The organism is Enterobacter cloacae (assembly GCF_011078175.1).
Lineage (GTDB): Bacteria > Pseudomonadota > Gammaproteobacteria > Enterobacterales > Enterobacteriaceae > Enterobacter > Enterobacter cloacae_Q.
The window spans coordinates 1-57,671 of the sequence record NZ_JAALCJ010000012.1; the positions used below are offsets into that span (position 1 = coordinate 1).

A 57,671-nucleotide genomic window follows, 5' to 3' on the forward strand; every position below is an offset into this window, starting at 1 on the left:
CAGAAGTATTCGGTGGAGCGGTAGTTCAGTCGGTTAGAATACCTGCCTGTCACGCAGGGGGTCGCGGGTTCGAGTCCCGTCCGTTCCGCCACTTATTAAGACATTAAGCCTGCCCTTTCGGCAGGCTTAATGGCAAAAACTTTAGGGGCGTAGCTCAGTTGGTAGAGCACCGGTCTCCAAAACCGGGTGTCGCGAGTTCGAGTCTCTCCGCCCCTGCCATATAGAATCCTTTGCTTCGGCAAAGGATTTTTTTTTGCCTGCAAAATGGCGAAAACTTTTCTGAAGAATAAGCAGCCTGCGTTTCCGCAGGCTTTTGCGTTAATCCAGTATGCTGGTTTTTAACAGATCTTTTATCTGTGACTGCTTATCGCTGTTTTGCAGCCAAATGGCATACAGCGGCCTGGAGAGCGTTGTCGAATCGGTGACAACATGGAGTGCGGATTTATTATCCGCCCAGCGAACAGGTAACCAGGTACAGCCTTTCAATGCGGGAAGATGCTGGCATGCGATCTCCGCTGAGCTTGTCGTGAGCTGCGGGATATCATCGCTGGCAATTAACCCTGTCTCGTGCTGCTGAAAATCAGGCCCCCATTCCAGGCGTAAATAATTCAGGTCGGACTTCATCATTGCAGGCTCCGAAGCATAAAGCGCCAGGCTAAACTGGCCAACAATCTGGCTGCTAAATTCGTCCATCTTGGGGGCTTCTGTGGTGATCAGCAGATCAAGCTGCCGCTCGTGAAGTTGCTTAACCAGAGACTGACGTTGCGCAATCCTCGCCTCAAATTGCAGATGATTGTGTGTGCGGTATAGCCGCATCAGCCACTGGCTGAGCATGCATTCCCATAGTGAAGCGCTGGCACCGATCGAGAATTCATTATGCCGGGAGGTGTGCGCAACCTCCTTCCGCGCTGCCTGCCAGGTATTCATCAAGGTTTCTGCATAAGGCAACAGTTTTTCACCGGCTGGAGTTAAACGAATATTGTTGCGATGGCGGGTAAAAAGGTTCACACCCAGTTGATTTTCCAGCTGTCGAATACGAAAACTGACTGCTGACTGCGTCAGGTAGAGGGCTTCAGCTGCTCGCCCGAAGTGTCGCGTTCTGCTCACTTCGAGGAAAGTTTTTAGCAATTCCGTATCCACATCTTTCTCCACAAAATTATTTGTCGTTATGATTTAAATGTTTTGTTTTACACTCTGTCAAGCGTAACTAATACTCCGCGCCATAAATAGCTCGGCCAAAGAATTAGGAGCGTGTAGGATGGCGGAAAGCTTTACGACGACTAATCGTTTTTTCGACAATAAACATTATCCGCGCGGGTTCTCTCGTCACGGCGATTTCACGATCAAAGAAGCTCAACTTCTTGAGCGGCATGGTTATGCCTTTAACGAGCTGGATCTGGGTAAACGTGAACCGGCAACCGAAGATGAAAAACAGTTTGTCTCTGTTTGCCGTGGTGAGCGTGAGCCGCAGTCTGATGCAGAACGTGTATGGATCAAGTATATGGCTCGCATTAAGCGTCCTAAGCGTTTCCATACGCTGTCTGGCGGTAAGCCGCAGATGGAAGGTGCAGAAGACTACACCGAGTCTGACGATTAAGAAGAGAAGGGGCTACGGCCCCTTTTTTTACGCCAGCATTTTTTGCAGATGCAACAGCAGCCGATCGATCGCACGGTAACTCAATGCCTCCTGCAAATGGCGCCTTTCAATCTCGGGGCAGTCTTCAACGTCAGCGACCGTGCGCGCTACTTTCAACAAACGCTGCCACGCGCGAATGGATAGCCCAAACCGTGTCAGTGTCTCTTCCAGCCAGCCTGCATCTTCAGCATTGAGAGAGCAAAACTGCCGGATCCCGGCATTATCCAGCCGGGCATTCAGCCTGTTCTGACGAGCATACTGCCGCGCCTGCGCCGCAATAACCCGTTCGCGCACAGCCGCTGAACTTTCCCCTTTCATACCGGCTTGTCTTAGCAGACCGGGTGGAGGCAGGGGGATCTCAAGAGATAAATCAAAACGGTCAAGGAAGGGGCCAGACAGCTTACTTAGATAGCGCAGCGTCTGCTCCGGCGTACAGCGGTTATGGTTGCCCTGATAATGTCCCGTAGGGCTAGGGTTCATCGCAGCGACCAGCTGAAACTGAGCAGGGTAGCTTATTTTGGCGCGTGTACGAGACAGATGGATTTCGCCGGATTCAATCGGCTCCCGCAACGCATCCAGCACGCGACGTTCAAACTCTGGCAATTCGTCCAGAAAAAGAATGCCGTTGTGCGCCAGTGAGATTTCACCCGGTCCGGGGATCGAGCCCCCGCCCACCATCGCGGCAAGCGACGCGCTGTGGTGTGGAGCGCGGAAAGGACGACGGCGCCACTGTTTATGCAGCGACGTTGAACTGACCAGGCTAAATATCGCGGCGCTTTCCAGCGCTTCGTGATTATTGAGGGGTGGCAGCAGGCCGTTCAACCTGCTCGCCAGCATCGTTTTCCCTGTGCCTGGCGGGCCAATCAGTAACAGGTTATGCCCACCTGCGGCCGTTATCTCTAACGCCCGCTTACCCTGATCCTGGCCCATAATATCGCTGAGGTCATCGGGAGAATCGGGCGCCGCCTCGTCAATCTCCTGCGGCTCGGCCAGCTCGTGTCGACCTTCCAGCCAGGCGCAAACCTCCTGCAAATGTCCCGCAACAAGACACCCCTTTTCGGCGATAAGGCTTACTTCAGAGGCATTTTCATTGGCCACAATGATTTGTCTTCCCGCGCGTATGGCTTCAAGCGCACCCGAGATTGCTCCGGGAACGCCTCTTAACGCGCCTGTAAGCGCTAATTCACCCACGAACTCGCACGAGCTTAGCCCTGGCGTGTTGAGCTGTTCAGAAGCCGCGAGAAGCGCTATAGCAATAGGTAAATCATATCGCCCACCCTCCTTTGGCAAATCTGCTGGCGCAAGATTGATGGTGATCTTCTTCGCCGGAAAAGCATAACCGCTATTAATAATTGCGCTGCGTACGCGATCCCTCGCCTCTTTAACGGTCGTTTCTGGCAGGCCGACGAGCGTCAATCCGGGCAGTCCATTGCTTAAATGAACCTCCACAGAGATAAGCGGTGCCTTCACGCCGATGGCCGCACGTGTATAAACAACTGACAGTGACATAAGCCCCTCCTTGGCGGTGACTATGCCAGCACCCTTTTTTACTGTTTAGCGCTGATTCACTGATTTACGGCGCTCGTTCCAGCCTTTTAACGGCTAAATGTAACCGTTATATGTCGGCGGAAGCGGCCTCGCAGAAACGAAATCACATGCACCTTGCCTCCTGGAACAGGGCAAAAAAATGAAAAATCTTCATTTCTGTTTTTTCCCTATATAAAACAAAGATTTTGTAAGAAATAGTTCGCTTGCTACAGAAATGGGTGATAAAAAAATCTTGTGTCAGATGAAATATCTGTGGTAACTCTTTAGGTATTCCTTCGAACAAGATGCAAAAAGAACTGAAAATGACAGCCCTTCTACGAGTGATTAGCCTGGTCGTGATTAGCGTGGTGGTGATTATTATCCCACCGTGCGGGGCTGCACTTGGACGAGGAAAGGCTTAGAAATCAAGCCTTAACGAACTAAGACCCCCGCACCGAAAGGTCCGGGGGTTTTTTTATGACTAAAAAACTTAAATGAGGAGCAGAGAATGACGGCTAGCACAAAATTCTGTTTCTCCAGATTTATGACGGGGAACTAACTATGAATGGGGCACAATGGGTAGTACATGCGTTGCGCGCGCAGGGAGTCGAAACCGTATTCGGTTATCCGGGTGGCGCAATTATGCCGATTTACGATGCACTGTATGACGGCGGCGTGGAACATCTCTTGTGTCGACACGAGCAGGGTGCAGCAATGGCCGCCATCGGTTATGCCCGTGCGACCGGTAAAACCGGCGTCTGTATGGCCACCTCCGGTCCGGGTGCAACGAATCTGATCACCGGCCTGGCTGACGCACTGCTCGATTCCGTTCCAGTGGTGGCGATCACCGGCCAGGTTGCCTCTCCGTTCATCGGTACCGATGCCTTCCAGGAAGTGGACGTACTCGGTTTGTCGCTGGCCTGCACCAAACACAGCTTCCTCGTTCAGTCCCTGGAAGAACTGCCGCGCGTGATGGCTGAAGCGTTCGAGGTTGCCAGCTCTGGCCGTCCCGGCCCGGTTCTGGTGGATATCCCGAAAGATATCCAGGTTGCACTCGGCGATCTGGAACCGCATTTCTCTACCGTGGAAAGCGACGATGCGTTCCCGCATGCAGAGGTTGAAGAGGCGCGTCAGATGCTTGCACAGGCGAGGCAACCGATGCTTTACGTAGGCGGCGGCGTGGGTATGGCGCAGGCTGTTCCGGCGCTTCGCGCGTTTATTGCAACCACGCAAATGCCCGCCACCTGCACGCTGAAAGGCCTGGGTGCGGTAGAGGCGGATTATCCGTACTATCTCGGCATGCTGGGGATGCATGGCACCAAAGCGGCAAACCTGGCGGTGCAGGCGTGCGACTTGCTTATCGCCGTAGGCGCCCGTTTTGACGACCGCGTCACCGGCAAGCTGAATACCTTCGCGCCGAATGCCAAAGTGATCCATATGGATATCGACCCGGCGGAGATGAACAAACTGCGTCAGGCGCATGTTGCATTGCAGGGCGATCTCAATGCGCTGTTACCGGCACTGAAGCAGCCGCTGGATATCAGCGCGTGGCGTCAGCACACCGCAGACATGCGCGCCGAGCATGCCTGGCGTTACGACCATCCTGGGGATGCCATTTACGCGCCGCTGCTGCTGAAACAGCTGTCTGACCGTAAACCGGCAGATAGCGTCGTCACCACCGATGTTGGCCAGCACCAGATGTGGTCAGCCCAGCACATGACCTACACCCGTCCGGAGAACTTCATCACCTCCAGCGGCTTAGGCACCATGGGTTTTGGCCTGCCCGCTGCCGTAGGCGCACAGGTTGCCCGCCCGAACGATACCGTTATCTGTATCTCCGGTGACGGCTCCTTCATGATGAACGTTCAGGAGCTCGGCACCGTGAAGCGCAAGCAGTTACCGCTGAAGATCGTGTTGCTTGATAACCAGCGTTTAGGGATGGTTCGCCAGTGGCAGCAGCTGTTCTTCCAGGAGCGTTACAGCGAAACGACCCTGACCGATAACCCCGATTTCCTCACTCTGGCCAGCGCCTTTGGCATTCCTGGTCAGCACATCACCCGTAAAGACCAGGTTGAAGCGGCACTCGACACCATGCTGTCAAGCGAAGGGCCATACCTGCTTCATGTCTCAATCGACGAGCTTGAGAACGTCTGGCCGTTGGTACCGCCCGGTGCCAGTAACTCACAAATGCTGGAGAAATTATCATGATGCAACATCAGGTCGCCGTGCAGGCTCGCTTCAACCCGGAAACGTTAGAACGCGTTTTGCGTGTGGTTCGTCACCGTGGTTTTCAGATTTGCTCGATGAATATGGAAACGGCCACCGACGCGCAGAACATCAGTATCGAATTAACCGTTGCCAGCCCGCGGCCGGTCGACTTACTGTTTAGTCAGTTATCAAAACTGGTAGACGTTGCCCATGTTGCCATCTGCCAGAGCACAACCACATCACAACAAATCCGCGCTTAAGCGTGACAGGACGACAAAATGACGACAAAAAAAGCTGATTACATTTGGTTCAATGGTGAGATGGTTCGCTGGGAGGACGCGAAAGTTCACGTGATGTCCCACGCGCTGCACTACGGTACCTCCGTGTTTGAAGGGATCCGTTGCTACGATTCTCACAAAGGGCCAGTGGTGTTCCGCCATCGCGAACACATGCAGCGTCTGCATGACTCAGCCAAAATTTATCGTTTCCCGGTCTCTCAAAGCGTTGATGAGCTGATGGAAGCCTGCCGCGACGTGATCCGTAAGAACAACCTGACCAGCGCCTATATTCGACCGCTGGTCTTCGTGGGTGACGTCGGCATGGGCGTAAACCCGCCAGCCGGTTATAACACCGATGTGATCATTGCCGCGTTCCCGTGGGGCGCTTACCTGGGCGCGGAAGCACTGGACCAGGGGATCGACGCAATGGTTTCTTCCTGGAACCGCGTGGCGCCAAATACCATCCCGACCGCTGCTAAAGCGGGCGGTAACTACCTTTCCTCTTTGCTGGTCGGTAGCGAAGCACGCCGTCACGGTTATCAGGAAGGTATCGCTCTCGACGTCAACGGCTACATCTCCGAAGGTGCGGGCGAAAACCTGTTTGAAGTGAAAGACGGCATCCTGTTCACCCCGCCGTTCACCTCTTCCGCACTGCCGGGCATCACCCGCGACGCCATCATCAAGCTGGCAAAAGATCTGGGTATCGAAGTGCGCGAGCAGGTTCTGTCCCGCGAATCCCTGTATCTGGCCGATGAAGTGTTCATGTCCGGTACCGCGGCTGAAATTACGCCAGTGCGCAGCGTCGACGGCATTCAGGTGGGCGAAGGCCGCTGTGGTCCGGTGACCAAACGTATCCAGCAAGCCTTCTTCGGCCTCTTCACCGGAGAAACAGAAGACAAATACGGCTGGTTGGATCAGGTTAATCACTAATTAAAAATTTGGGACGGCACGCACCGTCCCATTGAATAGTCAGACGGGAGTCAATAAAGCATGCCTAAGTATCGTTCAGCCACTACCACCCACGGCCGTAACATGGCGGGTGCCCGCGCACTGTGGCGCGCCACCGGGATGACCGACGCCGATTTCGGCAAGCCAATTATCGCCGTGGTGAACTCCTTCACCCAGTTTGTACCGGGCCATGTGCACCTGCGCGATCTCGGTAAACTGGTTGCCGAGCAAATCGAAGCCTCCGGCGGCGTGGCGAAAGAGTTCAACACCATTGCGGTGGATGACGGTATCGCAATGGGCCACGGGGGGATGCTCTATTCACTGCCGTCGCGCGAGCTGATCGCCGACTCGGTGGAATACATGGTCAACGCCCACTGCGCCGATGCGATGGTCTGTATCTCCAACTGCGACAAGATCACCCCGGGGATGCTGATGGCCTCCCTGCGCCTGAACATTCCGGTGATTTTCGTTTCCGGCGGTCCGATGGAAGCGGGGAAAACCAAGCTGTCCGATAAAATCATCAAGCTCGATCTGGTCGATGCGATGATCCAGGGCGCGGACCCGAAAGTCTCTGACGAGCAGAGCGACCAGGTGGAACGCTCTGCGTGCCCGACCTGCGGCTCCTGTTCCGGGATGTTTACCGCCAACTCCATGAACTGCCTGACCGAAGCGCTGGGCCTGTCTCAGCCGGGCAACGGCTCGCTGCTGGCGACCCACGCCGACCGTAAGCAGCTGTTCCTTAACGCCGGTAAGCGCATCGTTGAGCTGACCAAACGCTACTACGAGCAGGACGACGCCAGCGCGCTGCCGCGCAACATCGCCAGTAAAGCCGCGTTCGAAAACGCCATGACCCTGGATATCGCCATGGGCGGTTCCACCAATACCGTTCTGCACCTGCTGGCCGCCGCGCAGGAAGCCGAAATCGACTTCACCATGAGCGATATCGACAAGCTGTCCCGTAAAGTGCCGCAGCTGTGTAAGGTTGCACCGAGCACCCAGAAATACCATATGGAAGATGTTCACCGTGCCGGTGGGGTTATCGGCATCCTCGGTGAGCTGGATCGCGCGGGGCTGCTGAACCGCGACGTGAAAAACGTGCTCGGCCTGACGCTGCCGGAGTCGCTGGAGCAGTACGACGTGATGCTGACCAAAGACGACGCGGTGAAAAACATGTATCGCGCCGGTCCGGCAGGCATCCGTACCACCCAGGCGTTCTCGCAAGATTGTCGTTGGGATACGCTGGATGACGATCGCGCCGAAGGCTGCATCCGCTCGCTGGAACATGCCTACAGCAAAGACGGCGGTCTGGCCGTGCTGTACGGTAACTTCGCGGAAAACGGCTGCATCGTGAAAACCGCAGGCGTGGATGACAGCATTCTGAAATTCACCGGTCCGGCGAAAGTGTACGAAAGCCAGGATGAAGCGGTGGACGCCATCCTCGGCGGCAAAGTGGTGGAAGGCGACGTGGTGGTCATTCGCTACGAAGGGCCGAAAGGCGGTCCCGGCATGCAGGAAATGCTCTATCCAACCACCTTCCTGAAATCGATGGGCCTCGGCAAAGCCTGCGCGCTGATCACCGATGGTCGTTTCTCCGGCGGCACGTCAGGCCTCTCCATTGGCCATGTCTCGCCGGAAGCGGCAAGCGGCGGCAACATCGCGATCATTGAAGATGGCGACCTGATCGAAATCGATATTCCAAACCGTGGCATTCAGCTGAAGCTGAGCGACCAGGAGATTGCGGCCCGTCGTGAAGCGCAGGAAGCCCGCGGCGACAAAGCCTGGACGCCGAAAGATCGTCAGCGTGAAGTCTCCTTCGCCCTGCGCGCATACGCGAGCCTTGCTACCAGTGCAGATAAAGGCGCGGTGCGCGATAAATCGAAACTTGGGGGCTAATGATGGCCGAGTCACAACCCTTATCCGCCGCCCCGGAGGGGGCGGAATACCTGAGAGCGGTGCTACGCGCGCCGGTCTATGAAGCGGTGCAGGTCACACCCCTGCAAAAAATGGACAAACTCTCTTCGCGCCTCGACAACGTCATTCTGGTCAAGCGCGAAGACCGCCAGCCGGTGCACAGCTTCAAGCTGCGCGGCGCCTACGCGATGATGGCCGGGCTGACCGACGAGCAGAAAGCGCGCGGGGTGATTACCGCCTCGGCGGGTAACCACGCGCAGGGCGTGGCGTTCTCCTCGGCGCGTCTGGGGCTGAAGGCGCTGATCGTGATGCCTGTCGCCACCGCAGATATCAAGGTTGATGCGGTGCGCGGATTCGGCGGAGAAGTGCTGCTTCACGGCGCTAACTTTGACGAAGCCAAAGCTAAAGCGATTGAGCTGGCGCAGCAGCAGGGTTTCACCTGGGTGCCGCCGTTCGATCACCCGATGGTGATCGCCGGGCAGGGTACGCTGGCGCTGGAACTGTTGCAGCAGGACGCCCATCTCGACCGCGTTTTCGTCCCGGTGGGCGGCGGCGGCTTAGCCGCAGGCGTGGCGGTGCTGATTAAACAGCTGATGCCGCAGATCAAGGTGATTGCGGTTGAAGCGGAAGACTCTGCCTGCCTGAAGGCGGCGCTGGACGCGGGACATCCGGTGGATCTGCCGCGCGTCGGGCTGTTTGCCGAGGGCGTGGCGGTAAAACGCATCGGCGATGAAACGTTCCGTCTCTGCCAGGAATACCTCGACGATATCGTCACGGTTGATAGCGATGCCATCTGCGCGGCGATGAAAGATCTGTTTGAGGATGTGCGTGCGGTGGCGGAGCCGTCCGGCGCGCTGGCCCTGGCGGGGATGAAAAAATACATCGCGCAGCACAACATTCGCGGCGAGCGTCTGGCGCACGTGCTTTCCGGCGCCAACGTGAACTTCCACGGTCTGCGCTACGTGTCCGAGCGTTGCGAGCTGGGGGAGCAGCGTGAGGCATTGCTGGCGGTGACCATTCCGGAAGAGAAGGGCAGCTTCCTGAAGTTCTGCCAGCTGTTAGGCGGTCGTTCGGTGACGGAGTTCAACTACCGCTTTGCCGACGCGAAAGACGCGTGCATTTTTGTCGGCGTGCGTCTGAGCCGTGGCGTGGAGGAGCGCAAAGAGCTCCTCAGCCTGCTGCATGACGGCGGCTACAGCGTGGTCGATCTCTCTGACGACGAAATGGCGAAGCTGCATGTACGTTATATGGTCGGTGGGCGTCCCTCGAAGCCGCTCAGGGAACGCCTGTTCAGCTTCGAGTTCCCTGAATCGCCGGGCGCGCTGCTCAAGTTCCTGCACACGCTGGGCACACACTGGAACATCTCTCTGTTCCACTACCGCAGCCACGGCACCGACTATGGCCGCGTGCTGGCGGCGTTCGAACTGGGCGAGCACGAACCGGATTTCGAAACGCGGCTGAACGAGCTGGGCTATGAGTGCCATGACGAAACCCACAACCCGGCGTTCAGGTTCTTCCTCGCAGGTTAAGCGAATCGTAGGCCGTGTTAGCGCAGCGCCACCCGGCTTCAGTGGTTCGGCAATATCGTCCAGAACGCATCAATAAGCGGCTCATGCAGCCGCTTTTTTTGTGCGCACACGCCGAGCTCGAACGGCGTTTTCTCGTCGCTGCGTTCTAAAATCATCACGCGATTGCGCACCGGCTCCGGGCTGTTTTCCAGCACAACTTCCGGCAGCAGCGCCACGCCGCAGCCGAGCGCCACCATCGACACCATCGCCTCATGACCGCTGACCGTGGCGTAAATCGACGGGTTGCTGATCTTCTGGCGGCGGAACCACAGCTCGATGCGGCGGCGCACCGGGCCCTGATCGGCCATGATAAACGGCACCGTGGACCAGTCTGGTTTTTCCACCGACACCTGGTTGCGTACCGGACAGGGCAGCGCCGGGGCAATCAGCACCACCGCCAGATTTTCCAGCATCGAGAACGCTACCGCCCCCGGCAGCGTTTCGGGTTTCCCGGCAATCGCGAGATCCGCTTCGCCCGTTACCACTTTTTCCATCGCGTCGGCGGCATCGCCGGTGGTGAGCTTAATTTCAACCGACGGATGTTCCGCGCGGAAGCGGTCGAGAATGGGGGGAAGATGGCTGTAGGCAGCGGTTACGGAGCAGAAAATATGCAGCTCGCCGGAAAGCGACGGCCCCTGCTGGTCGATGGTGTGCCGCAGCTGCTGATACTGTAACAAGGTTTGTTGGGCAAAGATGCGCAGCTCTTCACCTGCTTCCGTGAGGGTGACGGTGCGGTTATCGCGCACGAACAGCGGCTGGCCGAGATCTTCCTCAAGGCGCTGGATCTGGCGCGACAGCGTGGAGGGGCTGACGTGCATCGCCCGGGCGCTGCGGCCAAAGTGACGGCTTTCCGCCAGGTGCAGGAACATTTTCAGATCGCGTAAATCCACCGATTCCACTCCCTCTTTTTACATTGCATAAATTGCAATGTGACGTTGTGAATATATCAATTTCCGCAATAAATTTCCTGTTGTAATGTGGGTACATTCTCGCTGAAACGCGAACCGAACAATAAGACACACAACATCACGAGGTATCACCCATGGCTAACTACTTTAATACACTGAACTTGCGCCAGCAGCTGGCGCAGCTGGGCAAATGCCGCTTCATGGCGCGTGACGAATTTGCCGATGGCGCGAGCTACCTTCAGGGTAAAAAAGTGGTCATCGTCGGCTGTGGCGCGCAGGGTCTGAACCAGGGCCTGAACATGCGTGACTCCGGGCTGGATATCTCCTACGCCCTGCGTAAAGAAGCGATTGCTGAAAAGCGCGCTTCCTGGCGTAAAGCGACCGAAAACGGCTTCAAAGTAGGTACCTACGAAGAGCTGATCCCGCAGGCGGATCTGGTGGTTAACCTGACGCCAGACAAGCAGCACTCAGACGTTGTGCGTTCCGTACAGCCGCTGATGAAAGACGGTGCCGCGCTGGGTTACTCCCACGGCTTCAACATCGTTGAAGTGGGCGAGCAGATCCGTAAAGACATCACCGTAGTGATGGTGGCACCGAAGTGCCCGGGTACTGAAGTGCGTGAAGAGTACAAACGTGGTTTCGGCGTACCGACGCTTATCGCCGTTCACCCGGAAAACGATCCGAAAGGCGAAGGCATGGCGATTGCCAAAGCGTGGGCAGCGGCCACCGGTGGCCACCGTGCGGGCGTACTGGAATCGTCCTTCGTTGCGGAAGTGAAATCTGACCTGATGGGCGAACAGACCATCCTGTGCGGCATGCTCCAGGCCGGCTCTCTGCTGTGCTTCGACAAGCTGGTGGAAGAAGGCACCGATCCGGCATACGCAGAAAAACTGATTCAGTTCGGCTGGGAAACTATCACCGAAGCGCTGAAGCAGGGCGGCATTACGCTGATGATGGACCGTCTGTCCAACCCGGCAAAACTGCGCGCGTTCGCACTCTCTGAACAGCTGAAAACCATCATGGCGCCGCTGTTCCAGAAACACATGGACGATATCATCTCCGGCGAATTCTCTTCCGGCATGATGGCGGACTGGGCGAATGACGACAAGAAACTGCTGACCTGGCGCGAAGAGACCGGTAAAACCGCGTTCGAAACCGCGCCACAGTACGACGGCAAGATCGCCGAGCAGGAGTACTTCGATAAAGGCGTCCTGATGATCGCGATGGTGAAAGCAGGCGTTGAGCTGGCCTTCGAAACCATGGTGGATTCCGGCATCATCGAAGAGTCCGCGTACTATGAATCACTGCACGAACTGCCGCTGATTGCGAACACCATTGCTCGTAAGCGTCTGTATGAAATGAACGTGGTGATCTCTGATACCGCTGAATACGGTAACTACCTGTTCTCTTACGCCTGCGTACCGCTGCTGAAAGAGTTTATGACCACCCTGCAAGCAGGCGATCTGGGCCAGGCGATTGCGGAAGGTGCGGTTGATAACGCGCAGCTGCGTGACGTCAACGAAGCGATTCGCAGCCACGAAATCGAGAAAGTGGGCCAAAAACTGCGTGGTTACATGACCGATATGAAACGTATCGCGGTAGCAGGCTAAATACGACGAATCGGGTGGCGCAAGCCACCCGAACTGTTTTAACTACGCAGTATCGCGCCGGGATAACCCAGCTGGCGCCACGCCTCATACACCACCACCGACACCGCATTCGACAGGTTCATGCTGCGGCTGTCCGGCATCATCGGAATACGAATTTTCTGCTCGGGTGGCAGGGCATCCAGAATGGTGGCTGGCAGACCGCGGGTTTCCGGACCAAACATCAGATAATCCCCGTCCTGATAGCTTACGGCGCTGTGCGCTGGCGTACCTTTGGTGGTCAGGGCGAACATGCGCTGTGGTTTTTCGGATCCCAGAAACGCGGCATAATCGTGATGGCGCACCACGGCGGTAAACTCATGATAGTCCAGCCCCGCGCGGCGCAGGCGTTTGTCGTCCCACGTAAAGCCCATCGGCTCAATGATGTGCAGACGAAAACCGGTGTTGGCGCACAGGCGGATTATATTGCCGGTATTCGGCGGGATTTCTGGTTCGAATAAGACGATGTTAAGCATGCTGCCCCCTTAATTACGGGGGGCAGAATAGCAGAAAAGAGAGGGGCTAGGCGACGCCCGGCTCCTGCGCACGGCTATACAGCATTTTGTAGACGGTTGCCGCCGCGGCCACGAGAGCAGGCACGCTAAGGATCATTAAAATACTGTCCGCCTGCCACTGCATGGAAAGAAGCTGGGCGCTGGTCATCGTGCCCGCCACACCGCCGAAGCGGCCGATCCCCTGCATCCAGGCGATACCCGTCGCGCGGCACTCGGTAGGGTAAAAGGTGGCGGCCAGGGTCTGCATGCCCGACTGCGCCCCGTTCATCGCTATCCCCATCAGGAAAATTAATCCGCCAAACAGAGCGATATGGTTATGCTCAAGGCCAAGTAAAAGTATCAGGCCCATCGTCAGGACAAATCCCCCTGCGACCACCTTGTGCGCTTCCCAGCGGTCCATCATCCAGCCGGCGAGCAAAATGCCAGCGGTGCCGCCGAAGGTGAACAGCGAGGTAAGCCAGGCGGATTCAGCCAGCGCATACCCCATCCCCTGCATCAGCGTCGGCATCCAGCTCAGCAGGACGTAATAAATCACCAGCCCCATAAAATAGGTGACCCACAGCATCAGGGTGCCGGGCAGCCAGGGCATGGAAAACAGCTGCGACACGCTGCCTTTTTTCGACGCGATCTTCTCCTCCGCCAGGAAAAAGCCCGTGACGCTATCCAGCGTGCTGCGGGCGAACCGGCTGGCGATGCGGCGAACCTGCGCGACGTCTTTCCCGCGCTGCACCAGAAACTTCACCGACTCCGGCAACAGCAGCGCCAGCAGCACCGTTAAAATCAGCGGCGCAATCGCGCCGGTCAGCAGCACGCTTCGCCAGCCATGATGGGGAATAAGCCAGGACGAGATCGCCCCGCCGCCCGCCGCACCCAGCGGAAAGCCGCAGTACATGGTGTTAATTGCCATGGCGCGGCAGCGCTGGGGCGCAAACTCTGAGATCAGCGTGATGGCGTTAGGCATCGCGGCACCCAGCCCGAGACCGGTCAGAAATCGCCACAGCGTCAGGGTATTCAGACTTTGCGCCCAGGCCGTGCCCAGACTCGCCAGGCCGAAGAACAGGCACGAAAAGACCAGTACGCGCTTGCGTCCCATCCGGTCCGATACCGGACCTGCAATAAGGGCGCCCAGCGACAGCCCCAGCAGAGCCGCACTCAGCACCGGCCCCAGATCCTGTTTATGTATTCCCCACTCCGCCGACAGCGTAGGCGCAATGTAACCCATCGCTGCGGTATCAAACCCATCGATCGCCAGCACCAGAAAGCCCAGCACGATAAGAAGCCAGTGAAACCCTGAAAAAGGGCTCTCATCGATCACCTGCTGAATATCCACCCGACCTGTATACGCCATATGTTCCCCCTCCGATGTGATGTTGTTTTTGTGTTCTTGTATTTGCTTGTCTATACAATTGCGGAGGGGCAGGGCGTGTCAAATTTTCTTGTCCATAATGTTACGTAGGTGTTATTTTCGACAAAAAAAGCGCCCGAGGGGGAAGTCGGGCGCGGAAGAAGGGGAGGCTAACCGGGAGAGATCAGGCCGCGTTTCCCTGAGAAAGCGGTGCCAGCGCCGCAGGCAGCTTACTGAGCTCCTGCACCAGCGAGTCTTTGCTGATTTCACCTATCGATTTTGCCCCGGTCAGGGTCATCGCCACCTTCATCTCTTTCTCGATCAGGTTCAGCAGATTCGCCACGCCCGCCTGGCCGCTGGTGGCCAGTGCGTACAGGTAAGCACGGCCCAGCAGCACGCTGTCTGCTCCCAGCGCAATCATGCGCACCACGTCCAGCCCGTTACGGATGCCGCTGTCGGCCAGGATCGCAATATCTCCCTTCACCGCATCGGCAATGGCTGGCAGCGCGCGGGCAGAAGAGAGCACCCCGTCGAGCTGACGTCCGCCATGGTTAGAGACCACAATCCCATCGGCGCCAAAACGCACCGCGTCGCGGGCATCTTCCGGGTCGAGGATCCCTTTGATCACCATCGGGCCGTCCCAGAATTCGCGGATCCACTCCAGGTCTTTCCAGGAGATGGATGGATCGAAATTGTTCGCCAGCCAGCCGATATAATCTTCCAGCCCGGTTGGTTTACCGAGGTAGGCCGAAATATTGCCCAGATCGTGCGGACGACCGTTTAACCCGACATCCCACGCCCACTGCGGGTGCGTCACCGCCTGCCAGTAACGCCGCAGGGCGGCGTTAGGGCCACTCATGCCGGAGTGGGCGTCACGATAGCGCGCGCCGGGGGTCGGCATATCGACGGTAAAGACCAGCGTTGAACAGCCTGCCGCTTTAGCGCGCTCAAGCGCGTTGCGCATAAAACCGCGATCGCGCAGGACGTAAAGCTGGAACCACATCGGGCGCTTGATGGTCGGCGCCACCTCTTCAATCGGGCAGACAGACACAGTGGAAAGGGTAAACGGAATGCCTTTGGCATCTGCGGCGGCGGCGGCCTGCACTTCACCGCGACGGGCGTACATGCCGCAGAGACCGACAGGTGCGAGCGCCACCGGCATGGAGAGCGTTTCGTTAAACAGCTTCGTCTCGAGGCTCAGGTCAGACATATTCTTCAGCACGCGCTGGCGCAGAGCCACTTCCGACAGGTCTTCCACGTTGCGACGCAGGGTGTATTCGGCATACGCCCCGCCGTCAATGTAGTGGAACAGGAACGGCGGCAAAATGCGCTGCGCCGCGGCGCGATAATCACTGGCTGCTGAAATAATCATGCTTTGTTCTCCCTGGAAATATCACTCTCGCCAGGCAGACGGGTAATACGCGCCTGTCGGGCCTGATCTTCATCGAATCGTTTAATGGTGGTATGCACGAAGCCGAGATGCGCCATCATCGCCTTGCGCGCAGCATCGGCATCACCGGCCAGAATGGCGTTGAGCACCGCCTCGTGCTGTTCGGTCAGCCGGGCAAACACCGGCGGCACCAGATACATGCGCTGGCGGCTCTGCTTCACGGAGGATTGCAGCAGGTCGAAGAACCCGCGCATGGTTTGCAGCAGCACCACGTTGTGCGAGGCCTCGGCAATGGCCAGATGGAACCGCACGTCCGCCTGGGAGGCGATGTCCGGGTCGCTGCTTTGCGTGGCGTCAAAACAGGCTTTGAGCTTCTCTTTGTCGGCGTCGGTTGCCCGCATCGCCGCGTGCCACGCGGTACTGGTTTCGATGGCATGACGCGCTTCAAGGATGTCGAAGCTGTAATCCGGGTCGTTCTCCATCAGCGTCTTGAGGGGCTGCACGATGTTTTGTTCGGACCAGTCGTCATGCTGCCAGCGCACGAAGGTGCCGCCGCCGCGACGGCTCAGCAGCACCCCTTCACTGACCAGCGTCGCCAGCGCTTCGCGCAGTGAATTGCGCGACACGCCAAGCTGGGCGGCAAGCTGACGCTCGGCGGGCAATCTCATGCCCGCCTCCAGCTGTTGTTCTTCTATCAGCGCCCGTACGCGAGTGGCAATCTCGTCGGACAGGCGTCTGGGCATCACTATCATGGAATCATCCAGGTTAAGACATAGGCCTGCAATGTGGTGATCACGCCCACCATGCAGGTAAATATCAGGCTGTGTTTAACGGTAAAGCGGAACAGATCCGACTCTTTACCCACCAGCCCCACCGCCGCACAGGCAATGGCGATGGACTGCGGCGAAATCATCTTTCCGGTCACGCCGCCGGTGGTGTTCGCGGCGACCAGCAGCACGTCCGAAACGCCAATCTGCTGCGCGGCCGTTGCCTGTAAGGCGGCAAACAGGGCGTTAGATGACGTATCTGAACCGGTCAGGAACACCCCCAGCCAGCCGAGGAACGGCGAGAAGAAGGTAAACGCGTGGCCGGTATGCGCCAGCGCTAACGCCAGCGTCGACGACAGGCCGGAGTAGTTCGAAATAAACGCGAACGCCAGCACCATGCCGATGGAGTAAATCGGCAGCATCAGCTCTTTAATCGTCGCCGCAAAGGTCTGCACCGCGGCGGCAGGCTTCATGCGCAGCCACACTACGGAAAGGAGTGCGGCAAACAGGATGGCCGTGCCGGTAGCAGAGAACCAGTCGAACTTAAACACTGCCGCATACGGCGTGGCGTCGTGCACCACCGGCGGCATACGGGCGACCATTTTGTCGAGGAACGGCACGGAGATGTTAATCACCATGTCGTACAGCGCGCCGCCCGGGGCGAAAAGCGCTTTAAATGGCGGAATGCTCCACAGCGTCACGGTAGCGGTCAGGAACAGGAACGGTGACCACGCGCGCACAATCTGTCCGGCGGTATAGCCGGTGCGCGCCAGCGTCTGATCCACGTGCGATGCGCCCATGTCAGCAAAGCGGAAGATACGTACCGGCTGCCAGCGTTTAAGGAAAAGGGTCAGGCAGACCAGCGACACCAGGGAAGAGATGATGTCCGGCAGCTCCGGGCCGAGGAAGTTCGAGCTGAGATACTGGGCAATGGCGAACGAACCACCTGCTACCATCACCGCAGGCCAGGTCTCCTTCACGCCGCGCCAGCCATCCATAATCGCCATGATCCAGAACAGCACGATAATGGTCAAAAACGGCAGCTGACGGCCTACCATCTGGCCAATCTCAAAACTGTCCAGTCCGGTCACCTGTCCGGCAACCAGAATCGGTATGCCCATCGCGCCAAACGCCACTGGCGCCGTGTTCACAATCAGGCACAGGCCAGCGGCATACAGCGGGTTAAAGCCCAGCCCGACCAGCAGGGCGGCGGTGATCGCCACCGGCGCGCCGAATCCAGCCGCCCCTTCAAGGAACGCCCCGAAGGAGAAACCGACAATCAGCATCTGTAAACGCTGGTCCGGTGTGATAGAGAGAATCGACGAGCGAATAATGTCGAACTGCCCGGTTTTGACCGAGATTTTATAGACAAAGACGGCGGCGATGATGATCCACGCAATCGGCCACAGGCCGTAGAAGAATCCATACACCACGGAGGCCAGCGCGCGATCGACCGGCATTTTGTAGAAGAACAGCGCCACCAGCAGGGCGATGGCAACGGTGTACGTCGCGGCGAGGTAGCCCTTTAGCTTGAGCTTAATCAGCGCAAAAAAGAAGAACAGGATCGGAAGCGATGCGATCAGGCTCGACAGCCAGATATTCCCGGCTGGATCGTAGTTTTGTTGCCAGAGGCTCATGCAGGTCTCCTGAGGACCACACAGCGTGTTCGCCGGGTGAGTCTCCGCTCATCTCTGCGTCACACTTCGTGTAAAAGTGGTCCTTCCAATATTGTGATGTAGGGTTAATGACAATGAATGGTTAACTAGATGTTATGGAGTGGCAATGGTTTTGTGAGCTGAGATAATGGAATTGTGAACCAGGGAATAAAGAGGAGGGATATTGGTTGGGCCAATTTTAAAGGGGTGCGGACTGATTCCCTCACCCCGGCCCTCTCCCATGGGGAGAGGGAGAAACCGCACTGGCCTTTTGGCCTTTGGAGAGAGGGAGAAAATCGCACCCGCCTTTTGGCCTTTGGAGAGAGGGAAACCGCACCGGACAGTTCCCTCGCCCCTTTGTGGAGAGGGTTAGGGTGAGGGGAAAGGATCAGAACGCCGTCTTACAAAAACCCGTCATCTCTTTCAGGCCCATTTCGCGGCCAAGCTCGGTCATCGGGTGCACCACCACCAGGCCACGGACGCTTTTCTTCAGCTTGCCCATGTCGGCCTGCTCTTTTTTGGTGATTGCACGGCGATGCGGCATGTTCATCAGCTTCTGCGCTTCTTTACTCAGCTTCTGGCCTTTCACTTCGCGCAGGCGCTCAATTTCCGCCTCCAGCTTCACGGACTCTTTTTCCAGCTCGGCATATTTCTCGGCGGAATCGACCAGGGAGAGGCCAGCCATCTGATGGCGGATCAGGTCCAGACGGTCGCTCAAGCGTTTAATTTCGTTCTTTTCGACTTCTTTCATGACAAATAACTCTGAAAACGGGGAATTTACAGGGAAGGATACACCAATGTGTGCGGGCTTACTTCTGAAACGCTTTTTTTAAGCTGATTTTAGAAATCAGCTCAGTCAGGGAAAGCACCATGGTGGAGCGGACAACCTGTTGATAACGCAGCTTTTGCATCGCATACAGCTCAGGGTCGCTGTTATCAAACTGAGGTGCAGGAGGAAGCGCGGATACGCAGTGCAGTTCGCCGAAGGGCCCCAGTATCTCATCATCGGTAAAGGTGTACTCATTACCGTCATGATTGAGCTCTTCGCGCAGCGCCATTAACAGCTCGGCATCTTCATACTCCTGGCGGTTCAGCACGCCAAGACCGTAAATCAGCTTCAGCCGTACTGATAAATCGCCCAGCGGTCCGTCTCCGTCCAGTAACGGTTCTACAGCATACTTTACCGCGTAGTCGTCTTTGCGAAACACCTGAAGCACCAGAATGTTCACCGCCTCGGTTAACAGCTCGACGGCGGCAATCAGGAAACTTCGTACGGTTTTGCCAGCATTCAGACGTTCAAGCACACGATTTTCAAAGGCCTGGGTTTGTTCCATTATTGCCTGCATATCTGACAATCTGTTATTCGGGCGCAGGCTAACCTGCGCCGGGCTCTGCATCATTTGGTTGCGTTATATGCGTTGACCGCCTCCGCAACCACGTCACTGTTGGCATCCAGACCGGAGATCTGCGCCAGCGCAGCCTGCGCACCTTTGTCTTCAATCAGCTGAGCCAGCTCAATCGCCTGCGGGTCCTGCTCGCTACGGTAGTGCATGGCGGCGGCAATCCCTTTCACCAGGTTGGCGTGCGGCAGGCCGTATTCCAGCGTGCCCAGCAGCGGTTTAATCAGGCGATCGCCCGCGCTCAGCTTACGCAGCGGCTGACGGCCCACGCGCTCAACGTCATCTTTCAGATACGGGTTTTCAAAACGACCGAGGATTTTCTGGATGTAGGCTGCGTGTTTGTCAGCATCAAAACCGTAGCGTTTGATCAGCACCGCGCCGCTCTCCTCCATTGCCCCTTTAACCACTGCACGGATGTTCTCATCGAGGATCGCGTCACGAATGGTCTGATGACCCGCCAATTTTCCGAGGTACGCGGTTATAGCATGCCCGGTGTTCAGCGTGAAGAGTTTACGTTCGACAAATGCCATCAGGTTATCGGTTAATTCCATTCCCGGAATGGTCGGCAGCGTGCCCTTAAACTGGGTTTTATCAACGATCCACTCGCTGAAGGTTTCCACGGTCACTTCCAGCGGGTCGTTGGTGGCGGATTCTGACGGCGGAACGATCCGATCCACGGCGGAATCCACAAACCCGACGTGCGCTTCAACCCAGGCTTTATCTTCGTCTGCGACAGCCGCAAGAACGTGGCCTTTCAGCTGCGTGGTGCCGCGCACCATGTTTTCACAAGCGATGATGTTCAGCGGGGTTTCAACGCCCTGTGCTTTACGCTTCGCCAGGCCTTTCGCGACCGCCGGGGCGATGCGCTCAAGCACCACTGGACCTACGGCTGTGGTGACCAGATCAACGCTTGCGATGAGGTCAATCACGTCGTCGCCAATGCTGCTTACCGCGTTCACGCCAGAGACCGTTTCAACCTGCTCGTTTTCACCTACAACATGTACCTGATAGCTATGACGGGCATTCAGGGCATCCAGAACCACCTGATTCACATCGGCGAATGTCAGGGTAATGCCCGCGTCTGCCAGCAGTTTGCCAATAAAACCACGACCGATGTTACCTGCGCCAAAATGTAATGCTTTCATAGAGTTAACCTTCATCAATGTTTTTACCCGAGAGGGCTGGGGTGAGGAGCTTTCTCCCCCTCACCCTAGCCCTCTCCCCGGGGGGAGAGGGAAGAGGCGCTGTTATTTGTTAAGCAGGGCCAGAACTTCTTCAACGCTGGTGGTGTTGGCCAGACGCTCAATGACCGTTTCATCATCCAGGGCGTTGGTCAGGCTGGTGATCACCTGGATATGCTCGTTGTTGCGAGCGGCGATACCAATCACCAGACGGGCGATGTCGTCTTCTTCTTCACCGAAGCGCACGCCATCAGGATACTGACAGAACACCACGCCGGTTTTCAGCACGCGGTCTTTGGCTTCAACCGTACCGTGCGGAACCGCGATAGATTCACCGAGGTAGGTTGGGGTCAGTTTTTCACGCTCCAGCATCGCGTCGACATATTCAGGCTGAACGTAGCCGCCTTTCACAAGCTGCTCACCGGCGAAGCGAATCGCCTCTTCTTTGGTGCTCGCAGTACGGCCGAGGAAGATGTTCTCCGCACCCAGTTTAAACAGGTGGTCGTTACTCTCGTCGAAGCTGTCCTGGAGGCTGCTGCGCACTTTCACTTCATTGTCTTCGTGACGCTGCGCCGCAACCAGGCGTTCGGTCAGGCTGGTGTAGAGGCCGCTGTCGAGGAAGTTGGTCAGGGAAATATGCTGCGCCTGCGGTACCTGACGCATAGCGCGTTCGGTCAGATCGCGGTGCGTGATCACCAGGTCAACGTCCGGCGGCAGGCTGTTGATCGCGCTATTGGTCACGGAGATATTGGTCAGACCCGCATCCTGCACTTTCTTACGCAGCACGCCGGCACCCATTGCGCTGGAACCCATACCGGCGTCGCAGGCAACGATGATTTTACGCACGTGGCTCAGGTCGTTTGAGACATCACCCGCCGCCAGCGGCGTTGCGCCTTTGGATTCGGCTTTCATGTCATGCATACGACGGGTTGCCGCTTCGATATCGTCGTCTTCTTTCACCTTGCTGGTTTTCAGCAGGATAGCGGAGACCACGAAGGAGACGGCCATGGCTGCGCAGATCGCCGCGATGTTCGCGAAGTAGGCGCCTTTCGGGGTCATCGCCAGTACCGCCAGGATAGAGCCCGGAGAAGCAGGAGACACCAGACCACCGCCCAGCACGCTCAGGGTGAACACGCCGGTCATACCGCCAAGGATAACGGCCAGGATCAGACGTGGGTTCATCAGCACATACGGGAAGTAAATTTCGTGAATACCGCCCAGGAAGTGGATGATAGCCGCGCCGCCAGCAGACTGTTTCGCGCTGCCGCGACCAAAGAACATATACGCCAGCAGAACGCCCATACCCGGACCCGGGTTCGCTTCAATCAGGAAGAAGATGGACTTGCCGAGATCGTGAGACTGCTGAATACCCAGCGGCGAGAAGATACCGTGGTTGATAGCGTTGTTGAGGAACAGGATTTTCGCCGGTTCAACAAAGATAGACGCCAGCGGCAGCATGTCGTGCGCCACCATGAAGTTAACGCCTGCCGCCAGAATTTTGGACAGCACTTCAACCGCCGGGCCAATGCCGAGGAACGCCAGAATCGCGAGGATCATCCCGATGATGCCCGCGGAGAAGTTGTTCACCAGCATTTCGAAGCCGGATTTGATTTTGCCATCAACCCAGACGTCAAATTTCTTAATTGCCCAGCCGCCCAGAGGACCGGCAATCATCGCACCGAGGAACATCGGCATATCCGCGCCGACGATAACACCCATGGTTGTGATGGCACCCACGACGCCACCACGGTCACCGCCCACCAGACGACCCCCGGTATAACCGATGAGCAGCGGCAGCAGGTAAGTAATCATTGGGCCAACAAGTTTCGCCAGCGTTTCGTTAGGCAACCACCCTGTCGGAATGAACAATGCGGTGATAATACCCCAGGCGATAAACGCGCCGATATTTGGCATCACCATGTTGCTGAGGAAACGACCAAAGCTTTGCACTTTGATCTTGAAATCGGATGACATAAAACACCCCTTCTTATGTTTACGCTTAGGCTTGCGGCCCGAGGTTTATCGTTAATGTGCGGCGGCAGAGGTAGCCGGGCCCTGTTCTGATGCTGTGAAATCTGGCACTGAATCGTTCAACTGTCCAGACAGCGAAATTTTGTGTGATCTGAATCACATGAATGTAGGGGGTGAGGACATTAATGAAGTGATCGCTATCACATAATGAGTGTGTAAAAAAAATACATCGCTCAGAAATACGCCAAAATGAACGGTGTTTTGTGATTTATATCACAATGTTAAGTTGGCTATTTGTTTCCAGATTGTGATTTGATTCACAAAATATTTTTATGCAGATTTCTCCCGTATCCCCTCATGGCAGGAATGCGATACGCATACCTGCCTTTTTTCACGGCTTGATCCATACTGACCTCTTTGTGGGCATTAAGGATAAGCAATGAAACTCATCGGCAGTTATACCAGTCCTTTCGTGCGTAAGATTTCGATTCTCCTGCTGGAGAAAGGGATTGAATTTGAATTCGTAAATGAACAGCCCTACAACGCAGAGAACGGCGTTGCGCAGTACAACCCGCTGGGGAAAGTCCCGGCGCTGGTAACGGACGAGGGCGACTACTGGTTTGATTCCCCAATCATTGCGGAGTACATCGAGCTGCTTGGCGTTGCGCCAGCCATGCTGCCGGCGGAGCCAAAAGCAGCGCTGGCGATGAAGCAAATTGAAGCCCTGGCGGACGGCATTATGGATGCGGCGTTAACGTCCGTACGCGAGCAGGCAAGGCCCGCCGCCCAGCAGTCAGAAAATGAGCTGCTGCGCCAGCGCGAAAAAATTAGCCGCAGCCTGGATATGTGCGAACAGCTGATCCGCGACGGGAAAATTCAGAGCGATAGCCTGAATCTGGCGACGATCGCCATCGCCTGCGCCATTGGCTACCTCAATTTCCGCCGCGTCTCGCCGGGCTGGTGCGTGGATCGTCCGCTGCTGGTCAAACTGGCGGAGACGCTCTTCCAGCGCGAAAGTTTCGCCCGGACCGAACCACCAAAGGCTTGATGCGGGTTATAACACTTCCTGGCGGGAGGCGGTACAATCCCCTCACATGTTAACTCCCTCTCCCGTCGGGAGGGGGGAAGATATTTACTCGCCAGGCACATTCATGACTACTCATCATTCCCTCTACAGCCAGATCCCCGCTACCGATCGTCTGCTTCGTGACCCGCGCATTACGGCGGTGCTGGAGCAGTTTGGTCATACTGCAACGGTCGATATGCTACGCCAGCTTCAGGACGACGCGCGTCGCCATATTCAGGCTGAGAATGCGCTTCCCGGCTGGTGCGTGGCGTGGGCGCAGGAAGCTGAACGGAGGCTTAGCAAGCATGCGCAAAGCGCGTTGCGCCCGGTTATTAACCTGACGGGCACGGTGCTGCACACCAATCTGGGGCGGGCACAGCAGGCAGAAGAGGCGATAGAGGCTGTCACCCTGGCCATGCGCTCGCCGGTGACGCTGGAGTACGATCTGGACGGCGCCGGGCGCGGACATCGCGATCGCGCGCTGGCGGATCTTCTCTGCCAGATCACCGGCGCGGAAGATGCCTGCATTGTGAATAACAACGCGGCGGCAGTGCTGTTAATGCTGGCGGCCACCGCGAGCGGAAAAGAGGTTGTCGTCTCTCGCGGCGAGCTGGTGGAGATCGGCGGGGCGTTTCGTATTCCGGATGTCATGCGCCAGGCGGGCTGCACGCTGCATGAAGTAGGCACAACCAACCGTACCCATGCAAAAGATTATCGCGCGGCGGTGAATGAAAACACCGCCCTGCTGATGAAAGTGCATACCAGCAATTACCACATTGAGGGTTTCACCAAAACGGTGGAAGAGGCCGAACTGGCCGCCATCGGGCGCGAGCTGAACGTGCCGGTGGTTGCCGATCTTGGCAGCGGGTCGCTGGTGGATATGCGCCAGTTCGGTTTGCCGAAAGAGCCGATGGTGCAGGAGATGATCGCCGCGGGCGTCAGCCTGGTCAGTTTCTCCGGCGATAAACTGCTGGGCGGGCCGCAGGCGGGGATTATTGTCGGCAAGCGCGAGCTGATTGCGCAGCTACAGCAGCACCCGCTGAAGCGCGCCCTGCGTGCCGATAAAATGACGCTGGCCGCGCTGGAAGCTACGCTGCGGCTCTATCTCCACCCGGAGAAACTGGCTGACCGCCTGCCCACGTTGCGTTTGCTAAGCCGTGATGCGGCCTCCATTCGCGCGCAGGCGGAAGCGCTACTGCCGCAGGTTGCTCCTCATTACCCTGAGTTTGACGTTCGTATCGAGCCTTGCCTGTCGCAAATTGGCAGCGGTTCGCTGCCCGTGGACAGGTTACCGAGCGAAGCGCTGACGTTCACCCCGCGCGACGGACGCGGAAGCCAGCTTGAGGCGCTGTCGGCGCGCTGGCGCGCATTACCGATGCCGGTGATAGGCCGTATCGGTGACGGCCGCATGTGGCTGGATTTACGCTGTCTGGAAGATGAAATGCGGTTTCTGGAGATGATGTTGAAATGATTATTGCCACCGCCGGTCACGTTGACCACGGCAAAACCACGTTATTGCAGGCCATTACGGGCGTGAATGCCGATCGCCTGCCGGAAGAGAAAAAGCGCGGCATGACCATTGACCTGGGTTATGCCTACTGGCCGCAGCCTGATGGTCGCGTGCTGGGTTTTATCGACGTGCCCGGACACGAGAAGTTTCTTTCCAATATGCTCGCGGGCGTGGGCGGGATCGATCATGCGCTGCTGGTAGTGGCGTGCGATGACGGGGTGATGGCGCAAACGCGCGAGCATCTGGCGATCCTCCAGCTGACGGGAAACCCACAGTTGACAGTCGCTCTCACCAAAGCGGACCGTGTGGATGAGGCGCGTATCGACGAGGTGCGTGAAGAGGTGCTGGCGGCGCTGAGTGAGTACGGTTTTAAGGATGTCGCACTGTTTGTCACCGTAGCGACGGAAGGCCGCGGTATCGACGCTCTTCGCAACCATTTGCAGCAGATCCCGTCTCGTGAGCATGCCAGCCATCACCGCTTCCGTCTGGCGATCGACAGGGCGTTCACCGTGAAAGGGGCTGGGCTGGTGGTGACCGGTACCGCGCTGAGCGGCGAAGTGAACGTGGGCGATACCCTGTGGCTGACGGGCGTGAACAAACCGATGCGCGTGCGCGGGCTTCACGCGCAAAACCAGCCGGTGGAACGGGCCCATGCCGGGCAGCGTATCGCGCTAAACATTGCCGGTGATGCCGAAAAAGACCAGCTTAACCGCGGCGACTGGCTGCTGGGCGACGCGCCGCCGGAGCCTTCTGAACGGATCATCGTTTCTCTCCAGACCCACACGCCGCTGACCCAGTGGCAGCCGCTGCATATCCACCACGCGGCCAGCCACATCACTGGACGCGTGTCGCTGCTGGAAAACGATCTCGCCGAACTGGTGTTCGACTCCCCGCTCTGGCTGGCGGATAACGACCGTCTGGTTCTGCGCGATATTTCGGCGCAGGAAACGCTGGCGGGCGCGCGCGTGGTCTTGCTGAATCCTCCCCGTCGCGGCAAGCGTAAGCCTGAGTATTTACAGTGGCTGGCCGCGCTTGCTCAGGCCCGCGGTGATAAGTCTGCGTTAGATATCCACCTTGAGCGTGGTGCGGTGGATCTGGCTGCGTTCGCCTGGGCGCGCCAGCTCAGCGGGGAAGGATTGCGTCTTCTGACGCAGGAACCAGGTTTTATTCAGGCCGGCAATAGCCTGCTGAACGCGCCGGTGGCAGCGCGCTGGCAGCGCAAAGTGCTGAGCACGCTGGCGACCTACCATGAACAGCATCAGGATGAGCCCGGCCCGGGCCGTGAACGTCTGCGGCGCATGGCGTTGCCCATGGAAGACGACGCGCTGGTGCTGTTGCTGATTGAAAACATGCGTGAAAGCGGGGTGATTGCAAGCCATCACGGCTGGCTACACCTGCCGGAACACAAGGCCGGTTTTACCGCTGAACAGGACGCGGTCTGGCAAAAAGTCGCGCCGCTGTTTGGCGATGAACCGTGGTGGGTGCGCGATCTGGCGCGTGAAACCCATACCGATGAGCAGCTGATGCGTCAGGTACTGCGTCATGCGGCACAGCAGGGGATGATTGTGGCGATCGTGAAAGATCGTTATTACCGCAACGATCGGATCGTCGCGTTTGCGAACCTGATCCGGGAGCTGGATCAGGCGCGCGGATCAACCTGCGCCGCAGACTTCCGCGATAGGCTGAACGTGGGACGCAAACTGGCGATTCAGATCCTGGAGTATTTCAACCGCATCGGGTTTACGCGTCGTCGCGGCAATGACCATGTGTTACGCGACGCGCAGTTATTTCCGTAAGCGTTAAGTGCTGCGCGCCTGCTTCTGCTTAGCCAGCCAGACCGCGCCCAGTCTTCCCGCCTGGTTACCCAGCTCGCAGGGAAGGATGGGCACCCGGAGCGCCTCCCACTCTTCGAATCGCTGTAGGTATTTATCCAGCAGGAGATAGATTTTCTCCTGCTCGCTAATCCCGCCGCCAATCAGCACCGCCTGTGGATCAAACATAGATATCACGCTGTAAATACCGCGCGAGAGGAAATGCGCCCACTCTTCTATGGCCTCGCGCAGATGCACGTCGCTTTCCATGCGTTTAAACAGCTCCTCACCGCCCGGCATCTCATCTTCCGACACGGCCAGCGCGCGGCGGCAGGCTTTCATCAGGCCGCTGGCGGACGCCACTTCGTGCATGGGTTCGCCGTTGTTACCCACGGGCAGCACGCCAAATTCACCCGCCCGATAGTGCGACCCGCGGTAGAGATCGCCCTCCATGACGATACCGCCGCCGATGCCGGTGCCGATGGTGATGCAGACAAAATGCTCATAGTCCTTGCCGGCGCCCTGCCAGCGTTCGCCCAGCGCCGCGCAGTTGGCATCATTCTCGGTTGTTACAGGGAGATCGGTCAGCTGTGCGAAAAGTTCACACAGGTTTTCGCCGTCAAGATAGTCCAGCGCCCCGGCCTTGGCCGCTTCGCCGGTATGGTGATTAATATGGCCCGGGAAACTCACGCCGATGCCGACGATCTCATACTCCTGGCGGTACTTATCCACCACCGCTTTCCACTTTTGTTTGAAAGTGCTTTCATCGTCAGGCGTATCGTATTCATCGGATGTCAGTTCTTCGCCGTTTTCGTTGATCACGCCGTGTTTGATGTGGGTTCCGCCCACGTCAAAGCCGATAAATAGCTGCATTGCATCGTTCCTCATGAGCCCCTGAGCTAGTAAGTATGGCTCCGGCGGCAGAAACGAAACGTAAAGTACGGTAATCCGTGATACGGCTCGTAAACCCGTTACCGACTGGCGAGAAAATCACCAGCCGGAACTACCCTTGTTGTACACCTACTGCAAGGAGACGGTCATGACAAACAATCCTCCCTCATCGCGTATCCAGCCAGGCGAGTATGGTTTTCCCCTTAAGCTGAAGCCCCGCTATGACAACTTTATCGGTGGCGACTGGGTCGCGCCCGTCGACGGTGAATACTATTCCAACCTGACGCCCGTCACCGGCCAGCCGCTGTGTGAAATTGCCAGTTCGGGCAAGCGGGATATCGATTTAGCGCTGGATGCGGCGCATAAGGCGAAAGATAAATGGGGACAAACGTCCGTTCAGGACAGAGCGGCCATTTTGTTCAAAATCGCCGATCGGATGGAGCAGAATCTGGAGCTGCTGGCGACCGCTGAAACGTGGGACAACGGCAAGCCGATCCGGGAAACCATGGCGGCGGACGTGCCGCTGGCGATTGACCATTTCCGTTATTTTGCGTCCTGCATTCGTGCCCAGGAGGGAGGAATAAGTGAAGTTGACAAAGATACCGTGGCGTATCATTTCCACGAACCGCTTGGCGTGGTGGGGCAAATTATTCCCTGGAACTTCCCGCTGCTGATGGCAAGCTGGAAAATGGCGCCCGCGCTGGCGGCGGGTAACTGCGTTGTGCTGAAACCCGCACGCCTGACGCCGCTTTCGGTACTGCTGCTGATGGAGGTGATTGGCGACCTGTTGCCGCCGGGGGTCATTAACGTGGTTAACGGGGCCGGGGGAGAGATCGGCGAATATCTGGCTACTTCAAAGCGTATTGCTAAAGTGGCGTTTACCGGCTCAACGGAAGTGGGTCAGCAGATCATGCAGTATGCGACCCAGAACATCATACCGGTCACTCTGGAGCTGGGCGGGAAATCGCCGAATATCTTCTTTGCCGACGTGATGGATGAAGAGGACGCCTTCTTCGACAAAGCGCTGGAAGGGTTTGCGCTGTTCGCGTTTAACCAGGGTGAAGTCTGCACCTGTCCGAGCCGCGCGCTGGTGCAGGAATCCATTTATGAGCGTTTTATGGAGCGGGCAATCCGGCGCGTGGAGTCGATTCGCAGCGGTAACCCGCTGGATAACGTCACCCAGATGGGTGCGCAGGTATCGCATGGTCAGCTGGAAACCATCCTCAACTATATTGATATCGGCAAAAAAGAGGGGGCCGATGTGTTGACCGGCGGTCGTCGTAAGGTGCTGGGCGGCGATTTGCAGGAGGGCTACTATCTTGAGCCGACCATCCTGTTTGGTAAGAACAACATGCGCGTTTTCCAGGAGGAAATTTTTGGACCGGTGCTGGCCGTTACCACGTTTAAAACCATGGACGACGCGCTGGCGCTCGCCAACGACACGCAGTATGGCCTGGGGGCGGGCGTCTGGAGCCGTAACGGTAATCTGGCCTATAAAATGGGTCGCGGCATTCAGGCCGGGCGCGTGTGGACAAACTGCTATCACGCCTATCCGGCTCATGCAGCGTTTGGCGGTTACAAGCAGTCGGGCATCGGGCGTGAAACCCATAAGATGATGCTGGAGCATTACCAGCAAACCAAATGCCTGCTGGTCAGCTATTCCGACAAACCGCTAGGTCTGTTCTAGTCACCCTGCGCAGGCCGTCCATGGGCGGCCTGCGCAATTTGCTGGCGCAGGATGTTGAGGACGCCATCAAGGACGTATTGCACGCGCCAGGGCTGGTATTCGCGTTTACGAAATATGGCGGTTAAATCGAGCCACCATTCTTCCTGATGCGGGAAGCACGGAACCAGCGTGCCTTGCGTTAATTCTTTCTTCAGGCTCTCTTTCGGTGCGAACACAATACCAAGGTTATTTCTTGCAAGCTCAAGAGCTGTCTGCGTATTGTCACAAATATAATTACCGGTCACCCGGTAATCCTGCACGGCATCACTGTCATGGACACGAAAACGCCAAATGTTTGCATCATCGACCAGCATCGAATCTATTAGGATACACGAGTGCTTAATTAAATCTTCAGGGCCGGTTAATGGATTGTTATCTAAATACTCCTGAGTTGCGAAGGCTGTAACAGAATACTTTGTTAACACGCTTGCAACCAGGTTTTCATCTTTCGGTTGAGCATAGGTAATTAAAATATCGCAATCATCCGGAAAAGAAACACCTTCTGAAAATTCATTTCGATTCAGGTTGTAGGTCTTAAGGGAAATGCGAATGTCCCCAATGTCTTTTAGCTGGTGGATCACATGACGAGCAAGATAGTTAACAATTCCCGTTGGGGCGTACAGGGTTACTCTTCCGCTTTTCTCATGCTTATAATCGGCAATGAAATTAGCAAGTTGGTTGTACTTTTCCAGCGTGGCGTCCACATACGGGAGTAACGCCTCACCGAACTGGGTAAGGGCCAGTTGGCGCGTGGTACGCTCAAAAACCTTCAGCCCAACTCGCGTTTCGAAATCAGAAAGATATTTGCTGACGTTGGCCTGCGCCATGCCCAGCAGGGCGGCGGCATCGCCTATACTGTGGGTGGCAGCGATGACGGAGATTATTTTTAATTCGCGTGGCTTTAGCTGTAATTTACTCATCATGCGCACTCATCTATATGATTTTATATATAATATTATATAAACCGCAGCGTTGCATTGGCAGATTTGTAACCATTATTATTCGCCCCGCTTGTTTGGCGTTTAAATGGATTACTTTTCATGACTATTAAATACAATTTACTCATTGCTGCCACGTTATTTGCAACATCTTCTGCAATGGCCGGTGACGTTTCACTTGGCGCGGGGGCTGTATTTAATGAGTCTCCATACAAAGGCTATAACGAAAATACCATTGCGGTGCCATTAATTAGCTATGAAGGCGATCGCTTATATATTCGACAGACCACGGGCGGATGGATCCTCTGGAAAGATGCAAAAAATGAATTCAGCCTGACCGCATCCTGGATGCCGCTGCATTTTGATCCGGATGATAACGACGACCATCAGATGAGGCAACTGAATGAGCGTAAAGCCTCCGCCTTCCTGGGCGGCGCATACTACCGCCATGAAAGTTGGGGTTCTCTGAAAGTGGCTGTTTCAGGTGATGCGATGGATGAAAGCGGCGGCATGGTGGGCGAGGTATCTTACTTCCGCCCTGTCAGGATGGAACGCCTGACCCTGACGCCCTCCGTTGGTGTGATCTATAGCGACGAAAGCTATAACGATTACCACTATGGCGTATCCGGCAGCGAATCTCGCCGTTCTGGCCTGGACGAGTACACTGCCGGTGACAGCTGGACGCCCTACGTTGGGCTCGCGGCAAAATATCAGTTAACCCAGAAGCTGTATCTTAATGCCAGCGCGGTCTACACCGTGTTGCCTGACGACGTGAAGAACAGCCCGATGATCGACCGCGACGACAGTCTTGCGCTGATGACCGGCCTGACCTGGCGTTTCTGATACGATAAAGCCGGTTTACGCCCTCTCCCCGTGGGAGAGGGCAACAGACCGCATATTCAGCCCTCATCCACCCATATCCGCATTTCCCCTTCTCCCCGGTTTGCCCAGCTAAACCACGGAATAAAGGTCAGCGTACGGGGCTGACGTTTTACCGGCGAGCGGTCGTACTGCCACAGCGCATCGGTGTCCTTCGCCTGACATCCGATCCCTTCCGCCTGTATCAGCATCTTGTGTGCGAAAATGCCTTTGCCTTCAAATACCTTAAACGCGGTGTCTTGTGGCAAGGACAGATTATGCAGATTTGCACCGTTATCGGCCTCTTCCAGGCAGTAAACCAGCGGTCCACGCTGCAATGCGACTTTCCCCGCCTGCTGGCGCACCTGCGGGTTGCCATACACGCGGCGAACCGGCATCGGTAACGTCAGGGTCAGCGTGTCGCCTTCCTGCCAGCTTCGGTTGAGGTAAAGGTATCCACGAGAGACCTCGCCTGTAATAGCCTGACCATTGAGCGAAACGGCCGGTTCCGCACACCAGTCCGGCAGCCTCAGGGCCAGCGTGTGAGTCAGCGGAACGGGCGAGGTTATCTCGATTTTCACCTGCTCATGCCACGGATAGTTGCCGCTAATCCGCAGCTGAAGGGTGTTATCACCCACCGGAATGGCCACGTCGTTTCCCACGTACAGATTGATTAACAGCGCGTCCGGACGAACGGTATAAATGTAGTGCCCCAGCGAGGTCAGCACACGAGCGATATTCGGCGGGCAACAGGCACAGCCAAACCAGCGCTGACGCACCGGTTTCACGTGATCATAGATATGGTTAAAGGCCAGCGTTTTTGGATGCACTTCCAGCGGATTCACATAAAAGAAATGCTTACCGTCGAGCGCCATGCCGCCCAGCACCGTGTTATATAGCGCGCGCTCCATCACGTCGGCGTAGTGGCCGTCTGCCTCCATCTCGAGCATCCGTCGGGCAAACATCATCAGGCCGATAGAGGCGCAGCTTTCCGCATACACCGTATCGTTGGGCAGATCGTAATCGCTGCTGAATGCCTCGCCGCTGCTTTGTGAGCCAATCCCGCCGGTAATGTACAGCTGGCGCTGAGCCATATTGTTCCACAGCCGCAGACAGTCCTGGCGTTTGCCTTCGTCATTGCTCAGGCGCGCCAGATGCGCCATGCCTGCCATCAGATAGACAAAACGCACGGCGTGGCCGATGGCCGTTTGCTGTTCTGCAAGGGGCTGATGCGCCTGGCTGTAGGCTTTGTCCTTGACCATCCACGCCGGGCCATAGGTGTTCCAGTAGGACGTTCTGCCGCGCTTCTCGTATTCAATGTCGTAGAAGTGAGGCTGCGCGCCGCGTTCCTCAATGAAGTATTTTACCAGATTGAGATAGCGTGGCTCCTGCGTGACGTCGTACAGCCGCATCAGCGCCAGCTCGATTTCCGGATGTCCCGGATAGCCGTGCAACTGGTTTTCGCCCGGGCCAAATACGCTGTCGATATGATCCGCCAGCCTGCACACCACGTCCAGCAGGCGGCGCTTTCCGGTTCCCTGGAAATACGCTACGCCCGCCTCAATCATATGCCCGGCACAGTACAGTTCGTGGCATTCCGCCAGATTGGTCCAGCGCTCCTCAGGGGCTTTCACCGTGAAATAGGTATTGAGATAGCCGTCTCCGCACTGCGCCGCTGCGACCAGTTCAATCACCTCGTCGGCGGTTTTTTCCAGTTCAGCATCCGGCTTCTGGCACAGCGACCACGCCACGGCTTCGAGCCATTTCGCCACGTCGCTGTCCTGAAAGACCATCCCGTAGAACTCCCCCTGTTCCAGACCGGCCGCGATGCGGAAGTTGGCGATGGCGTGGCTGGGTTCAGCCTCCGCCACGCGATCGTTAAGCGCCTCCCACTGGTAGGGGATCACCACATCGCGGACTAGCCTTTGGTACTGACCAAGAAACGGGTCGTTGATTTTCAGCTGGTGCAGGTCGGCTTCCATTATGGTCATAGCGTTCTCCTCAGGACTGTACATGACGCTGGCGCAGATCGGTGGCAATGCGCGACATCACGGGATTGTTAAGCCTGCACCAGCGGATAGCGACCGCCAGCAGCAGGTGGAAAAGGGCCGGGAGCAGCGTCTCCATGGCGGTGATGCCCTGCAATGAGGCGGCCGTCTGGTTACCCGCGCCAGGCTGATAGGCTACGGCAATAAACACCAGGCTGATGATCCCGGCGCTGGATGCCCACGCGAGCTTGATGAAAAACAGGTTGAAGGCGAAGTTCATTCCCGATGAGCGCACGCCGGTTTTCCATTCGCCGTAATCATCGGCAAAGGCCATCAGCGAGAAGTGCAGCGGCAGGGTGAAGCCCAGGATCACGCCGTTGCTTAAAATCACGATCAGCCAGAGCGTCTGGTGCGTCGGGCCTCCCGGCAGGAACCACATTCCCACCGCAAGCGCAGCGAGTACCAGGTTGGTGTAGTAGTAGAGTTTGACGGTATCAATTCGGCGCGACAGCGGGTTAACGATCACCGCACCCAGAATGGCGGCAAAGGTCACCATCGTGAAAAACAGCGAGGTGTACGCCGTGCTGCCCTGAAGCACGTAGGTGATGAAGTACATGTATCCGCCGCCGCGAATGTTGAAGACGTTGATCAGCAGGAACGACATCACCAGCATCAGCAGGAGCTGATCGTTTTTACGCAGGCCCGCCAGATGCTCGCGCAGGGTGAATTTGCCCATCAGCGCCAGCGGGACGCGCTCGCGTACCCAGAAGAAGCAGCACAGGAACATCACCACGGCGATGGCACACAGCACGCCAACGCCCAGCTGATAACCCCGGACGGCACTGCCCTGTCCCAGCTCTGCCACCAGCCACGGCAGGCCAACGGAGACCAGAAAACCCGCCACACCGCACAGTACGAAGCGCCAGGACTGGCAGGATATGACCTCGTTGTGGCGGGTGGTCATGGTGTTGATCAGCGCGCAATACGGCACGTTGATGGCGGTATAGCCCACGGACAACAGCAAATAGGTGCCGAACGCCCAGGCGATTTTCACGCCCATGCTGGCATCCGGAACGGTGAAGGTCAGCACGCCGACGATGCCGATGGGAAGCGCGACCCACAGCTGCCAGGGGCGAAAACGCCCCCAGCGGCTCTGCGTGCGGTCGGCAATCACGCCCATCACCGGATCGGAAATTGCGTCAAATACCCGTAGAGCGATGAACAACGTGCCGACGAGCGCGGGCGTGAGGCCAAACACATCAGTATAGAAAAAGGTCAGAAAATTCATGATCAGGCAGGTAATTACCGTGCCGCCCGCATCACCCAGGCCGTAGCCAATTTTTTCGCGGACTGACAGCCGGTCATCGGCTGCCTGTTTTGCAACTTCTGCATCTGTCATCGGTGTGGAAGTCATGGGGTAACTCCTCGATAAACAATTTTTTATCGTATTTGTGCAAGGTACCCCACTTATTCTGCATTCAACGTGCAGACCAACAAGGGAAGGGAAAAGTATAAAATGGTGACGATTCCGACCTGATGGTAAAACTGTGAGTTTGATCGAGCCACTCTGCTGATATTCATTAATAATCAAGGGATAAAGACAATATTAGCCACCATAAAAGCGGAAAAATGAATATCCATGCTCGAATTATCCATAGCGCTTCCGATTAAGGTTCAAAATGGCGGGTTATTTATCTCCCGGGGGGTGGGCCGTCATCCTGCGCGAAAATTATCTTCGTGGGAGATTATTTTTGTCGAAAAAGGGACATTAACGATCCAGGAGGAAAATACGCTGTTTGAGGTAAACGCCGGCGAGAGTTTATTACTCTGGCCGAAGCGGCGGCATGTCGGCGTGGAAGATTTTCCGGGCGATCTCAAATTTTACTGGCTGCATTTTGAGGTGGATGAACGTTTGCCTGCGTTACCAGGCGCGTCGCCGCTGTCAATTGAGCAACACTGTAGCGTGCGGGATCCGCAATATGTTATTGCGTTATTCCGTCAGTTTTTAAGCGAGCAGGAAAAATTACAGCGTAGCCAGGCGCTGGAGATAATTTTGCTGTTAATTTTGCAGCAAATATCGCTCTCGCCGGGATATGAAGATAAAGCGGATGATGCGGGCGCGGCAATGGCGTGGAAGGCCAAGCAGCTTATCCGCACGCACTTTCATTTGCCCCTATCCACTTCGCAGCTGGCGAAAGAGCTGCACTGCAACGCAGATTATCTGGGGCGAGTATTTCGCCGGACGTTTCATTTAACCCTGACGGAGGCAATTCACCGCCAGCGCGTCAGGGCCGCAGAAAAACTGTTGCTGAACGATGCGGCCTCGTTAACCGAAGTGGCCGCCCGCTGCGGTTTTAATGATGTGGGTTATTTTCGACAGATATTTTCGAAACATACGGGGTTAACGCCCGCCGTCTGGAAACGGCGGTACTGTAAAGAACATATTAATTCCGGCTGAGCGCCTCCTCTTTGACTCATAGCACCTTCGCTGCCTGGGACGTTATGTATGATGTGCACAGAACTGGGGTTTAACGCGCACGAGGCGTAACACATGAACCGATTTATCCTGGCTGATCCTGAAAAATGTATCGGGTGCCGCACCTGTGAGGTGGCGTGCATGATGTCGCATCAAAGCTGCGCCACGCCAGACGCGTTTACATCACGTATCCGGGTGGTTAAGGGGGGAACCTTCACCACGGCCGTGGGCTGCCACCAGTGTGAAGATGCGCCCTGCGCGAATGTCTGCCCGACGGGGGCTATTCACCGCGCTGCGGGAGCCTGGCTCGTTGAGCAGGCCCATTGTATCGGCTGCAAAAGCTGTATGGTGGCGTGCCCGTTCGGGGCAATGGAGGTTCGGGTCGTGCAAGATCGCGTTCAGGCGCTGAAATGTGATTTGTGCGTGCATCGTGAGGTGGGCCCCGCCTGCGTCGAAGCCTGTCCCACCCACGCGCTGAGCTGCATAGACCCCGCCAGATTACGCGCGGAACGGCTGCGTAATCTGGCCTGAGATCGTATTAATCGGCTTCGCGCCAGGCATTCTCTACCTCTTCGGCAAGAATTTTCACCCCCGCTTCGATTTTTTCCGGGTCCGGCACGTAGTTCATGCGCATGCACTGGTGCGTGTGCGGCCACGGCTTATCCAGTCCCGGGAAGAAGTAATCTCCTGGTACCATCAGCACGCCACGTTTTTTCAGACGCTGATACAGCAGCTCTGTCGTAATGGGCAAGTCCTTAAACCACAGCCACAGGAAAATGGCCCCTTCCGGTTTATGGATCAGGCAGCGTTCTTCCGGTAAATAGCGGCGAAGGGTGGCGATGGTTTCATGAACGCGCTTATAGTAAAACGGCTTAATCACCTCATTCGACAGGCGCAGCAGGTCGTTACGCCTGATCATCTCGCACATCATCGCAGGGCCGATGCCGCCAGGCGAAAGGCTGATAATGCCGTTCATGTTGGTAATGGCGGTGATGATTTTCTCGTTAGCAATGATAATGCCGCAGCGGCTGCCCGGCAGGCCCAGCTTGGAGAGGCTCATGCAGAGGATGATGTTTGGGTTCCACAGCGGCCGCGCTTCGCTGAAGATGATCCCCGGGAACGGTACGCCATAGGCGTTATCGATAACCAAAGGGATGCCGTGCTGATTCGCCAGCGCATCCAGCTTCATCAGCTCGTCGTCGGTGATCACGTTGCCCGTCGGGTTGGTGGGACGTGATACGCAGATCATGCCCGTCTCTTCACCAATATGTAGGTGTTCAAAATCGACGTGATATTTGAACTGGCCCTCTGGCAGCAGCTCGATATTCGGACGTGCGGAAACAAACAGGTCTTCTTCGAGGCCGGCATCGGCATAGCCGATATACTCCGGTGCCAGCGGGAACAGCACTTTTTTTGTGGTGCCGTCGGCGCGGCGTCCGGCGAACAGATTGAATAAGTAGAAAAACGCGCTCTGACTGCCGTTTGTCAGTGCAATATTCTGTGGTTCAATATCCCAACCCAGCGCTTCCCGCAGCATTGTTGCAAGAAGCGTCAGTAGTTCGGTTTTACCCTGTGGGCCGTCGTAATTACACAGCGCATCGGTTGCTTTACCGTTTTCCAGCATGTCTGCCAGCAGCGTCTGGAAGTAGGTGTTCATCTCCGGAATTTGAGCCGGATTTCCCCCGCCAAGCATGATAGCACCTGGGGTGCGCAGCCCGTCGTTGAGGTCCTCCATCAGGCGGGTGATGCCTGAGTGGCGGGTAAATTTGTCGCCAAATAGTGAAAACGTCATAGCAGGTGATCTGTCGGGCTTAATATGAAAGGCAGTAACCATAACGCCAGCACCGTGCTGGTGCAAATCGGTGGATGTGGTCGGATTTGTTGTTTTATGCGGCGGGTTTGTATTTGTGTGGTGAATTGTTCTGGTGAATGGCCCTCTCCCCTTGGGGAGAGGGTTAGGGTGAGGGGGTTATTGGTTACCCGCCCACACTACCATCACCTTATCGCCCTTGTGCTCGCGCACAAAGCCGTAGCCTTGTTTCATCGGCAGCGTGGTTTGCTTGCCTTCACCCACAGACGGATGACGGGCGCGGAACTGCCCAAGAATCTGCCAGTGGGCGACAGTTAACGCTTGTTTACCCGTGACGTCCTTCCAGTTCATATCCGAACGGGTTCCCTGTAGCGGATCGGAGCCCGTCGGGCCGAATGGACGCTCTGATTCATCGCCGTAATAGATTTGCACGCTTCCCGGTGCCAGCAGCAGTAACTCAGCGGCGCGCTGGCCCCCTTCACGGAACAGACGCGTATCGTGGGAGGAGAGATAGCTCAGCACATTAAAACTTTGCAACTTTTCGGCCATTTGCTGCCAGGTCAAATCCATATCGGCCAGACAGTCCACCGCTTTCGCCGCCTGCTCCTGATAGTCAAAGTTGATCATCGCATCGAAGCCGTGGCGGTAATAATCGCTCTGCATCACGCCGTGGCCCCAGGATTCACCGGTCATCCAGAATGGCGCATTGTCGAGTTTTTTGTCCGGGTTGGCGGCTTTCCACGCGGCCAGCGCCTGGCTGGCCTGGTTTTTCAGTTGCTGCCAGGCTTCAGGCTCAACGTGTTTAGCGGTATCGACCCGAAATCCGTCGATGCCGTAGTCACGTACCCACTGGCTGAGCCAGTGCGTCAGGTAATCTCGCGGCGTGAAATTCGTCAGCACTTTCGCGTTGGTGTCGGGCTTGTGTTGATAAAAATTCGGCAAACCTGACGGGGTCTTAGATTCCGTTTTCAGGTCTGGCAGGAAGGCCAGCGACATGGTCAGATCGTCAAAGCCCGGATTGTCGTAATCACCGATATCGGTACGGATCCATTTTTTACCCCACCATTTTTCCCATGCGGCTTTGTCACTGAAGTTGATGTAATCGTTGAAGCTGTGCCAGCTTTGACCCACGCCCGGCTTCCAGTCAGTCCAGCGCTCGCCGAGAATTTTTTTCAGCTCATCGCCCTGCAAATAGAGCGCGCCAAACTGATACTCCTGCATATCTGCGAGTGTCGCATAACCCGCGTGGTTCATGACAACGTCAAACAGGACGCGGATACCGCGGCTGTGCGCATCGTCGACAAGCTGGCGTAAATCCTCTTCGTTGCCCATGTTGGCGTCGAGTTTCGTCCAGTCCTGAGTGTAATAGCCGTGATAGGCGTAGTGGGGGAAATCCCCTTTGGTGCCGCCACCAACCCAGCCGTGGATCTGCTCCAGCGGCGAGCTTATCCAGAGCGCATTCACGCCCAGCTGCTGAAGATAATCCAGTTTGCTGGTAAGCCCTTTAAGATCGCCGCCGTGAAAAGTACCAATCTCCTGCATACCGTCTTTATGGCGGCCATAGCTGTTGTCGTTGGTGGGGTCGCCATTCACGAAGCGATCGGTCAGCACGAAATAGACGGTGGCGTTTTGCCAGCTGAACGGCGCGGGTTTGTCCGTCTCGGCGCGCTCAAGCAGCAGCAGGCCGTTGCTGTTGGCGGCTGGCTGAAGCGTGACTTTGCCGTTTTGAACGGTCGCGGTCTGTTTGCTGTAAAAATCACGCACCACCGTGCCTTCCGGGAAGGTGTTAACGACGTCGATCGTAAGCGGTTTGCCGTCCCACTTCGGGCACTGGCGGGTAACGTTAGCGACAGGCTGTGGCGCCGCACTTTGCACCGTCAACATCAGCGTCGGCGTTCCAGAGCGCGTATCAATACGCATCTGATAAACGCCGTCACGGAATAATCGCCACTGCGGTGGCGTGCCTTCGCACGGTTTGAGCGACAGCATCTCGTTGAGCTTAATGGCACCTGTCGGCTGCCAGCACGCGTTGTCAAGACTCAGCGTAAGCGGACGGGTACCCTTCGCAAGCGTTGCCTGGCTGGTAAAGACGCCGGTACCTTCAGCGCTAAACGCGTCAAATCCCGGCGATGACCAGTCGGCATGCGCAAATGCGGGTAACATCAGAACGGCTAATGCAGTGCGTTTCATTCCATTTTCCTGTCGCGGCATTTTTGACCAGTGTGCCACTCGGCTCAAGGGAAAAACTCCTCCTCTACGGCTTTCTGCCCGGAGGACGCGAAGGGATGAGTGATCCCGCGCAAAATTAGGCAGTTATCTGCGATATCGCGCACATTTTTCCAGCGTTGGTGCTTTAATGAGCATGTTCCGGATGACATAGTTTCGGAATTGGACTATTTGTATACGTGCTCTTGAGGACTATTTTTGGTATGATTTGAGATTCCGCTCTCAAATTTTTGAAGAAAATAAGGTGTTGGAATGCTTATATCCGACCAGGAGACCTAATGATATCGACTCCCATTCGACGATATGGGGCCGCGATACTCATGTTACTCACCATGGTATTTTCAGGTGAGGTGCTTGCAAAGACGCACACTGATACAACGAGTAAGAAAGCCCACGTAATAAAGACGACAAGCAGTAAGGTTAGCAGTAAACAAGAGTATTCTCGCAATAGTGCAAAGAGTCGTTCACTTCCTGATTTGCGAAAATACCCTTCCGGGACACCAAGGAAAAAAGCGTTTCTCCGGACGGTAATGCCTTACATTAAAAGTCAAAATGCCGCGATTACTGCGGATCGTAACTGGCTGATCTCAAAACAGTACGAAAGCCGCTGGTCGCCGTCTGAGCGCACTCGCCTGAAAGACATCGCCAAACGCTATAAAGTGAAGTGGAGCGGGAACACGCGTCGTGTGCCGTGGAACACTCTGTTAGAGCGTGTGGACATTATTCCAGGCAGTATGGTCGCGACAATGGCCGCCGCCGAAAGCGGTTGGGGCACCTCAAAGCTGGCACGCAACAACAACAATCTGTTTGGCATGAAATGCGCAAAAGGTCGTTGTACCAATGCACCCGGCAAGGTGAAGGGCTATTCACAGTTTGAATCGGTTAAAGATTCCGTGAATGCATACGTGGTGAACCTGAACACCCACCCGGCCTACTCCTCGTTCCGTAAGTCACGCGCACAGCTGCGTAAGGCGGATCGGGAAGTGACGGCCACGGCGATGATCCACAAGCTGAAAGGTTATTCTACTCAGGGGCAGCGTTATAACAATTATCTGTTCTCCATGTACCAGGATAATCAGCGTCTGATTGCCGCGCATATGTAATGAAAAACGCCTTCCACTGGAAGGCGTTCTCTTTTCTACAGCAGGACTTCACTGTACCGTTCCCGGTACTCCTTCGGCGTGGTGTCATACTCTTTCCTGAACACCGAATAGAAATACTGTAGCGACGGGTAGCCGCACATCTGTGAAATCTCGTTGATCGACAGCGAGGTGGAGATCAGCAAACTGCGCGCTTTCTCCAGCTTTTCCGCATGGATCACAGCGTGAATTGTCTCACCGACTTCCTCTTTGAACCGTTTCTCCAGATTTGAACGTGAAATACCGACCGAATCCAGCACCTGATCGACCTTAATACCTTTGCAGGCATGATTGCGAATGTAGTGCATCGCCTGAATCACGGCTGGATCGTTTAAGGAACGGTAGTCAGTTGAACGACGCTCGACCACGCGAACGGGCGGCACCAGCAGACGCTGGAGCGGCAGGGATTCTTTATCTAATAGCCTGTGCAGCAGCTTCGCGGCCTGATAGCCCATTTGACGGGTACCCTGAGCCACGGATGAGAGCGCCACGCGAGACAGATAACGCGTAAGCTCTTCGTTATCAATACCAATCACGCACAGCTTTTCCGGCACCGGAATATGCAAATGTTCGCACACCTGTAATACGTGGCGGGCGCGGGCGTCCGTCACGGCGATAATCCCGGTCTGTGGCGGCAGCGTTTGCAGCCAGTCAGCCAGGCGATTCTGTGCGTGCTGCCAGTTTTCTGGCGCGGTTTCCAGTCCCTGATAAACGACGCCGCGGTATTTTTCCTGCGCGACCAGCTGGCAGAAGGCATATTCACGCTCCATTGCCCAGCGCTTTCCGCTGGTGGAGGGCAATCCGTAAAACGCAAAACGATGTACGCCTTTCTCCTTTAAATGGAGAAAGGCGGTCTCGACCAGAGCATGATTATCCGTGGCGATGTAGTGAACAGGGGGATAATGTTCCGGTGAATGGTAAGAGCCGCCAACGCCCACGATAGGCACGTCGACGCCACTCAACAACTGTTCTATCACGGGGTCGTCAAAGTCAGCGATGACCCCGTCTCCCAGCCAGTCTTTGATGTTCTCCAGACGGGTACGAAAATCTTCTTCGATGAAAATATCCCATTCCGATTGCGACGCCTGCAAATATTCACCAACCCCTTCAACCACCTGCCGGTCATAGGCTTTGTTGGCATTGAATAACAACGTAATGCGGTGACGCTTTTCAAACATGGCTCATATTCCCAGATTAGTCACGATACTGTTATCAGGCGCGCCGCTTGGTGGCAGAGTCCATCCAGACTGCCAGCAAAAGAATGGCCCCCTTGACGATATACTGCCAAAACGTCGGCACGTCCATCATACTCATCCCGTTATCCAGCGAAGCCATAATAAATGCGCCCATCACCGCCCCCGCCACGCTGCCAATGCCCCCGGCGAGGCTGGTCCCGCCAATCACGCAGGCGGCTATGGCGTCCAGCTCGGCAATGTTACCGGCGGAGGGGGAGCCCGCCCCCAGACGCGAACTGAGGATCAACCCCGCGATGGCCACCATCAGGCCGTTGATGGCAAAGACGGCGAGTTTCGTTCGCTCGACGTTGATACCGGATAAACGCGCGGCTTCCAGATTGCCGCCGATGGCATAAATACGGCGACCGAAAGCGGTACGTGTGGCCATAAACATTCCACCTAACAGCAACAGCGCCAGCAGCAGAACGGGCGTTGGGACGCCGCGATAATCGTTTAACAGCCAGATGGCGCCCAGCACAATCACCGCCGTAAGCGCCTGACGGCCGACAACCGAGGTTGAGGCTGGGGAGGCCAGCCCCAACGCCTGGCGACGCATGCGTCCTCGCCACTGCCACGCGACAAATGCCATCAGCCCAACCACGCCGATCGTAAAACCGACGCCATCAGAGAGGTAGCTTTGGCCAATCTGGGACATCGGGGCGCTGGTAGGGGAGACGGTGGTGCCGTTGGTGATCCCAATCAGAATACCGCGGAAGGCCAGCATCCCCGCTAAGGTGACGATAAACGACGGAACTTTCCGGTAGGCTACCCACCAGCCATTCCACGCTCCCAGCAGCAGACCGAGTACCAGCGTGACCACAATTGTCAGCGGCAGCGGCCAGCCGAGCCAGACGTCAAAAATGGCCGCCACGCCCCCGAGCAGACCCATCATCGACCCTACCGACAGGTCAATTTCCGCTGAGATAATGACGAAGACCATCCCCACCGCCAGGATCCCGGTAATGGCGGTCTGACGCAGCAGGTTAGAGACGTTACGTGCGCTCAAATAGGAGCCATCGGTCATCCAGGTAAAGAACAACATGATGACGATGATGGCGGCAATCATCACAAAAACTTGCAAATTCAGCGATTTAAGTCCTGCAAACGCACCGGGCGTCGGAACAGCGACTTTGATATCAGACGGGTTGCTTTTCGACATGGCGTTCGCTCCTTAAGGCAGCTTCCATCACCTGCTCTTGCGTCAGGTTCTGGTTGTTCAGGTTGGCTTTGAGTTTCCCTTCATGCATGACGAGCACGCGGTCGCTCAGGCCCAGCACTTCAGGCAATTCGGACGAGATAACAATGACGGCAATGCCTTGCTGCACAAGCTGATTGATCAGCTTGTAGATTTCATACTTCGCACCGATATCGATCCCGCGGGTGGGTTCATCCAGAATTAAAATGCGTGGATTAAGCAGCAGGCAGCGCGCCAGAATCGCTTTTTGCTGGTTGCCGCCGCTCAGGCGTCCTATGGCCAGGTCTGGCGAGGATGTTTTCACCTTTAGCCGGGCGAGCGACTGGAGAACGCATTGCTGTTCTGCGGCATCATCGAGGCTGCTCAGCGCCCCGGAAAACTGGCTGAGTGCCGCCAGCGTGATATTTTTTCCCACCGCCATTACCGGCACGATGCCGTCTTTTTTGCGGTCTTCTGGCACCATGGCAATGCCTTTGGCAATGGCCTGCTGGCAGTTGCCGATTTTTACCGGCTGACCGTCGATATAAATTTTGCCTTCCCAGCGCCCCGGCCAGACGCCAAAGAGACACTGCACGGCCTCGGTTCTTCCGGCACCCACTAATCCGGCAATGCCGAGAATTTCCCCGCGGTGCAGCGAGAAGGAGAGGTTATCCACGCGCTTGATATGGCGATTAACGGGATGCCACGCCGTCAGGTTTTCCACGCGCAGGAGCTCTTCACCAATTGCGTGCGGTTCGCCAGGGTACAGCGCGGTGAGTTCACGGCCCACCATCATGGTGATGATGTCTTCCTCGCTCATGCCTTCTGCTTCACGTGTGCCGATGTGCTGCCCGTCGCGGATAACGCAAATGGTGTCGGAAATGGCTTTGACCTCATTGAGCTTGTGCGAAATATAGATACAGGCGATGCCGTGGTTTTGCAGGTCGCGGATGATATTGAGCAGAACGGCGGTTTCCTGTTCGGTAAGTGAAGCGGTTGGCTCGTCAAGGATTAACAGGCGTACCTGTTTGTTCAGTGCCTTGGCGATCTCCACCAGCTGCTGCTGGCCCAAACCTAAGTCGCCCACGCGCGCATCCGGTGAAATAGCCAGGCTCACCTGAGCCAGCAGTTTTTCGCAGCGCAGCGTCATGGTGTCATAATCCAGTACGCCGTGGCGCGAGAGTTCGGCACCGAGAAAGATATTTTCCAGCACGGTTAGGTGCTTCACCAGCGCCAGTTCCTGGTGAATGATAGCGATGCCTTTACGTTCGGTATCACGTATATGCGTGGCATGGAGCACCTCACCGGCAAAGACGATTTCGCCCTCGTAACTGCCGTGCGGGTAGATCCCGCACAACACTTTCATCAGCGTGGATTTCCCCGAGCCATTTTCGCCGCACAGCGACATCACTTCGCCGGGATTCAGCCGCAGGCTAACGTTGTCGACCGCTTTCACCGCTCCAAAGGCTTTGGTGATGCTTTTCATTTCAAGTAAATAAGACATAACTGCTCCGCATAGCCCGACAGATGAACAGGGCAGGTCGATGCGCCCCTGGCGGGCAGGGGCTGCTCTGGATTACAGTTCACTCTTCTTATGGAAACCGTCTTTCACCACCGTGGCGTCAATATTCTCTTTGTTAACTTCGATAGGAGTAAGCAGGCGAGCAGGTACGTCTTTCAGGCCGTTATTTAACGTCGCGTCTGCTTTAGGTTGCTGACCATTGCCCAGTTCAACGGCAATTTCGGCGGCCGTATTGGCAAGCTCGGTAATGGGCTTGTACACCGTCATGGTCTGGGTACCCGCAATGATGCGTTTTACACCCGCAAGGTCGGCGTCCTGTCCGGAAATCGCGACTTTTCCGGCCAGACCCTGCGCGCTAAGCGCCTGAATGGCGCCACCCGCAGTGGCATCGTTAGAGGCCACTACCGCATCGATTTTGTTGTTATTTGCGGTCAACGCGTTTTCCATAATTTTCAGCGCGTTTTCCGGTAACCAGCCGTCAGCCCACTGGTCGCCGACGACTTTAATTTTGCCCTCGTCGATATATGGCTTAAGCACTTTCATTTGTCCCTGGCGGAACAGTTTGGCGTTGTTATCCACGGGCGAGCCACCCATCAGGAAATAATTCCCTTGAGGCACTTTTGCGACAAGGCTTTTAGCCTGTAATTCGCCCACCTTTTCATTGTCGAACGAAATATAATAATCAATGTCCGCATTATTAATCATGCGGTCATAAGCCAGGACTTTTATGCCTTCCTGTTTCGCTTCTTTCACCACGTTGCTTAATACCTGGCCGTTATACGGGATAATGACCAGCACATCGACGCCACGGTTGATCATATTCTCAATTTGCGACATTTGCGTCTCTTCGTTGCCGTTAGCGGACTGAACGAACACCTCCGCGCCGAGAGATTCCGCTTTTTTAACAAAGATATCGCGATCTTTTTGCCAGCGTTCCAGACGTAAGTCATCAATCGCCATGCCGATTTTGACCTCTTTGGCGTGGCCGGCAAAGCTTGCAAGCAGGAGAGTAGTGCAGAGCGTTAGGGTCAGGTTCTTTATCTTCATAATTATTAGGCCTTTTTGTAGGGGTATGTGTAGCTGAGATAAAAGAAACGTTCACTGCTGAGACGCAGCAAATTTTTAACGTGGAAAGGCCTGCTGGCAATTACAGATTTTTATCTTCTCATTACGATATTTGGTTTATTTCTGAATTTATGACCGCGATCGGATTTTAAAAAGCGTAACCTATTAATTACATTTGATTCTGGAATACACGCCGAAAATTAGTTTGTCTGCACATTATTTTGCGAGCCAGCGCACAATTGCGCATTCTCTCAATAGCAGTGTGAAATAACGTAATTGAGCAACTTCCAATGTCTATTCACTATTACTCCAGAAGCAAGACCACGCCGCATACCCTGATTATGGAGCTCAATATGCAAGCTTATTTCGACCAACTCGATCGCGTTCGTTTCGAAGGCACGAAAACGACCAATCCTTTAGCATTTCGTCACTACAACCCGGATGAGCTGGTGCTGGGTAAGCGCATGGAAGATCACTTGCGCTTTGCCGCCTGCTACTGGCACACCTTCTGCTGGAACGGTGCCGATATGTTCGGCGTGGGCTCTTTTGACCGTCCATGGCAACAGCCGGGCGAGGCCATTGAGCTGGCGAAGCGTAAAGCCGACGTCGCGTTCGAGTTCTTCCATAAGCTGAACGTGCCGTACTACTGTTTCCACGATGTGGACGTGTCGCCGGAAGGGGCATCGCTGAAAGAGTATCTGAACAATTTCGCGCAGATGGTCGACGTACTGGCTGAAAAACAGCAGCAAAGCGGCGTGAAGCTGCTCTGGGGTACGGCTAACTGCTTTACCAACCCTCGCTATGGCGCGGGCGCGGCAACCAACCCGGACCCGGAAGTCTTCAGCTGGGCGGCCACCCAGGTCGTGACTGCGATGAACGCCACGCATCAGCTGGGCGGTGAGAACTATGTACTCTGGGGCGGTCGTGAAGGCTATGAAACGCTGCTGAATACCGACCTGCGCCAGGAGCGTGAGCAGATTGGCCGTTTTATGCAGATGGTGGTGGACCACAAACACAAAATCGGCTTCCGCGGTACGCTGCTGATCGAGCCAAAACCACAGGAGCCAACCAAGCATCAGTATGATTATGATGTCGCCACCGTGTATGGCTTCCTGAAGCAGTTTGGTCTGGAAAAAGAGATCAAAGTGAATATTGAGGCTAACCACGCCACCCTGGCGGGTCACTCATTCCATCACGAAATTGCCTCTGCGATTGCGCTGGGTATCTTCGGATCGGTGGACGCGAACCGCGGCGATCCGCAGTTAGGCTGGGATACCGACCAGTTCCCGAACAGCGTCGAAGAAAATGCACTGGTGATGTACGAAATCATCAAAGCAGGCGGTTTCACTACCGGCGGCCTGAACTTCGATGCCAAAGTGCGTCGCCAGAGCACCGATAAATACGATCTGTTCTACGGCCATATTGGCGCGATGGACACCATGGCGCTGGCGCTGAAAGTGGCGGCCCGTATGATTGAAGACGGCGAGCTGGATAAGCGCGTGGCGAAGCGCTACAGCGGCTGGAACAGTGAGCTGGGCCAGCAAATTTTGAAAGGTCAGTTATCGCTTGCGGAGATCGCGAAGTACGCTGAACAGCATCAGCTTGCGCCGCAGCATCAGAGCGGCCATCAGGAGCTGCTGGAAAACCTGGTCAATCACTACCTGTTCGATAAATAACAGCATCCAGGCCCGGTAAGCGCAGCGCCACCGGGCATTTCTGTCAAAGGAGTCACCACATGTATATCGGGATCGATCTTGGCACGTCGGGGGTGAAAGCCATCCTGTTAAGCGAGCAGGGCGATGTGTTAGCCACCCAGACTGAAAAGTTGCAGGTTTCACGCCCGCATCCGCTTTGGTCGGAACAAGATCCGGAGCAGTGGTGGCAGGCGACGGACCGCGCAATGAAAGCCTTAGGCGAGCAGCACAGCCTGCGCGACGTGAAAGCGCTGGGCATTGCCGGGCAAATGCATGGCGCAACGTTGCTGGATAGCCAGCATCGCGTTCTGCGCCCGGCTATTCTCTGGAACGATGGCCGCTGTGCGGAGGAGTGCGCGATCCTTGAGAAACGTGTGCCTGCGTCCCGCGAGATTACGGGCAACCTGATGATGCCCGGTTTTACCGCGCCAAAACTCCTGTGGGTGCAGCGCCATGAGCCTGAGATTTTTCGTCAGGTGTCGAAAGTTCTGTTGCCAAAAGACTACCTGCGTTTTCGCATGACGGGGGATTTTACCAGCGACATGTCTGACGCCGCAGGCACGATGTGGCTCGACGTGGCGAAACGGGACTGGAGCGAGGCGATGCTGGATGCCTGCCAGCTGACGCGGGACCATATGCCTGCGCTGTGTGAAGGCAGTGAAGTCACGGGCACTTTGCAGCCTTCTGTTGCTGAACGCTGGAATATGCCAGCCGTACCCGTCGTCGCCGGCGGCGGCGATAATGCGGCGGGTGCGGTCGGCGTGGGGATGGTCGAGGCAGGACAGGCTATGCTCTCGCTCGGTACCTCCGGCGTCTATTTTGCCGTCAGTGACGGCTATCGTAGTAACCCTGAAAGCGCCGTACACAGCTTCTGCCACGCGCTGCCGGGTAAATGGCATTTGATGTCGGTGATGCTGAGCGCGGCTTCCTGCCTCGACTGGGCGGCAAAGCTAACCGGAATGGCGGACGTCCCGGCGCTTATCGCAGCGGCACAGCAGGCGGATGATAATGCCGGTGCGGTCTGGTTTTTACCGTACCTTTCCGGCGAGCGGACGCCGCATAACAACCCCGAAGCGAAAGGGGTCTTCTTCGGTCTTATCCATCAGCATGGCCCGGCAGAGCTGGCGCGCGCGGTGCTTGAAGGCGTTGGCTATGCTCTGGCGGACGGAATGGATGTCGTGCATGACTGTGGACTGACGCCATCCAGCATTACGTTAATTGGCGGCGGCGCGCGAAGCAGCTACTGGCGGCAAATGCTTTCCGATATCAGCGGGTTGCAGCTCGACTATCGTACGGGGGGAGATATAGGCCCGGCGCTCGGTGCGGCACGGCTGGCGCAAATTGCGCTGAATCCGGATGCACCACTGAACCAGCTTTTGCCCCAGCTGCCGCTTGAACAGCAGCATCGTCCTGATGCGAATAATCATGCTCGCTACGCAGAAAGACGAGACGTGTTTCGCAAAATTTATCAGCAGCTTTTACCGCTAATGTCATAAACAAGAGCCGGGTGGCGCTAACGCTTACCCGGCCTACCAGCCTTCTACCGGGTTAGCTCACAAACCTGCGCGTATCGATTCTTTGCAGCATCATTGACAGCAGCAGGCTGACAACCAGCGTAACGGTAAATATCCAGACAATATCCAGCACCGGCCAGCTTTTCAGCTCAACGCCGCGGGTGCGGAGGGCGTGGATCACCAATGCGTGAAAACCGTAAATGCCCAGTGAGTGGCGGGAGATAAACCCCAGCACCGGAAGCGGGCGGGCATTCAGGGTGTTTTTAACCAGCGTCAGCAGCGAAATCGCGCAGATAAAGACCATTGGGCCGCAGTACAGATACCAGGTATCGGCAAAGTTGCCGCGCCATTGCAGTTCGTGCAGCGTCCCGCGAGAGATAATAAACACACTGACGAGAAACGCGGCCGCGCAAAGCCAGTTCATTCCTCGCTTTTGCGTCTCCATCATGCCAATGGCGCGCCCCAGCATGCCGTACAGCACGTAATAAAACGTATCCCCGGTGATATAGAGGTTAACGGGCAGCCATTCAAAGCCATCCATTTTCTGTGAGACGGTATTCGGGTTGGCCACGATCCCGATTATTACCATCAAGGCCAGCAGCATTTTACCGCTGACGTTTTTTACCTGAATTAACGGCGAAACCAGATAAATAACGATTATCGCGAAGAAAAACCACAGATGATAGAACACCGGTTTTTGCAACAAGTTGAGCAGGGAACGTTCGGCATTAATTGAAGTGAACAGGATGATATAGAGTAGCGAAATGACGCTGTAAAACAGCAGACAGGAGACAATACGGATGAAATGTCTCGGCTGTGCGCTACGCTCACCAAAAAAGAGGAAACCGGAAATCATAAAGAACAGCGGGACGCTTACGCGGGAAGCCGAGTTCAGAACGTTGGCGACATCCCAGTTAACAGGGCTGATACTGTGCGCGTTCGTGACATACCAGGCCGTTGTGTGGATCATCACCACCATCAGACAGGCTATTCCCCGCAGGTTATCAATCCAGTTAATTTTTGACTGCATTAGTTCCTCTGTATTCCTGATAAAGAAAGTGTGACTGCGATTGTGTATAACTTTTCCCTTGGAAAAATCTGAGTTTGGCCAGGCTATCTTGTAGGAGGCTGGCGAGATTCGCAGAATGACGGACATTAATCTATAAACGTGTTGCTACTAAAAATAACAGCCACTGACCAGGGCGGTAATAAAAATGATGATGAAGCGTGGGGCGTCACTCTTTCTGCTGCTCTTATTAACAGGATGCAGTGCTTCTGAGGAGATTCCGGCCCAAAAAGCGCAGCAGGGGAAATTGAGCCCGGAGCGTTCCCTGAATATGGAACAGCTGTGCAAAGATCAGGCGGCTCACCGCTATAATTCCGACACACAGAAAATTCATATTAACGGCTTCGAGCGCTTTCAGGGCAGCTATGAGCTGAAAGGCTATACGGCGCGTAAAGAGGGCTTTGTTTGCTCATTTGATGCAGACGGCCAGTTTTTACATCTCTCAATGCGTTAAATTGCTCGTATAAGCAGCAACCAGAGCCTTCGCTGGTTCTGGCTGTAGGGCTTATTCCCCAATTTTCCCTAAACAACCCCGTTTCGTACTGTATATCTTGCAGCCAGCGGGTATACTGATCCCTTCCATTTAAAACCACACGTATCCAGCACGAAATACTATGCAAAAGTTTGATACCAAGACCTTCCAGGGCCTGATCCTGACCTTACAGGATTACTGGGCTCGTCAGGGCTGCACCATTGTTCAACCTTTGGACATGGAAGTTGGCGCAGGCACCTCACACCCGATGACCAGCCTGCGCGCGTTAGGGCCAGAGCCAATGGCGACCGCCTATGTGCAGCCATCCCGTCGTCCAACCGATGGACGTTACGGCGAAAACCCGAACCGTTTGCAGCACTACTATCAGTTCCAGGTGGTGATTAAGCCATCTCCCGACAATATTCAGGAACTGTACCTCGGGTCACTGAAAGAGCTGGGTATGGATCCGACCATTCACGACATTCGTTTCGTGGAAGATAACTGGGAAAACCCAACGCTGGGTGCCTGGGGTCTGGGTTGGGAAGTGTGGCTGAACGGCATGGAAGTGACCCAGTTTACTTACTTCCAGCAGGTTGGCGGTCTGGAATGTAAACCGATCACCGGTGAAATCACCTACGGTCTGGAACGTCTGGCCATGTACATTCAGGGCGTAGACAGCGTTTACGACCTGGTCTGGAGCGACGGCCCGCTGGGTAAAACCACCTACGGCGACGTGTTCCATCAGAACGAAGTGGAGCAATCCACCTATAACTTCGAATACGCGGACGTGGACTTCCTGTTCACCTGCTTCGAGCAGTACGAGAAAGAAGCCCAGCAGCTGCTGGCGCTGGAGACTCCGCTGCCGCTGCCTGCCTACGAGCGTATTCTGAAGGCTGCCCACAGCTTCAACCTGCTGGATGCCCGCAAAGCCATCTCCGTGACTGAACGTCAGCGCTACATTCTGCGTATTCGCACCCTGACCAAAGCCGTTGCAGAAGCTTACTACGCGTCCCGTGAAGCCCTTGGCTTCCCGATGTGCAACCGAAACAAATAAGAGGCGGCCATGTCTGAGAAAACATTCCTGGTGGAAATTGGCACCGAAGAGCTGCCACCAAAAGCCCTGCGCAGCCTGGCTGAATCTTTTGCTGCGAACGTCACTGCCGAGCTGGATAACGCTGGCCTGGCACACGGTAACATTGAGTGGTTTGCTGCCCCGCGTCGTCTGGCGCTGAAAGTGGCAAACCTGGCGGCGTCCCAGCCGGATCGCGAAGTTGAAAAACGTGGCCCGGCAATCGCCCAGGCGTTCGACGCGGAAGGCAAGCCGAGCAAAGCGGCTGAAGGCTGGGCGCGCGGCTGCGGCATCACCGTTGATCAGGCCGAGCGTCTGACTACCGACAAAGGTGAATGGCTGCTGTATCGTGCCCATGTGAAAGGCGAAAGCGCCGAAGCACTGCTGCCTGACATGATCGCGACCTCATTGGCAAAATTGCCGATTCCTAAGCTGATGCGCTGGGGTGCGTCCGACGTACACTTTGTGCGTCCGGTTCACACCGTGACCCTGCTGCTGGGCGATACCGTTATCCCGGCGACCATTCTGGGCGTGGCGTCCGATCGCGTGATCCGCGGCCATCGCTTTATGGGCGAGCCGGAGTTCACCATCGACAATGCTGACCAGTACCCGCAGATCCTGCTGGAGCGCGGTAAGGTCATTGCTGACTACGAACAGCGTAAAGCCAAAATCAAAGCAGACGCGGAAGACGCGGCGCGCAAAATTGGCGGTAATGCCGATCTGAGCGATAGCCTGCTGGAAGAGGTGACCTCTCTGGTCGAATGGCCGGTTGTGCTGACCGCGAAATTCGAAGAGAAATTCCTGGCCGTTCCGGCAGAAGCGCTGGTGTACACCATGAAGGGTGACCAGAAGTACTTCCCGGTTTACGCCAATGACGGCAAGCTGCTGCCAAACTTCATCTTCGTGGCGAACATCGAATCGAAAGATCCGAGCCAGATTATCTCCGGTAACGAGAAAGTGGTGCGTCCGCGTCTGGCGGATGCCGAGTTCTTCTTCAACACCGACCGTAAAAAACGTCTGGAAGACAACCTGCCGCGTCTGCAAACCGTGCTGTTCCAGCAGCAGCTGGGTACGCTGCGCGACAAGACCGACCGTATCGCGGAGCTGTCCGGCTGGATTGCCCGTGAAATTGGCGCCGACGTTAACCACGCTACCCGCGCGGGCCTGCTCTCCAAGTGCGACCTGATGACCAACATGGTGTTCGAATTTACCGACACCCAGGGCGTGATGGGCATGCACTACGCGCGTCACGATGGCGAAGCGGAAGATGTGGCGGTAGCCCTGAACGAGCAGTATCAGCCGCGCTTTGCCGGTGACGATCTGCCGTCTAACCCGGTTGCCTGCGCTGTGGCGATTGCCGACAAGATGGATACCCTGGCGGGTATCTTCGGTATCGGTCAGCATCCGAAAGGCGACAAAGACCCGTTCGCGCTGCGTCGTGCTGCGCTGGGCGTGCTGCGCATCATCGTAGAGAAGAACCTCAATCTCGATCTGCAAACGCTGACCGAAGAAGCGGTACGTCTGTACGGCGATAAGCTGACCAACGCGAAGGTTGTGGATGATGTTATCGACTTTATGCTCGGTCGTTTCCGCGCGTGGTATCAGGACGAAGGTTACTCCGTTGATACCATTCAGGCTGTTCTGGCGCGTCGTCCGACCCGTCCGGCAGATTTCGATGCGCGTATGAAGGCGGTTTCCCACTTCCGTACGCTGGATGCGTCATCTGCGCTGGCTGCGGCTAACAAGCGCGTTTCCAACATTCTGGCGAAGTCTGACGAAACGCTGAACGAGCGCGTAAACGCCGCAACCCTGAAAGAGCCGGAAGAGATTTCTCTGGCGATGCAGGTTGTGGTGCTGCGCGACAAGCTGGAGCCGTACTTCGCGGAAGGTCGTTACCAGGAAGCGCTGGTGGAGCTGGCGGAGCTGCGTGACGTCATCGACGCCTTCTTCGAGAAGGTGATGGTGAACGTGGAAGATAAAGAGCTGCGGATTAACCGTCTCTCAATGCTTGAGAAACTGCGTGAGCTGTTCCTGCGCGTGGCGGATATTTCGCTGCTGCAATAACGTAAAAAACCCGCCCCTGACAGGCGGGAAGAACGGCAACTAAACTGTCTCTCTTCGCCAATGGCGCCATAACTGCGTTGGCTGCGCTCGTTCACCCGAATCACTTACTAATGTAAGCTCATCGGGATTCGCTCGCTTGCCGCCTTGTTCTGACGTCATTGGCTTTGAGATACTTTTCCTTATTTACACTCTCTCAATTAATTTACACCCTCTCAAACACCGTCGCGATCCCCTGACCCAACCCGATACACATTGTTGCCAGACCAAACTGGGCATCTTTGCGCTCCATCAGGTTGATCAGCGTGGTGCTGATACGCGCCCCGGAGCAGCCCAGCGGGTGTCCGAGCGCGATCGCGCCGCCGTTGAGGTTAATTTTCTCGTCGATCTGTTCCATCAGCCCCAGATCTTTAATACACGGCAGGATCTGCGCGGCGAAGGCTTCGTTCATCTCGAACAGATCGATATCGCTGGTGGTTAATCCCGCTTTTTTCAGCGCCAGCTTCGAGGCCGGAACCGGGCCGTAACCCATGATGGAAGGATCGCAGCCCACGACTGCCATCGAACGCACGCGGGCGCGTGGCGTCAGGCCTAATTCGCGGGCGCGGCTTTCGCTCATCACCAGCATCGCGGCGGCACCGTCGGACAGGGCAGACGAAGTGCCCGCCGTTACCGTGCCGGTGACCGGATCAAAAGCCGGACGCAGGGTAGAAAGCGCTTCGACCGTGGTTTCCGGGCGGATGACTTCGTCGTAGCTGAACTGCTTCAGTACGCCGTCTGCATCGTGACCGCCGGTCGGGATGATCTCATTCTTAAAGGCACCGGACTGCGTGGCGGCCCAGGCGCGAGCGTGAGAGCGCGCGGCAAAGGCATCCTGCATTTCACGGCTGATGCCATGGAGGCGGGAGAGCATCTCGGCGGTCAGGCCCATCATCCCCGCGGCTTTCGCCACGTTACGGCTCATGCCTGGGTGGAAATCGACCCCGTGGCTCATCGGCACGTGGCCCATGTGCTCCACGCCGCCCACCAGGCAGGCCTGCGCATCGCCGGTCATAATCATCCGTGCCGCATCGTGCAGCGCCTGCATCGACGAACCGCAAAGACGGTTGACGGTGACGGCCGGAACGGAATGCGGGATCTCCGCCAGCAGGGACGCGTTACGGGCGATGTTGAAGCCCTGCTCCAGCGTCTGCTGGACACAGCCCCAGTAGATATCGTCCAGCGCTGTTGGGTCCAGCGCCGGGTTACGCGCCAGCAGGCTACGCATCAGGTGCGCGGAGAGATCTTCCGCTCGCACGTTACGGAACGCGCCGCCTTTTGAACGGCCCATCGGGGTGCGAATTGCATCAACAATGACAACCTTTTCCATTGTGACTCCTTAAGCCGTTTTCAGCTCGCCAACCGGACGGGCTGGCTCAACTGCTGGGTAGTAGGGTTCGTTATGGCGCGCTTTGTTACGCAGACCTTCCGGCACGTCATAAAGCGGACCGAGGTGCTGATATTGCTGAGCCATATCGAGATAGCGAGCGCTGCCGAGCGTATCCAGCCAGCGGAACGCGCCGCCGTGGAACGGAGGGAAGCCGAGTCCGTACACCAGCGCCATATCCGCTTCTGCCGGGCTGGCAATAATGCCTTCTTCGAGGCAGCGCACCACTTCGTTGATCATTGGAATCATCATGCGGGCGATGATCTCTTCGTCGGTAAAGTCGCGTTTCGGCTGACTGACGTCGGCCAGCAGGCCATCCACCGCCGCATCTTCTTCTTTTTTCGGTTTGCCTTTGCTGTCTTCTTTATAGCGCCAGAAGCCCAGACCGTTTTTCTGACCAAAGCGATTGGCGTCGAACAGGGCGTCAATGGCGTCGCGATAGTCTTTCTGCATGCGCTGCGGGAAGCCCGTCGCCATCACCGCCTGTGCGTGATGGGCAGTATCGATGCCGACAACGTCCAGCAGATACGCCGGGCCCATCGGCCAGCCGAACTGTTTTTCCATCACTTTGTCGATTTTGCGGAAATCTGCGCCGTCGCGAAGGAGCTGGCTGAAACCGGCGAAGTACGGGAAAAGCACACGGTTAACGAAGAAGCCCGGGCAGTCGTTAACGACGATCGGCGTTTTGCCCATCTTGCTCGCCCACGCCACCACTTTGGCGATGGTTTCGTCAGAGGTTTTTTCCCCACGGATCACTTCGACCAGCGGCATGCGGTGCACCGGGTTAAAGAAGTGCATCCCGCAGAAGTTTTCCGGACGCTTCAGCACGCTCGCCAGTTCGCTGATAGGAATGGTGGAGGTGTTTGAGGCCAGCACGGTTTCCGGACGCACCTTGTCTTCGGTTTCGGCCAGCACTGCTTTTTTCACTTTCGGGTTCTCAACGACCGCTTCAACTACTACGTCTACACGGTCGAAACCGCTGTATTCCAGCACTGGCTGAATGGTTGAGATCACGCCTGCAAGCTTCAGCCCGTCAATTTTGCCGCGCTCAAGCTGTTTATTCAGCAGCTTGGCCGCTTCGGTCATGCCCAGCGTCAGGGATTTCTCGTTGATGTCTTTCATTACTACCGGCACGCCTTTCCAGGCCGACTGGTAAGCGATACCGCCACCCATAATGCCAGCACCGAGTACCGCCGCGTGTTTTGGCGTTTCAACGTTTTTGGTTAGCTGTTTGGCTTTGCCCTTCACGAACTGATCGTTAAGGAAGATACCAACCAGCGCGCGGGCTTCGTTGGTGTGCGCCAACGGAACAAAGCTCTGGTTTTCCAGCTTCAGGGCGTCATCACGGCCCAGACGCGCTGCCGCTTCAATGGTTTTCACCGCCGTGATCGGCGCCGGGTAGTGTTTACCCGCCGTCTGCATCACCATACCTTTGGCGATGGTGAAGCTCATGGTGGCTTCAATTTTGCTGAGCTTTAGCGGTTCCAGCTTCGGCTGACGTTTGGCTTTCCAGTCGAGATCGCCGTTAATCGCCTGACGCAGAATGGCGACAGCGCCTTCAATCAGTTTTTCAGGCTTAACCACGCCGTCCACCAGTCCGATTTTCTGCGCCTGTTCCGCGCCCACATCTTTACCTGCGGCAATGATTTCCAGCGCGCTGTCGGCACCCAACATGCGCGGCATACGCACCGAGCCGCCAAAGCCCGGCATAATGCCCAGTTTGGTTTCAGGCAGACCGATACGCAGATCCGGCGTGGCCAGACGATAATCGGTTGCGAGTACGCACTCACAGCCACCGCCCAGCGCATAGCCATTTACGGCAGAAATCGTTGGAACAGGCAGATCTTCCAGACGATTAAAGACGCTGTTGGCGAAGTGCAGCCACTGGCTCAGCTGTTCTTCGGGCACCAGGAACAGCGACAGGAATTCGGTGATATCCGCGCCAACGATAAAGGCCGCTTTGTTGGAGCGCAGCAGCAGCCCTTTTAAATCTGATTGCTTTTCAAGTACATCCAGCGCCTGGCCAAGACTGGCCACCGTCGCGGTATCAAGCTTGTTCACTGAGCCGGGGGCATCGAAC

Annotated in this window: 47 protein-coding genes and 2 tRNA genes (1 of these 49 running past the window's edge); 24 read left to right on the plus strand and 25 right to left on the minus strand. The window is 56.2% G+C overall.

Annotation, left to right across the window (positions count from 1 at the left end):
* Positions 1–14 precede the first annotated feature (14 nt).
* Together G6Q29_RS19920 and G6Q29_RS19925 are read left to right on the plus strand one after the other, a co-directional pair.
* Positions 15–91, plus strand: a tRNA-Asp gene (locus G6Q29_RS19920).
* Between the two features lie 52 nt (positions 92–143).
* Positions 144–219: transfer RNA gene (locus G6Q29_RS19925), tRNA-Trp, on the plus strand.
* A gap of 99 nt (positions 220–318) precedes the next feature.
* Here G6Q29_RS19925 and hdfR read toward each other — a convergent pair.
* Entirely contained in the window at positions 319–1,152 is an 834-nt protein-coding gene (gene hdfR, locus G6Q29_RS19930; RefSeq protein WP_207309811.1) for an HTH-type transcriptional regulator HdfR, read from the minus strand.
* Positions 1,153–1,258: 106 nt separating this feature from the next.
* Here hdfR and G6Q29_RS19935 point away from each other — a divergent pair, with 106 nt between their 5' ends.
* A complete protein-coding gene (locus G6Q29_RS19935; protein WP_006808641.1) occupies positions 1,259–1,597 on the plus strand; it encodes a DUF413 domain-containing protein in 339 nt (112 codons plus the stop codon).
* Positions 1,598–1,624: 27 nt separating this feature from the next.
* Here G6Q29_RS19935 and G6Q29_RS19940 read toward each other — a convergent pair whose 3' ends face one another.
* Entirely contained in the window at positions 1,625–3,145 is a 1,521-nt protein-coding gene (locus tag G6Q29_RS19940) for a YifB family Mg chelatase-like AAA ATPase (protein WP_165466856.1), read from the minus strand.
* A gap of 341 nt (positions 3,146–3,486) precedes the next feature.
* Here G6Q29_RS19940 and ilvL point away from each other — a divergent pair, with 341 nt between their 5' ends.
* The 7 genes from ilvL to ilvA all read left to right on the plus strand — a co-directional run bounded on the left by ilvL (position 3,487) and on the right by ilvA (position 10,037).
* Positions 3,487–3,585 (plus strand): ilv operon leader peptide, encoded by a 99-nt coding sequence (gene ilvL / locus G6Q29_RS19945; RefSeq protein ID WP_001311244.1) that lies wholly within the window; start codon positions 3,487–3,489, stop codon positions 3,583–3,585.
* 86 nt (positions 3,586–3,671) lie between these two features.
* A complete protein-coding gene (ilvX, locus tag G6Q29_RS21605; protein WP_193941730.1) occupies positions 3,672–3,722 on the plus strand; it encodes a peptide IlvX in 51 nt (16 codons plus the stop codon).
* 2 nt (positions 3,723–3,724) lie between these two features.
* Positions 3,725–5,371 (plus strand): acetolactate synthase 2 catalytic subunit, encoded by a 1,647-nt coding sequence (gene ilvG, locus G6Q29_RS19950; RefSeq protein ID WP_165466857.1) that lies wholly within the window; start codon positions 3,725–3,727, stop codon positions 5,369–5,371.
* Positions 5,368–5,631 (plus strand): acetolactate synthase 2 small subunit, encoded by a 264-nt coding sequence (gene ilvM / locus G6Q29_RS19955; protein ID WP_003860184.1) that lies wholly within the window; start codon positions 5,368–5,370, stop codon positions 5,629–5,631. Before ilvG ends, ilvM begins: the two co-directional genes overlap by 4 nt.
* An 18-nt stretch (positions 5,632–5,649) precedes the next feature.
* Complete coding sequence (ilvE, locus tag G6Q29_RS19960; RefSeq protein WP_063855831.1) at positions 5,650–6,579, plus strand: branched-chain-amino-acid transaminase; 930 nt, start codon at positions 5,650–5,652, stop codon at positions 6,577–6,579.
* A gap of 60 nt (positions 6,580–6,639) precedes the next feature.
* On the plus strand, positions 6,640–8,490 hold the full coding sequence (gene ilvD / locus G6Q29_RS19965; protein WP_008501574.1) for a dihydroxy-acid dehydratase: 1,851 nt from the start codon (positions 6,640–6,642) through the stop codon (positions 8,488–8,490).
* A 2-nt stretch (positions 8,491–8,492) separates the two neighbouring features.
* Complete coding sequence (ilvA, locus tag G6Q29_RS19970) at positions 8,493–10,037, plus strand: threonine ammonia-lyase, biosynthetic (protein ID WP_165466890.1); 1,545 nt, start codon at positions 8,493–8,495, stop codon at positions 10,035–10,037.
* A gap of 38 nt (positions 10,038–10,075) precedes the next feature.
* On the opposite strand, the gene ilvY is transcribed toward ilvA, so the two are convergent.
* Entirely contained in the window at positions 10,076–10,966 is an 891-nt protein-coding gene (ilvY, locus tag G6Q29_RS19975; protein ID WP_022652050.1) for an HTH-type transcriptional activator IlvY, read from the minus strand.
* Between the two features lie 152 nt (positions 10,967–11,118).
* Between ilvY and ilvC the strand changes: the two genes are divergently transcribed.
* Entirely contained in the window at positions 11,119–12,594 is a 1,476-nt protein-coding gene (gene ilvC, locus G6Q29_RS19980) for a ketol-acid reductoisomerase (RefSeq protein WP_165466858.1), read from the plus strand.
* A 38-nt stretch (positions 12,595–12,632) separates the two neighbouring features.
* Here the strand turns inward: ilvC and trmL are convergent, their stop codons facing one another.
* The 9 genes from trmL to G6Q29_RS20025 form a co-directional block, all read right to left on the minus strand.
* A complete protein-coding gene (trmL, locus tag G6Q29_RS19985; protein WP_165466859.1) occupies positions 12,633–13,106 on the minus strand; it encodes a tRNA (uridine(34)/cytosine(34)/5-carboxymethylaminomethyluridine(34)-2'-O)-methyltransferase TrmL in 474 nt (157 codons plus the stop codon).
* 46 nt (positions 13,107–13,152) lie between these two features.
* Positions 13,153–14,493, minus strand: a complete 1,341-nt coding sequence (locus tag G6Q29_RS19990; protein ID WP_165466860.1) for an MFS transporter — start codon at positions 14,491–14,493, stop codon at positions 13,153–13,155.
* A gap of 181 nt (positions 14,494–14,674) precedes the next feature.
* The gene (gene lldD / locus G6Q29_RS19995) at positions 14,675–15,862 is read right to left on the minus strand and encodes an FMN-dependent L-lactate dehydrogenase LldD (RefSeq protein ID WP_165466861.1); all 1,188 of its coding nucleotides are present in this window, start codon (positions 15,860–15,862) and stop codon (positions 14,675–14,677) included.
* Positions 15,859–16,632 (minus strand): transcriptional regulator LldR, encoded by a 774-nt coding sequence (gene lldR / locus G6Q29_RS20000; protein WP_165466862.1) that lies wholly within the window; start codon positions 16,630–16,632, stop codon positions 15,859–15,861. Before lldR ends, lldD begins: the two co-directional genes overlap by 4 nt.
* Complete coding sequence (gene lldP / locus G6Q29_RS20005) at positions 16,629–18,284, minus strand: L-lactate permease (protein ID WP_045630254.1); 1,656 nt, start codon at positions 18,282–18,284, stop codon at positions 16,629–16,631. Before lldP ends, lldR begins: the two co-directional genes overlap by 4 nt.
* Positions 18,285–18,690: 406 nt before the next feature.
* Positions 18,691–19,053, minus strand: coding sequence for a YibL family ribosome-associated protein (locus tag G6Q29_RS20010; RefSeq protein WP_015572767.1), 363 nt, complete (start codon positions 19,051–19,053; stop codon positions 18,691–18,693).
* Positions 19,054–19,111: 58 nt separating this feature from the next.
* Positions 19,112–19,702 (minus strand): mannitol operon repressor MtlR, encoded by a 591-nt coding sequence (mtlR, locus tag G6Q29_RS20015; protein WP_015572766.1) that lies wholly within the window; start codon positions 19,700–19,702, stop codon positions 19,112–19,114.
* The gene (mtlD, locus tag G6Q29_RS20020; protein ID WP_165466863.1) at positions 19,699–20,847 is read right to left on the minus strand and encodes a mannitol-1-phosphate 5-dehydrogenase; all 1,149 of its coding nucleotides are present in this window, start codon (positions 20,845–20,847) and stop codon (positions 19,699–19,701) included. Before mtlD ends, mtlR begins: the two co-directional genes overlap by 4 nt.
* A 102-nt stretch (positions 20,848–20,949) precedes the next feature.
* Entirely contained in the window at positions 20,950–22,857 is a 1,908-nt protein-coding gene (locus G6Q29_RS20025) for a PTS mannitol transporter subunit IICBA (protein WP_165466864.1), read from the minus strand.
* A 436-nt stretch (positions 22,858–23,293) separates the two neighbouring features.
* Here G6Q29_RS20025 and G6Q29_RS20030 point away from each other — a divergent pair, with 436 nt between their 5' ends.
* The 3 genes from G6Q29_RS20030 to selB all read left to right on the plus strand — a co-directional run bounded on the left by G6Q29_RS20030 (position 23,294) and on the right by selB (position 27,226).
* Positions 23,294–23,902, plus strand: coding sequence for a glutathione S-transferase (locus tag G6Q29_RS20030; protein WP_165466865.1), 609 nt, complete (start codon positions 23,294–23,296; stop codon positions 23,900–23,902).
* Between the two features lie 103 nt (positions 23,903–24,005).
* Complete coding sequence (gene selA / locus G6Q29_RS20035) at positions 24,006–25,391, plus strand: L-seryl-tRNA(Sec) selenium transferase (RefSeq protein ID WP_165466866.1); 1,386 nt, start codon at positions 24,006–24,008, stop codon at positions 25,389–25,391.
* Positions 25,388–27,226, plus strand: a complete 1,839-nt coding sequence (gene selB / locus G6Q29_RS20040; protein WP_165466867.1) for a selenocysteine-specific translation elongation factor — start codon at positions 25,388–25,390, stop codon at positions 27,224–27,226. The genes selA and selB overlap by 4 nt, the downstream gene beginning before the upstream one ends.
* A 3-nt stretch (positions 27,227–27,229) precedes the next feature.
* Here selB and G6Q29_RS20045 read toward each other — a convergent pair whose 3' ends face one another.
* The gene (locus G6Q29_RS20045) at positions 27,230–28,114 is read right to left on the minus strand and encodes an ROK family protein (RefSeq protein WP_165466868.1); all 885 of its coding nucleotides are present in this window, start codon (positions 28,112–28,114) and stop codon (positions 27,230–27,232) included.
* A gap of 166 nt (positions 28,115–28,280) precedes the next feature.
* Here G6Q29_RS20045 and aldB point away from each other — a divergent pair, with 166 nt between their 5' ends.
* Complete coding sequence (gene aldB, locus G6Q29_RS20050; RefSeq protein WP_165466869.1) at positions 28,281–29,819, plus strand: aldehyde dehydrogenase AldB; 1,539 nt, start codon at positions 28,281–28,283, stop codon at positions 29,817–29,819.
* Here the strand turns inward: aldB and G6Q29_RS20055 are convergent.
* On the minus strand, positions 29,816–30,781 hold the full coding sequence (locus G6Q29_RS20055) for a LysR family transcriptional regulator (protein WP_165466870.1): 966 nt from the start codon (positions 30,779–30,781) through the stop codon (positions 29,816–29,818). The two genes, aldB and G6Q29_RS20055, sit on opposite strands and share 4 nt — an antisense overlap.
* Before the next feature lie 117 nt (positions 30,782–30,898).
* Between G6Q29_RS20055 and G6Q29_RS20060 the strand changes: the two genes are divergently transcribed.
* Positions 30,899–31,639: a MipA/OmpV family protein gene (locus tag G6Q29_RS20060; protein ID WP_165466871.1), complete on the plus strand. Its 741-nt coding sequence runs from the start codon at positions 30,899–30,901 to the stop codon at positions 31,637–31,639.
* A 56-nt stretch (positions 31,640–31,695) separates the two neighbouring features.
* Here G6Q29_RS20060 and G6Q29_RS20065 read toward each other — a convergent pair whose 3' ends face one another.
* Together G6Q29_RS20065 and G6Q29_RS20070 are read right to left on the minus strand one after the other, a co-directional pair.
* Complete coding sequence (locus G6Q29_RS20065) at positions 31,696–33,645, minus strand: glycoside hydrolase family 127 protein (protein ID WP_165466872.1); 1,950 nt, start codon at positions 33,643–33,645, stop codon at positions 31,696–31,698.
* Positions 33,646–33,655: 10 nt separating this feature from the next.
* Positions 33,656–35,056 (minus strand): MFS transporter, encoded by a 1,401-nt coding sequence (locus G6Q29_RS20070; RefSeq protein WP_165466873.1) that lies wholly within the window; start codon positions 35,054–35,056, stop codon positions 33,656–33,658.
* Positions 35,057–35,281: 225 nt separating this feature from the next.
* Here G6Q29_RS20070 and G6Q29_RS20075 point away from each other — a divergent pair, with 225 nt between their 5' ends.
* Positions 35,282–36,100, plus strand: coding sequence for an AraC family transcriptional regulator (locus G6Q29_RS20075; protein ID WP_165466874.1), 819 nt, complete (start codon positions 35,282–35,284; stop codon positions 36,098–36,100).
* A gap of 93 nt (positions 36,101–36,193) precedes the next feature.
* A complete protein-coding gene (locus tag G6Q29_RS20080; RefSeq protein ID WP_165466875.1) occupies positions 36,194–36,649 on the plus strand; it encodes a 4Fe-4S dicluster domain-containing protein in 456 nt (151 codons plus the stop codon).
* A gap of 7 nt (positions 36,650–36,656) precedes the next feature.
* Here the strand turns inward: G6Q29_RS20080 and avtA are convergent, their stop codons facing one another.
* Together avtA and G6Q29_RS20090 are read right to left on the minus strand one after the other, a co-directional pair.
* Complete coding sequence (gene avtA, locus G6Q29_RS20085; RefSeq protein ID WP_165466876.1) at positions 36,657–37,910, minus strand: valine--pyruvate transaminase; 1,254 nt, start codon at positions 37,908–37,910, stop codon at positions 36,657–36,659.
* 177 nt (positions 37,911–38,087) lie between these two features.
* Positions 38,088–40,118, minus strand: coding sequence for an alpha-amylase (locus G6Q29_RS20090; protein WP_165466877.1), 2,031 nt, complete (start codon positions 40,116–40,118; stop codon positions 38,088–38,090).
* Between the two features lie 314 nt (positions 40,119–40,432).
* On the opposite strand from G6Q29_RS20090, the gene G6Q29_RS20095 reads away from it, so the two are divergent.
* Entirely contained in the window at positions 40,433–41,257 is an 825-nt protein-coding gene (locus G6Q29_RS20095) for a protein bax (RefSeq protein ID WP_165466878.1), read from the plus strand.
* Between the two features lie 35 nt (positions 41,258–41,292).
* On the opposite strand, the gene xylR is transcribed toward G6Q29_RS20095, so the two are convergent.
* From xylR to xylF, 4 genes are all read right to left on the minus strand, one after another.
* Positions 41,293–42,471 carry a D-xylose utilization transcriptional activator XylR gene (gene xylR / locus G6Q29_RS20100; protein ID WP_165466879.1) on the minus strand — a complete coding sequence of 393 codons (1,179 nt, stop codon included), beginning with the start codon at positions 42,469–42,471 and terminating at the stop codon, positions 41,293–41,295.
* A gap of 34 nt (positions 42,472–42,505) precedes the next feature.
* A complete protein-coding gene (gene xylH, locus G6Q29_RS20105) occupies positions 42,506–43,687 on the minus strand; it encodes a xylose ABC transporter permease XylH (protein ID WP_165466880.1) in 1,182 nt (393 codons plus the stop codon).
* Complete coding sequence (locus G6Q29_RS20110) at positions 43,665–45,206, minus strand: xylose ABC transporter ATP-binding protein (RefSeq protein ID WP_165466881.1); 1,542 nt, start codon at positions 45,204–45,206, stop codon at positions 43,665–43,667. The genes xylH and G6Q29_RS20110 overlap by 23 nt, the downstream gene beginning before the upstream one ends.
* Before the next feature lie 72 nt (positions 45,207–45,278).
* Positions 45,279–46,271: a D-xylose ABC transporter substrate-binding protein gene (gene xylF / locus G6Q29_RS20115; RefSeq protein ID WP_006808602.1), complete on the minus strand. Its 993-nt coding sequence runs from the start codon at positions 46,269–46,271 to the stop codon at positions 45,279–45,281.
* A gap of 371 nt (positions 46,272–46,642) precedes the next feature.
* On the opposite strand from xylF, the gene xylA reads away from it, so the two are divergent.
* Positions 46,643–47,965 (plus strand): xylose isomerase, encoded by a 1,323-nt coding sequence (xylA, locus tag G6Q29_RS20120; protein ID WP_026080557.1) that lies wholly within the window; start codon positions 46,643–46,645, stop codon positions 47,963–47,965.
* Positions 47,966–48,024: 59 nt separating this feature from the next.
* A complete protein-coding gene (gene xylB, locus G6Q29_RS20125; RefSeq protein ID WP_165466882.1) occupies positions 48,025–49,479 on the plus strand; it encodes a xylulokinase in 1,455 nt (484 codons plus the stop codon).
* Between the two features lie 52 nt (positions 49,480–49,531).
* Here xylB and G6Q29_RS20130 read toward each other — a convergent pair whose 3' ends face one another.
* Positions 49,532–50,527 (minus strand): acyltransferase, encoded by a 996-nt coding sequence (locus G6Q29_RS20130; RefSeq protein WP_165466883.1) that lies wholly within the window; start codon positions 50,525–50,527, stop codon positions 49,532–49,534.
* A 184-nt stretch (positions 50,528–50,711) separates the two neighbouring features.
* On the opposite strand from G6Q29_RS20130, the gene G6Q29_RS20135 reads away from it, so the two are divergent.
* From G6Q29_RS20135 to glyS, 3 genes are all read left to right on the plus strand, one after another.
* Positions 50,712–51,017, plus strand: coding sequence for a YsaB family lipoprotein (locus G6Q29_RS20135; RefSeq protein ID WP_165466884.1), 306 nt, complete (start codon positions 50,712–50,714; stop codon positions 51,015–51,017).
* Positions 51,018–51,177: 160 nt separating this feature from the next.
* Positions 51,178–52,089, plus strand: coding sequence for a glycine--tRNA ligase subunit alpha (gene glyQ / locus G6Q29_RS20140; RefSeq protein WP_003860141.1), 912 nt, complete (start codon positions 51,178–51,180; stop codon positions 52,087–52,089).
* 9 nt (positions 52,090–52,098) lie between these two features.
* Positions 52,099–54,168 (plus strand): glycine--tRNA ligase subunit beta, encoded by a 2,070-nt coding sequence (gene glyS, locus G6Q29_RS20145; protein ID WP_165466885.1) that lies wholly within the window; start codon positions 52,099–52,101, stop codon positions 54,166–54,168.
* A 202-nt stretch (positions 54,169–54,370) separates the two neighbouring features.
* Here glyS and fadA read toward each other — a convergent pair whose 3' ends face one another.
* A complete protein-coding gene (gene fadA / locus G6Q29_RS20150; RefSeq protein ID WP_165466886.1) occupies positions 54,371–55,534 on the minus strand; it encodes an acetyl-CoA C-acyltransferase FadA in 1,164 nt (387 codons plus the stop codon).
* Between the two features lie 9 nt (positions 55,535–55,543).
* Positions 55,544–57,671, minus strand: partial view of a fatty acid oxidation complex subunit alpha FadB gene (fadB, locus tag G6Q29_RS20155; protein ID WP_165466887.1) — the 3' portion only. Its footprint extends 62 nt past the window's final position; the window shows 2,128 of its 2,190 coding nt (coding positions 63–2,190); its start codon lies off the right edge, out of view — the gene reads right to left on this strand; the stop codon is at positions 55,544–55,546.

What these genes read in the sequence shown, in the direction of transcription:
- G6Q29_RS20135 (WP_165466884.1), top strand. Translation starts at nt 50,712, where the DNA reads ATGATGATGAAGCGTGGGGCGTCACTCTTTCTGCTGCTCTTATTAACA.
- glyS (WP_165466885.1), top strand. Translation starts at nt 52,099, where the DNA reads ATGTCTGAGAAAACATTCCTGGTGGAAATTGGCACCGAAGAGCTGCCA.
- lldP (WP_045630254.1), bottom strand. Translation starts at nt 18,284, where the DNA reads ATGAGCCTCTGGCAACAAAACTACGATCCAGCCGGGAATATCTGGCTG.
- G6Q29_RS20110 (WP_165466881.1), bottom strand. Translation starts at nt 45,206, where the DNA reads ATGTCTTATTTACTTGAAATGAAAAGCATCACCAAAGCCTTTGGAGCG.
- selB (WP_165466867.1), top strand. Translation starts at nt 25,388, where the DNA reads ATGATTATTGCCACCGCCGGTCACGTTGACCACGGCAAAACCACGTTA.
- G6Q29_RS19940 (WP_165466856.1), bottom strand. Translation starts at nt 3,145, where the DNA reads ATGTCACTGTCAGTTGTTTATACACGTGCGGCCATCGGCGTGAAGGCA.
- G6Q29_RS20060 (WP_165466871.1), top strand. Translation starts at nt 30,899, where the DNA reads ATGACTATTAAATACAATTTACTCATTGCTGCCACGTTATTTGCAACA.
- G6Q29_RS20090 (WP_165466877.1), bottom strand. Translation starts at nt 40,118, where the DNA reads ATGAAACGCACTGCATTAGCCGTTCTGATGTTACCCGCATTTGCGCAT.
- xylF (WP_006808602.1), bottom strand. Translation starts at nt 46,271, where the DNA reads ATGAAGATAAAGAACCTGACCCTAACGCTCTGCACTACTCTCCTGCTT.
- G6Q29_RS20065 (WP_165466872.1), bottom strand. Translation starts at nt 33,645, where the DNA reads ATGACCATAATGGAAGCCGACCTGCACCAGCTGAAAATCAACGACCCG.
- ilvA (WP_165466890.1), top strand. Translation starts at nt 8,493, where the DNA reads ATGGCCGAGTCACAACCCTTATCCGCCGCCCCGGAGGGGGCGGAATAC.
- xylH (WP_165466880.1), bottom strand. Translation starts at nt 43,687, where the DNA reads ATGTCGAAAAGCAACCCGTCTGATATCAAAGTCGCTGTTCCGACGCCC.
- avtA (WP_165466876.1), bottom strand. Translation starts at nt 37,910, where the DNA reads ATGACGTTTTCACTATTTGGCGACAAATTTACCCGCCACTCAGGCATC.
- G6Q29_RS19935 (WP_006808641.1), top strand. Translation starts at nt 1,259, where the DNA reads ATGGCGGAAAGCTTTACGACGACTAATCGTTTTTTCGACAATAAACAT.
- mtlD (WP_165466863.1), bottom strand. Translation starts at nt 20,847, where the DNA reads ATGAAAGCATTACATTTTGGCGCAGGTAACATCGGTCGTGGTTTTATT.
- G6Q29_RS20080 (WP_165466875.1), top strand. Translation starts at nt 36,194, where the DNA reads ATGAACCGATTTATCCTGGCTGATCCTGAAAAATGTATCGGGTGCCGC.
- xylA (WP_026080557.1), top strand. Translation starts at nt 46,643, where the DNA reads ATGCAAGCTTATTTCGACCAACTCGATCGCGTTCGTTTCGAAGGCACG.
- G6Q29_RS20070 (WP_165466873.1), bottom strand. Translation starts at nt 35,056, where the DNA reads ATGACTTCCACACCGATGACAGATGCAGAAGTTGCAAAACAGGCAGCC.
- lldR (WP_165466862.1), bottom strand. Translation starts at nt 16,632, where the DNA reads ATGATAGTGATGCCCAGACGCCTGTCCGACGAGATTGCCACTCGCGTA.
- xylB (WP_165466882.1), top strand. Translation starts at nt 48,025, where the DNA reads ATGTATATCGGGATCGATCTTGGCACGTCGGGGGTGAAAGCCATCCTG.
- G6Q29_RS20095 (WP_165466878.1), top strand. Translation starts at nt 40,433, where the DNA reads ATGATATCGACTCCCATTCGACGATATGGGGCCGCGATACTCATGTTA.
- ilvM (WP_003860184.1), top strand. Translation starts at nt 5,368, where the DNA reads ATGATGCAACATCAGGTCGCCGTGCAGGCTCGCTTCAACCCGGAAACG.
- ilvC (WP_165466858.1), top strand. Translation starts at nt 11,119, where the DNA reads ATGGCTAACTACTTTAATACACTGAACTTGCGCCAGCAGCTGGCGCAG.
- ilvD (WP_008501574.1), top strand. Translation starts at nt 6,640, where the DNA reads ATGCCTAAGTATCGTTCAGCCACTACCACCCACGGCCGTAACATGGCG.
- ilvE (WP_063855831.1), top strand. Translation starts at nt 5,650, where the DNA reads ATGACGACAAAAAAAGCTGATTACATTTGGTTCAATGGTGAGATGGTT.
- G6Q29_RS20045 (WP_165466868.1), bottom strand. Translation starts at nt 28,114, where the DNA reads ATGCAGCTATTTATCGGCTTTGACGTGGGCGGAACCCACATCAAACAC.
- aldB (WP_165466869.1), top strand. Translation starts at nt 28,281, where the DNA reads ATGACAAACAATCCTCCCTCATCGCGTATCCAGCCAGGCGAGTATGGT.
- trmL (WP_165466859.1), bottom strand. Translation starts at nt 13,106, where the DNA reads ATGCTTAACATCGTCTTATTCGAACCAGAAATCCCGCCGAATACCGGC.
- fadA (WP_165466886.1), bottom strand. Translation starts at nt 55,534, where the DNA reads ATGGAAAAGGTTGTCATTGTTGATGCAATTCGCACCCCGATGGGCCGT.
- G6Q29_RS19990 (WP_165466860.1), bottom strand. Translation starts at nt 14,493, where the DNA reads ATGGCGTATACAGGTCGGGTGGATATTCAGCAGGTGATCGATGAGAGC.
- selA (WP_165466866.1), top strand. Translation starts at nt 24,006, where the DNA reads ATGACTACTCATCATTCCCTCTACAGCCAGATCCCCGCTACCGATCGT.
- G6Q29_RS20130 (WP_165466883.1), bottom strand. Translation starts at nt 50,527, where the DNA reads ATGCAGTCAAAAATTAACTGGATTGATAACCTGCGGGGAATAGCCTGT.
- G6Q29_RS20030 (WP_165466865.1), top strand. Translation starts at nt 23,294, where the DNA reads ATGAAACTCATCGGCAGTTATACCAGTCCTTTCGTGCGTAAGATTTCG.
- ilvG (WP_165466857.1), top strand. Translation starts at nt 3,725, where the DNA reads ATGAATGGGGCACAATGGGTAGTACATGCGTTGCGCGCGCAGGGAGTC.
- xylR (WP_165466879.1), bottom strand. Translation starts at nt 42,471, where the DNA reads ATGTTTGAAAAGCGTCACCGCATTACGTTGTTATTCAATGCCAACAAA.
- G6Q29_RS20075 (WP_165466874.1), top strand. Translation starts at nt 35,282, where the DNA reads ATGCTCGAATTATCCATAGCGCTTCCGATTAAGGTTCAAAATGGCGGG.
- ilvL (WP_001311244.1), top strand. Translation starts at nt 3,487, where the DNA reads ATGACAGCCCTTCTACGAGTGATTAGCCTGGTCGTGATTAGCGTGGTG.
- G6Q29_RS20055 (WP_165466870.1), bottom strand. Translation starts at nt 30,781, where the DNA reads ATGATGAGTAAATTACAGCTAAAGCCACGCGAATTAAAAATAATCTCC.
- lldD (WP_165466861.1), bottom strand. Translation starts at nt 15,862, where the DNA reads ATGATTATTTCAGCAGCCAGTGATTATCGCGCCGCGGCGCAGCGCATT.
- G6Q29_RS20025 (WP_165466864.1), bottom strand. Translation starts at nt 22,857, where the DNA reads ATGTCATCCGATTTCAAGATCAAAGTGCAAAGCTTTGGTCGTTTCCTC.
- glyQ (WP_003860141.1), top strand. Translation starts at nt 51,178, where the DNA reads ATGCAAAAGTTTGATACCAAGACCTTCCAGGGCCTGATCCTGACCTTA.
- mtlR (WP_015572766.1), bottom strand. Translation starts at nt 19,702, where the DNA reads ATGATGCAGAGCCCGGCGCAGGTTAGCCTGCGCCCGAATAACAGATTG.
- G6Q29_RS20010 (WP_015572767.1), bottom strand. Translation starts at nt 19,053, where the DNA reads ATGAAAGAAGTCGAAAAGAACGAAATTAAACGCTTGAGCGACCGTCTG.